Source organism: Novosphingobium sp. (assembly GCF_020852455.1).
Taxonomy (GTDB): domain Bacteria; phylum Pseudomonadota; class Alphaproteobacteria; order Sphingomonadales; family Sphingomonadaceae; genus Novosphingobium.
Map to the genome: position 1 here is coordinate 1 of NZ_JADZAT010000006.1, position 54278 is coordinate 54278.

The 54278-nt window shown below is 65.4% G+C and carries 64 protein-coding genes and 1 tRNA gene; 23 read left to right on the forward strand and 42 right to left on the reverse strand.

Annotated elements, in window-relative coordinates; translation table 11 throughout:
* Positions 1–124: 124 nt before the first annotated feature.
* From IT549_RS01515 to coxB, 16 genes are all read right to left on the reverse strand, one after another.
* A complete protein-coding gene (locus tag IT549_RS01515) occupies positions 125–568 on the reverse strand; it encodes a molybdenum cofactor biosynthesis protein MoaE (RefSeq protein WP_292969489.1) in 444 nt (147 codons plus the stop codon).
* A gap of 4 nt (positions 569–572) precedes the next feature.
* The gene (locus tag IT549_RS01520; RefSeq protein WP_292969490.1) at positions 573–812 is read right to left on the reverse strand and encodes a MoaD/ThiS family protein; all 240 of its coding nucleotides are present in this window, start codon (positions 810–812) and stop codon (positions 573–575) included.
* Positions 809–1813, reverse strand: a complete 1005-nt coding sequence (gene moaA, locus IT549_RS01525) for a GTP 3',8-cyclase MoaA (RefSeq protein WP_292969491.1) — start codon at positions 1811–1813, stop codon at positions 809–811. The genes IT549_RS01520 and moaA overlap by 4 nt, the downstream gene beginning before the upstream one ends.
* A complete protein-coding gene (locus IT549_RS01530) occupies positions 1810–2148 on the reverse strand; it encodes a Rossmann fold domain-containing protein (protein WP_292969492.1) in 339 nt (112 codons plus the stop codon). The genes moaA and IT549_RS01530 overlap by 4 nt, the downstream gene beginning before the upstream one ends.
* Complete coding sequence (locus tag IT549_RS01535) at positions 2148–2519, reverse strand: dihydroneopterin aldolase (RefSeq protein ID WP_292969493.1); 372 nt, start codon at positions 2517–2519, stop codon at positions 2148–2150. The genes IT549_RS01530 and IT549_RS01535 overlap by 1 nt, the downstream gene beginning before the upstream one ends.
* 2 nt (positions 2520–2521) lie before the next feature.
* Complete coding sequence (locus tag IT549_RS01540) at positions 2522–3412, reverse strand: class I SAM-dependent methyltransferase (protein ID WP_292969494.1); 891 nt, start codon at positions 3410–3412, stop codon at positions 2522–2524.
* Entirely contained in the window at positions 3405–4805 is a 1401-nt protein-coding gene (thrC, locus tag IT549_RS01545) for a threonine synthase (RefSeq protein WP_292969495.1), read from the reverse strand. The genes IT549_RS01540 and thrC overlap by 8 nt, the downstream gene beginning before the upstream one ends.
* Before the next feature lie 70 nt (positions 4806–4875).
* Positions 4876–5469 (reverse strand): SURF1 family protein, encoded by a 594-nt coding sequence (locus IT549_RS01550; RefSeq protein WP_292969496.1) that lies wholly within the window; start codon positions 5467–5469, stop codon positions 4876–4878.
* Positions 5462–5887: a DUF983 domain-containing protein gene (locus IT549_RS01555; protein ID WP_292969497.1), complete on the reverse strand. Its 426-nt coding sequence runs from the start codon at positions 5885–5887 to the stop codon at positions 5462–5464. Before IT549_RS01555 ends, IT549_RS01550 begins: the two co-directional genes overlap by 8 nt.
* A complete protein-coding gene (locus tag IT549_RS01560; RefSeq protein WP_292969498.1) occupies positions 5887–6708 on the reverse strand; it encodes a cytochrome c oxidase subunit 3 in 822 nt (273 codons plus the stop codon). Before IT549_RS01560 ends, IT549_RS01555 begins: the two co-directional genes overlap by 1 nt.
* A gap of 67 nt (positions 6709–6775) precedes the next feature.
* Positions 6776–7399, reverse strand: coding sequence for a cytochrome c oxidase assembly protein (locus IT549_RS01565; RefSeq protein WP_292969499.1), 624 nt, complete (start codon positions 7397–7399; stop codon positions 6776–6778).
* Positions 7399–7536 carry a hypothetical protein gene (locus tag IT549_RS01570; RefSeq protein ID WP_292969500.1) on the reverse strand — a complete coding sequence of 46 codons (138 nt, stop codon included), beginning with the start codon at positions 7534–7536 and terminating at the stop codon, positions 7399–7401. Before IT549_RS01570 ends, IT549_RS01565 begins: the two co-directional genes overlap by 1 nt.
* Before the next feature lie 5 nt (positions 7537–7541).
* Positions 7542–8453, reverse strand: a complete 912-nt coding sequence (locus IT549_RS01575) for a heme o synthase (protein WP_292969501.1) — start codon at positions 8451–8453, stop codon at positions 7542–7544.
* A gap of 22 nt (positions 8454–8475) precedes the next feature.
* Positions 8476–9435 carry an alpha/beta hydrolase gene (locus IT549_RS01580; protein ID WP_292969502.1) on the reverse strand — a complete coding sequence of 320 codons (960 nt, stop codon included), beginning with the start codon at positions 9433–9435 and terminating at the stop codon, positions 8476–8478.
* Positions 9436–9509: 74 nt separating this feature from the next.
* On the reverse strand, positions 9510–11192 hold the full coding sequence (ctaD, locus tag IT549_RS01585) for a cytochrome c oxidase subunit I (protein ID WP_292969503.1): 1683 nt from the start codon (positions 11190–11192) through the stop codon (positions 9510–9512).
* A 32-nt stretch (positions 11193–11224) separates the two neighbouring features.
* Positions 11225–12352: a cytochrome c oxidase subunit II gene (coxB, locus tag IT549_RS01590; RefSeq protein WP_292969504.1), complete on the reverse strand. Its 1128-nt coding sequence runs from the start codon at positions 12350–12352 to the stop codon at positions 11225–11227.
* Positions 12353–12550: 198 nt separating this feature from the next.
* On the opposite strand from coxB, the gene pyrE reads away from it, so the two are divergent.
* Genes pyrE through IT549_RS01630 form a run of 8 tightly spaced genes read left to right on the forward strand, consistent with a single transcriptional unit; the run spans position 12551 to position 18019 of the window.
* On the forward strand, positions 12551–13135 hold the full coding sequence (pyrE, locus tag IT549_RS01595) for an orotate phosphoribosyltransferase (protein ID WP_292969700.1): 585 nt from the start codon (positions 12551–12553) through the stop codon (positions 13133–13135).
* On the forward strand, positions 13132–13866 hold the full coding sequence (locus tag IT549_RS01600; protein WP_292969505.1) for a pyridoxine 5'-phosphate synthase: 735 nt from the start codon (positions 13132–13134) through the stop codon (positions 13864–13866). The genes pyrE and IT549_RS01600 overlap by 4 nt, the downstream gene beginning before the upstream one ends.
* A complete protein-coding gene (acpS, locus tag IT549_RS01605; protein WP_292969506.1) occupies positions 13863–14264 on the forward strand; it encodes a holo-ACP synthase in 402 nt (133 codons plus the stop codon). The genes IT549_RS01600 and acpS overlap by 4 nt, the downstream gene beginning before the upstream one ends.
* Before the next feature lie 5 nt (positions 14265–14269).
* A complete protein-coding gene (lepB, locus tag IT549_RS01610) occupies positions 14270–15169 on the forward strand; it encodes a signal peptidase I (RefSeq protein ID WP_292969507.1) in 900 nt (299 codons plus the stop codon).
* Positions 15169–16260: an AI-2E family transporter gene (locus tag IT549_RS01615; protein ID WP_292969508.1), complete on the forward strand. Its 1092-nt coding sequence runs from the start codon at positions 15169–15171 to the stop codon at positions 16258–16260. Before lepB ends, IT549_RS01615 begins: the two co-directional genes overlap by 1 nt.
* A 3-nt stretch (positions 16261–16263) precedes the next feature.
* Positions 16264–17376 carry a DUF3089 domain-containing protein gene (locus IT549_RS01620; protein WP_292969509.1) on the forward strand — a complete coding sequence of 371 codons (1113 nt, stop codon included), beginning with the start codon at positions 16264–16266 and terminating at the stop codon, positions 17374–17376.
* Entirely contained in the window at positions 17358–17843 is a 486-nt protein-coding gene (gene ruvX / locus IT549_RS01625; RefSeq protein ID WP_292969510.1) for a Holliday junction resolvase RuvX, read from the forward strand. The genes IT549_RS01620 and ruvX overlap by 19 nt, the downstream gene beginning before the upstream one ends.
* The gene (locus tag IT549_RS01630; protein WP_292969511.1) at positions 17843–18019 is read left to right on the forward strand and encodes a hypothetical protein; all 177 of its coding nucleotides are present in this window, start codon (positions 17843–17845) and stop codon (positions 18017–18019) included. The genes ruvX and IT549_RS01630 overlap by 1 nt, the downstream gene beginning before the upstream one ends.
* Here IT549_RS01630 and IT549_RS01635 read toward each other — a convergent pair.
* Genes IT549_RS01635 through IT549_RS01645 form a run of 3 tightly spaced genes read right to left on the reverse strand, consistent with a single transcriptional unit; the run spans position 18016 to position 20055 of the window.
* The gene (locus tag IT549_RS01635; RefSeq protein WP_292969512.1) at positions 18016–18918 is read right to left on the reverse strand and encodes a transposase; all 903 of its coding nucleotides are present in this window, start codon (positions 18916–18918) and stop codon (positions 18016–18018) included. The two genes, IT549_RS01630 and IT549_RS01635, sit on opposite strands and share 4 nt — an antisense overlap.
* Positions 18906–19883, reverse strand: a complete 978-nt coding sequence (locus IT549_RS01640; protein ID WP_292969513.1) for a hypothetical protein — start codon at positions 19881–19883, stop codon at positions 18906–18908. The genes IT549_RS01635 and IT549_RS01640 overlap by 13 nt, the downstream gene beginning before the upstream one ends.
* Positions 19884–19896: 13 nt before the next feature.
* Complete coding sequence (locus IT549_RS01645; RefSeq protein ID WP_292969514.1) at positions 19897–20055, reverse strand: hypothetical protein; 159 nt, start codon at positions 20053–20055, stop codon at positions 19897–19899.
* A gap of 118 nt (positions 20056–20173) precedes the next feature.
* Between IT549_RS01645 and IT549_RS01650 the strand changes: the two genes are divergently transcribed.
* Positions 20174–20641: a PaaI family thioesterase gene (locus IT549_RS01650; RefSeq protein WP_292969515.1), complete on the forward strand. Its 468-nt coding sequence runs from the start codon at positions 20174–20176 to the stop codon at positions 20639–20641.
* Positions 20638–21033, forward strand: a complete 396-nt coding sequence (locus IT549_RS01655) for a PaaI family thioesterase (RefSeq protein WP_292969516.1) — start codon at positions 20638–20640, stop codon at positions 21031–21033. Before IT549_RS01650 ends, IT549_RS01655 begins: the two co-directional genes overlap by 4 nt.
* Here the strand turns inward: IT549_RS01655 and IT549_RS01660 are convergent.
* The 4 genes from IT549_RS01660 to argH are packed head-to-tail and all read right to left on the reverse strand — an operon-like array spanning position 21017 to position 24674.
* Complete coding sequence (locus tag IT549_RS01660) at positions 21017–21781, reverse strand: NAD(P)-dependent oxidoreductase (RefSeq protein WP_292969517.1); 765 nt, start codon at positions 21779–21781, stop codon at positions 21017–21019. The two genes, IT549_RS01655 and IT549_RS01660, sit on opposite strands and share 17 nt — an antisense overlap.
* Entirely contained in the window at positions 21778–23040 is a 1263-nt protein-coding gene (gene lysA / locus IT549_RS01665; protein WP_292969518.1) for a diaminopimelate decarboxylase, read from the reverse strand. The genes IT549_RS01660 and lysA overlap by 4 nt, the downstream gene beginning before the upstream one ends.
* A gap of 12 nt (positions 23041–23052) precedes the next feature.
* A complete protein-coding gene (locus tag IT549_RS01670) occupies positions 23053–23295 on the reverse strand; it encodes a hypothetical protein (RefSeq protein ID WP_292969519.1) in 243 nt (80 codons plus the stop codon).
* A 5-nt stretch (positions 23296–23300) separates the two neighbouring features.
* On the reverse strand, positions 23301–24674 hold the full coding sequence (gene argH / locus IT549_RS01675; RefSeq protein WP_292969702.1) for an argininosuccinate lyase: 1374 nt from the start codon (positions 24672–24674) through the stop codon (positions 23301–23303).
* A gap of 19 nt (positions 24675–24693) precedes the next feature.
* Between argH and IT549_RS01680 the strand changes: the two genes are divergently transcribed.
* The gene (locus IT549_RS01680) at positions 24694–25254 is read left to right on the forward strand and encodes a TlpA disulfide reductase family protein (protein WP_292969520.1); all 561 of its coding nucleotides are present in this window, start codon (positions 24694–24696) and stop codon (positions 25252–25254) included.
* Positions 25255–25497: 243 nt separating this feature from the next.
* On the opposite strand, the gene IT549_RS01685 is transcribed toward IT549_RS01680, so the two are convergent.
* From IT549_RS01685 to IT549_RS01700, 4 genes are all read right to left on the reverse strand, one after another.
* A tRNA-Val gene (locus IT549_RS01685) sits at positions 25498–25573 on the reverse strand.
* Between the two features lie 211 nt (positions 25574–25784).
* Positions 25785–26777 carry a winged helix DNA-binding protein gene (locus IT549_RS01690; protein WP_292969521.1) on the reverse strand — a complete coding sequence of 331 codons (993 nt, stop codon included), beginning with the start codon at positions 26775–26777 and terminating at the stop codon, positions 25785–25787.
* Positions 26778–26846: 69 nt separating this feature from the next.
* On the reverse strand, positions 26847–27353 hold the full coding sequence (locus tag IT549_RS01695; RefSeq protein ID WP_292969522.1) for a L,D-transpeptidase family protein: 507 nt from the start codon (positions 27351–27353) through the stop codon (positions 26847–26849).
* Between the two features lie 408 nt (positions 27354–27761).
* Positions 27762–29051 carry an adenylosuccinate synthase gene (locus IT549_RS01700; RefSeq protein ID WP_292969523.1) on the reverse strand — a complete coding sequence of 430 codons (1290 nt, stop codon included), beginning with the start codon at positions 29049–29051 and terminating at the stop codon, positions 27762–27764.
* 170 nt (positions 29052–29221) lie between these two features.
* Here IT549_RS01700 and IT549_RS01705 point away from each other — a divergent pair, with 170 nt between their 5' ends.
* Positions 29222–30139: an alpha/beta hydrolase gene (locus IT549_RS01705; RefSeq protein WP_292969524.1), complete on the forward strand. Its 918-nt coding sequence runs from the start codon at positions 29222–29224 to the stop codon at positions 30137–30139.
* On the opposite strand, the gene IT549_RS01710 is transcribed toward IT549_RS01705, so the two are convergent.
* The 3 genes from IT549_RS01710 to IT549_RS01720 all read right to left on the reverse strand — a co-directional run bounded on the left by IT549_RS01710 (position 30136) and on the right by IT549_RS01720 (position 34138).
* A complete protein-coding gene (locus tag IT549_RS01710) occupies positions 30136–31263 on the reverse strand; it encodes an ATP phosphoribosyltransferase regulatory subunit (RefSeq protein ID WP_292969525.1) in 1128 nt (375 codons plus the stop codon). The genes IT549_RS01705 and IT549_RS01710 overlap by 4 nt on opposite strands.
* 28 nt (positions 31264–31291) lie before the next feature.
* The gene (gene serA / locus IT549_RS01715; RefSeq protein WP_292969526.1) at positions 31292–32875 is read right to left on the reverse strand and encodes a phosphoglycerate dehydrogenase; all 1584 of its coding nucleotides are present in this window, start codon (positions 32873–32875) and stop codon (positions 31292–31294) included.
* Between the two features lie 132 nt (positions 32876–33007).
* The gene (locus tag IT549_RS01720; RefSeq protein ID WP_292969527.1) at positions 33008–34138 is read right to left on the reverse strand and encodes a phosphoserine transaminase; all 1131 of its coding nucleotides are present in this window, start codon (positions 34136–34138) and stop codon (positions 33008–33010) included.
* Positions 34139–34309: 171 nt separating this feature from the next.
* Between IT549_RS01720 and IT549_RS01725 the strand changes: the two genes are divergently transcribed.
* Together IT549_RS01725 and IT549_RS01730 are read left to right on the forward strand one after the other, a co-directional pair.
* Positions 34310–34975, forward strand: coding sequence for an extensin family protein (locus IT549_RS01725; protein ID WP_292969528.1), 666 nt, complete (start codon positions 34310–34312; stop codon positions 34973–34975).
* Positions 34976–35073: 98 nt separating this feature from the next.
* On the forward strand, positions 35074–36174 hold the full coding sequence (locus tag IT549_RS01730; RefSeq protein WP_292969529.1) for a hypothetical protein: 1101 nt from the start codon (positions 35074–35076) through the stop codon (positions 36172–36174).
* On the opposite strand, the gene IT549_RS01735 is transcribed toward IT549_RS01730, so the two are convergent.
* Both IT549_RS01735 and IT549_RS01740 read right to left on the reverse strand, forming a co-directional pair.
* Positions 36171–36659 carry a hypothetical protein gene (locus tag IT549_RS01735; RefSeq protein WP_292969530.1) on the reverse strand — a complete coding sequence of 163 codons (489 nt, stop codon included), beginning with the start codon at positions 36657–36659 and terminating at the stop codon, positions 36171–36173. The two genes, IT549_RS01730 and IT549_RS01735, sit on opposite strands and share 4 nt — an antisense overlap.
* Positions 36656–37582: a carboxymuconolactone decarboxylase family protein gene (locus IT549_RS01740; RefSeq protein WP_292969531.1), complete on the reverse strand. Its 927-nt coding sequence runs from the start codon at positions 37580–37582 to the stop codon at positions 36656–36658. The genes IT549_RS01735 and IT549_RS01740 overlap by 4 nt, the downstream gene beginning before the upstream one ends.
* Before the next feature lie 69 nt (positions 37583–37651).
* Between IT549_RS01740 and IT549_RS01745 the strand changes: the two genes are divergently transcribed.
* Positions 37652–38155 carry an Rrf2 family transcriptional regulator gene (locus IT549_RS01745; RefSeq protein WP_292969532.1) on the forward strand — a complete coding sequence of 168 codons (504 nt, stop codon included), beginning with the start codon at positions 37652–37654 and terminating at the stop codon, positions 38153–38155.
* 3 nt (positions 38156–38158) lie between these two features.
* On the opposite strand, the gene IT549_RS01750 is transcribed toward IT549_RS01745, so the two are convergent.
* The 5 genes from IT549_RS01750 to IT549_RS01770 form a co-directional block, all read right to left on the reverse strand.
* Positions 38159–39127, reverse strand: a complete 969-nt coding sequence (locus tag IT549_RS01750) for a hypothetical protein (RefSeq protein ID WP_292969533.1) — start codon at positions 39125–39127, stop codon at positions 38159–38161.
* Positions 39128–39232: 105 nt separating this feature from the next.
* A complete protein-coding gene (locus IT549_RS01755; protein ID WP_292969534.1) occupies positions 39233–40021 on the reverse strand; it encodes an arginine deiminase family protein in 789 nt (262 codons plus the stop codon).
* Positions 40022–40096: 75 nt separating this feature from the next.
* Positions 40097–40351: a GlsB/YeaQ/YmgE family stress response membrane protein gene (locus IT549_RS01760; protein WP_292969535.1), complete on the reverse strand. Its 255-nt coding sequence runs from the start codon at positions 40349–40351 to the stop codon at positions 40097–40099.
* 98 nt (positions 40352–40449) lie between these two features.
* A complete protein-coding gene (locus IT549_RS01765) occupies positions 40450–40968 on the reverse strand; it encodes a DUF3617 family protein (protein ID WP_292969536.1) in 519 nt (172 codons plus the stop codon).
* Positions 40969–41018: 50 nt separating this feature from the next.
* Positions 41019–41381 carry a PilZ domain-containing protein gene (locus tag IT549_RS01770; protein ID WP_292969537.1) on the reverse strand — a complete coding sequence of 121 codons (363 nt, stop codon included), beginning with the start codon at positions 41379–41381 and terminating at the stop codon, positions 41019–41021.
* Positions 41382–41561: 180 nt separating this feature from the next.
* On the opposite strand from IT549_RS01770, the gene IT549_RS01775 reads away from it, so the two are divergent.
* A complete protein-coding gene (locus tag IT549_RS01775) occupies positions 41562–42755 on the forward strand; it encodes an acyl-CoA dehydrogenase family protein (RefSeq protein ID WP_292969538.1) in 1194 nt (397 codons plus the stop codon).
* Positions 42756–42767: 12 nt separating this feature from the next.
* The gene (locus IT549_RS01780; protein WP_292969539.1) at positions 42768–43898 is read left to right on the forward strand and encodes an acyl-CoA dehydrogenase family protein; all 1131 of its coding nucleotides are present in this window, start codon (positions 42768–42770) and stop codon (positions 43896–43898) included.
* Between the two features lie 183 nt (positions 43899–44081).
* Here IT549_RS01780 and IT549_RS01785 read toward each other — a convergent pair whose 3' ends face one another.
* The 5 genes from IT549_RS01785 to IT549_RS01805 form a co-directional block, all read right to left on the reverse strand.
* Positions 44082–44915, reverse strand: coding sequence for an SHOCT domain-containing protein (locus IT549_RS01785; protein WP_292969540.1), 834 nt, complete (start codon positions 44913–44915; stop codon positions 44082–44084).
* Positions 44916–44947: 32 nt separating this feature from the next.
* Entirely contained in the window at positions 44948–46174 is a 1227-nt protein-coding gene (locus IT549_RS01790) for a hypothetical protein (RefSeq protein WP_292969541.1), read from the reverse strand.
* 92 nt (positions 46175–46266) lie between these two features.
* On the reverse strand, positions 46267–47097 hold the full coding sequence (locus IT549_RS01795; protein WP_292969542.1) for an Eco29kI family restriction endonuclease: 831 nt from the start codon (positions 47095–47097) through the stop codon (positions 46267–46269).
* Positions 47094–48257, reverse strand: coding sequence for a DNA cytosine methyltransferase (locus IT549_RS01800; RefSeq protein ID WP_292969544.1), 1164 nt, complete (start codon positions 48255–48257; stop codon positions 47094–47096). The genes IT549_RS01795 and IT549_RS01800 overlap by 4 nt, the downstream gene beginning before the upstream one ends.
* Before the next feature lie 163 nt (positions 48258–48420).
* Positions 48421–50181: an amidohydrolase gene (locus IT549_RS01805; RefSeq protein WP_292969545.1), complete on the reverse strand. Its 1761-nt coding sequence runs from the start codon at positions 50179–50181 to the stop codon at positions 48421–48423.
* Positions 50182–50407: 226 nt separating this feature from the next.
* On the opposite strand from IT549_RS01805, the gene IT549_RS01810 reads away from it, so the two are divergent.
* The 6 genes from IT549_RS01810 (at position 50408) to IT549_RS01835 (ending at position 54225) form a co-directional block, all read left to right on the forward strand.
* Positions 50408–50578, forward strand: coding sequence for a hypothetical protein (locus IT549_RS01810; protein ID WP_292969546.1), 171 nt, complete (start codon positions 50408–50410; stop codon positions 50576–50578).
* Between the two features lie 5 nt (positions 50579–50583).
* Complete coding sequence (locus tag IT549_RS01815) at positions 50584–50826, forward strand: hypothetical protein (RefSeq protein ID WP_292969547.1); 243 nt, start codon at positions 50584–50586, stop codon at positions 50824–50826.
* A complete protein-coding gene (locus tag IT549_RS01820) occupies positions 50819–51055 on the forward strand; it encodes a hypothetical protein (RefSeq protein WP_292969548.1) in 237 nt (78 codons plus the stop codon). The genes IT549_RS01815 and IT549_RS01820 overlap by 8 nt, the downstream gene beginning before the upstream one ends.
* A gap of 51 nt (positions 51056–51106) precedes the next feature.
* Positions 51107–53293, forward strand: a complete 2187-nt coding sequence (uvrB, locus tag IT549_RS01825) for an excinuclease ABC subunit UvrB (RefSeq protein WP_292969549.1) — start codon at positions 51107–51109, stop codon at positions 53291–53293.
* Between the two features lie 301 nt (positions 53294–53594).
* On the forward strand, positions 53595–53960 hold the full coding sequence (locus IT549_RS01830; RefSeq protein WP_292969551.1) for a type II toxin-antitoxin system RelE/ParE family toxin: 366 nt from the start codon (positions 53595–53597) through the stop codon (positions 53958–53960).
* On the forward strand, positions 53938–54225 hold the full coding sequence (locus tag IT549_RS01835) for an addiction module antidote protein (RefSeq protein WP_292969552.1): 288 nt from the start codon (positions 53938–53940) through the stop codon (positions 54223–54225). Before IT549_RS01830 ends, IT549_RS01835 begins: the two co-directional genes overlap by 23 nt.
* Positions 54226–54278: the final 53 nt, after the last annotated feature.

Genomic DNA, 54278 nt, shown 5'->3' on the forward strand with positions numbered 1-54278 from the left:
GCATCAGGAAGGCCGCTGGCGGCGTCGCGTCGCTTGCAGGGGCAACCAGCCCCTGCTGCACGCCGCTCCTATCCAGCGGCCTTCCTGATGCGATGACGATGCCTCCACCTAATCAGGACAGGCTCTAATCCCAGCGGGCAAGATCCGCGTAGTCCTGCCCGCGCGGTTCGATCCAGGTCCATTCGCCGCCGCGTTGCTCGCGCTTCCAGAACCACGACTGGCTCTTGAGGTGATCCATCGCGAAATCGACCGCGTCGAAGGCGGCGCGGCGATGGCTGGCGGCGGCCGAAACGCAGACGATCGGTTCGCCCGGCCGCATCACGCCGACCCGGTGGAGCATCAGCATGCCCATCAGGCCGAACCGGGTAACCGCCTGTTGGGCCAGGGCCTGCATCCCCGGCAGGGTCAGCGGTTCGTAATGGCTGAGCTCAAGCGCCTCGACCCCATCTTCACCGCGCACCTCGCCAACGAAGGTGCAGACCCCGCCCAGCCCGGGATGGGCATTGGTGAACGGTCCGATGAATTGCCCGGGGATAAAGGGGCCAGTCAGCAGGCGGACGTCGATCATCGGACTATCCGCCGCTGACCGGCGGCAGGAACGCCAGTTCATCACCCGCAGCCAGCTCGATCGCGGTTTCGCGCGCCAGCAGTTGCCCGTTGAGGGCATGGCGCACGCGTTCATCGGCCAGTGCCAGCGCCAGCTGCGGCTCAAGAGCGGCCAGCACATCGGCCAGCGGCCCCGGCGCTACCGCCAGCTCGCCGCCCGACACCAGGTCACCCAGGCGCCCCAGAAAGACCAGCCGCGCGCTCATCCGCCGGTTGCGGACATGTGCCGGGCCAGTGCGGGCGCGGCGCCGGGCCGGTCGATTTCGAAATTGTGGCGCGCGGGCTTGATTCGCATCGCCAGGTCCAGCGCCTGTGACAGCGCCGCATCGGGATCGGGCCCGCGCAGCGCGGCGCGCAGGTCAACCTGTTCCATCCCGCCCAGGCAGGCGAACAGCTGGCCGGTGGCGGTCACCCGCACCCGGTTGCAGCCATCGCAGAAATTGCCGGTCAGCGGAGTGATGAAGCCCAGTCGGCCGCCCGTCTCGGCCACATCGACATAGCGCGCCGGACCGCCGCTGCGGTGCGGGTTGGCGCTCAGCGTAAAGCGCTGCTCCAGCTCGCGCCGCACTTCGCTCAGCGGCAGGTACTGGTCGAACCGGTCGCCTTCGACTTCGCCCAGCGGCATCACCTCGATCAGCGTCAGGTCCATCCCCTGACCATGCGCCCATTCGACCAGCGCGGGGATCTCGTGCTGGTTGACGTCCTTCAGCGCCACGGTGTTGAGCTTGACCGCCAGCCCGGCCGACTGCGCGGCGGCGATCCCTTCCAGCACCTGCGGCAGGCTGTCACGCCGGGCGAGCCGGGCAAACTGATCGCGGTCGAGCGTATCGAGCGAGATGTTCACCCGCCGCACCCCGGCGACGTAGAGATCATCGGCATGCTGGGCGAGCTGGGTGGCATTGGTGGTCAGCGTCAGCTCTTCCAGCCCATTGCCCAGCTTGCGCCCCAGCGCGCGGACCAGCTCGATCATGTCGCGCCGCACCAGCGGTTCGCCGCCGGTCAGGCGGATCTTGGTAACCCCGCGATCGATGAAGCCCAGCGCCATCCGGTGCAGCTCTTCCAGGCTCAGCACTTCCTTGCGCGGCAGGAAGGTCTGGCGTTCGGGCATGCAATAGGTGCAGCGCAGGTCGCAGCGATCGGTCACCGACAGCCGCAGATAGGTGATGCGGCGATTGAACTGATCGACCAGGGGGCGTGATGCGGTCATGACTGAGGCTCTATCATTCCGGCTGCATCGATTGCCAGAAGCTGGCCAGTCACACCTTGACAATTGTCAAGCAATCCCAGTGCCGCAACCAGCCCTTCCTCGCTATCGCAGGCCAGCGCATTGACCCGGCGCGGGGCGCGGGCGCGGGCCAGTTCCTGCACCGCGGCCAGCCGCCAGCCGCGGTGGCTGTGATCGGCGGGCGGGAAGACCAGCACGGTGCTCTCATCCTCCTGCGCCGCCAGATCGGCGCGCAGCCGGGGGAGCCATTCGGCATGAAACGCGGCGGCGGCATCGAGCGGCGCCTGGGGCAGCCCGGTGATCCGCAGCAGGGCCATCAGCGCCGTTCGCGCCGCAAGGTGATGCCGATCTGCTCGGCACCTTCGGCGATCGCCAGCTTGACGATCTTGACCGTCACCGCCTCGACCCGCTCGTCCTGCACGAACAGCGTGTCGCAAACATGTTCGGCCACCGCTTCGATCAGCTTGAAATGGACGCCCTGCGGCAGCGCCGCTGACGCAGCAAACTTGAGGTCCATGTAATTCTTGCTGGCTTCGAGCGGGGTATCGGGTTCGTAGCGCGGCTGGGCCTTGAGCTGGACCGTGATGGTAAAGCGCAAGGGCTGCGGGCGGCCGGTCTCTTCGGAATAGATCCCGGTCAGCACGTCGTGCTCAAAATCGGCGACTTCAAGGATCAGGCTGTCGGCCATCGTCAGTCATTGCTCCAACGCGCGAAGATCGCGGTGGGCAGCAGCCGCCCGTCGGGGCCCTGCTCGCGCACCGCCAGGTCGCCATGCTCCAATTTGCCTGGCAGGTCGCGGAAAATCTCGTCCATTAGCCCGATCAATGCCAAAGATGACATCCGCACCGCATAGACGGTGAGGAACAGGAAGCTGCTCTCTGCATCAAGCAGCTGCCGGCAATTGTCGAGCAGGCCGGGCAGGCTTTCCTCCAGCCGCCAAACCTCGCCTTCGGGGCCGCGACCGAACTTGGGCGGATCGAGGATGATCCCGTCATAACGCTTGCCGCGGCGCACTTCGCGCGCGGTGAACTTGGCGGCATCGTCCACGATCCAGCGCACCGGGCGATCGGCCATGCCCGAAAGCGCGGCATTCTCGCGCGCCTGGGCGACCGATTTCTTGCTGGCATCGACATGGGTCACCGGGCCGTAATCGGACAGCGCCAGCGTGCCCACCCCGGTATAGCCGAACAGGTTCATGGTCTGGGCATCGCTGCGCCCCTGCAACCGTTCGCCCATCCAGTCCCACACCGGAGCCATATCGGGGAAGAACCCCAGATGGCGGAACGGGGTGCACTGCGCGGTGAACTTCACATCGCCGCGCGCCAGCGGCCAGCCATCGCGCGGCACCTGCCGGGTGCCATAGGCCCAGCGGCCGCCGCCATCCTCATCCGAACCGGGAACGAATTCCCCGTCGGCCGGCCAGTGCTCAAGCCGCGGGGTCCACATCGCCTGCGCTTCCGGGCGGATGAAGCTGTAGGGGCCATAGCTTTCGTATTTGCGGCCATGGCCCGAATCGACCAGCTGGTAGTCGGCCCAGCCGTGGCCGGTCATCACGACCGGCGCCGCGATCAGCTCAGCCACGCGGCACCGCGTGCTGGGCGACATAGTCCGCTATCGCGGCATAGTCCCCCGGCAGCTCGACCAGTCGCTCTTCGCGCTCGAACAGATCGCCGATCCGCGCCGGCAGCGAGGGGCGCTGCCCGGTGGCGCGCTCAACCGCGTCGCGGAACTTGGCCGGGTGGGCCGTGGCCAGCGTCACCACCGGCACTTCGCGCGGCAGGCCCGCGGCGCGCGCGGCGTGGAGGCCAATCGCGGTATGCGGATCGAGCAGTTCGCCAGCGTTTTCGTGTGCCCAGCGGATTGCCCGGGCCATGTCGTTGGCATCGGCGCGCGCGCTGGAAAACAGCCGGGCCGCACCTTCGCGCTGCGCATTGGTCAGCTGCATCGCCTTGGTCGCCTCAAACCCCGCCATCTGCGCGGCCATGGCGGCGCCATCGCGGCCGCCCAGATCGAACAGCAGGCGTTCGAAATTGGACGACACCTGGATATCCATCGAGGGCGCGGCGGTGGGGGTTACCGTCCCGGCCGAATAGTCGCCATTGGCCAGTGCGCGGTGGAGGATGTCGTTGACATTGGTGGCGACGATCAGCCGCGCCACCGGCAGGCCCATCTGCGCCGCGACATAGCCGGCGAAGACATCGCCGAAATTGCCGGTCGGCACGGCAAAGGCCACTTCGCGGTGCGGCGCACCCAGCTGCAGACCCGCAGCGAAGTAATAGACCACCTGCGCCATCAGCCGGGCCCAGTTGATCGAATTGACCGCACCGATCGCAAAGCGGCCGGTCATCGCGGTGTCATTGAACATCCGCTTCACCATGGCCTGGGCATCGTCAAACGTACCCTCGATCGCGATGTTGTGGACATTGGGCGCCAGCACCGTGGTCATCTGCCGGCGCTGGACGTCGCTGACCCGCCCCTTGGGGTGCAGCATGAACACGTCGATCCGAGAACGGCCCGCCACGGCATCGATCGCCGCCGATCCGGTATCGCCCGAAGTCGCCCCGACGATCGTCAGCGGATCACCGCCGCGACCCAGGAACTCCTCGAACAGCAGGCCCAGCATCTGCAAGGCAACGTCCTTGAACGCCAGGGTGGGTCCATGGAACAGTTCGAGCAGCCATTGCTGTTCATCCAGCTGCTTCAGCGGGGTCACCGCCTTGTGCGCGAAGCGGCCATAGGCCTGGGTGGTCAGCTCGAGCAGACGCTCATAGGTCAGACTGTCACCCACAAACGGCGCCATGATCCGCGCGGCCAGTTCGGCATAGGGCAACCCGGCCAGCGCGGCGATCTCCTCTTGCGAGAAGCGCGGCCATTCGCGCGGCACATAGAGCCCGCCGTCGCTGGCGAGGCCCGCCAGCGTCGCGCCTTCGAAGTCCAGCGCCGGAGCGCTGCCACGGGTGGAGACGTATTCCATGGTCGGGCGCGTTAGCCGGATGACGCGCACTTGGAAACCCTGTGCAGGCGCGCGCACTTATCGAAAATTGCTATGCTGCGGCCAATCGCTTGCGCAGCGCCAGCCCATAGATCACCAGCGCGGTGGCGGCGAACAGGAACCACTGGACCGCGTAGGACAGGTGATTGTTCGAAAGGCTGTCAGGGTCAGGCCGGATATTCGCCGCCAGCCCGGCCAGCGGCGGATCGGCCACCAGCATCAGCTGCACTGGCTGGGGATCACGCATCGCCGCGACCCAGCTGCGATGATCTGGCAGCTGCGAAACCAGTCCCTTGGCCGCGCCGCCAGACCAGCTGACCACCGTTCCGGGGTTGGCCGCGGTGCCAAGCTGCACAAACAGGCCGCCATCACACTTGACGATATACCGGGTCCCGGCGCTGCCCGCGCCTTCGCGCTGCATATCGTGCGGGTTGCGGCAATCGGTGGTCGCCGGGCGGAACAGCAGCGTCTCGTCGCTGCTGCCCGCAGTGAGCACGAGCGCGGGCAGCGATCCGTTGGCGCGCAGCTGTTCAACCAGCGCTTCCTTCTGGTGCAGCCGGTCAAGCTGCCAGAAGCCCAACCGCACCATCATTGCCACCGCTGCCAGCACCAGCAGCGTGGGGATCACCGGGATACGTCTAGTCACCCGATTGCCCTGTGTCTGTCGCAGCGTCGCCGCGCAGATCCTTGCCGGTCGCCTCTACCGCGTTGCGCTGGAATTCGGCGGCCAGCAGCGCGGCCTTGCTGACCCTGAGGCCCCAGATCGTCGCCCCGAAAATCAGCGGAGCCCACAGCACCAGGTGGACCCACAGCGGCGGTTCGAAAGCCAGCTGCACCCACAGCGCCAGCCCAACCACCAGCGCGCCGATTACCATGGTCAGGAAGGCCGCCGGGCCATCGCCGACATTGAAGCTGGCATAGTCGAGCCCGCAGCTTTTGCACCTGGGCGCAAAACGGGTGAGCCCGGCGAAAAGGCCCTGGCTGCCGCAGCGCGGGCACAATGCGAAAAGGGCAGCCTGGGAAATCCCCGGCTGCCCCTTCGTGTCAGGCGCAGGGCCTGTCATCAGTGGACCGCGTGGCCCCAGTTGCCCCAGACGTAGATCGCGACGAACAGGAACAGCCAGACCACGTCAACGAAGTGCCAGTACCAGGCGGCCGCTTCGAAACCGAAGTGCTGCTTGGGCGTGAAATCGCCATTGTAGGTGCGCTTGAGGCAGACGATCAGGAAGATCGTGCCGATGATCACGTGGAAACCGTGGAAGCCGGTCGCCATGTAGAAGGCGCTGCCATAGGTGTTGGTGCCGAAGGGGAACGGCGCGGCAGCATACTCATAAGCCTGGATGCTGGTGAACAGCAGGCCCAGCAAAATCGTGGCCCACAGGCCCTTCTTCAGGCCATCGCGGTCGCCATGGATCAAGCTGTGGTGTGCCCAGGTGACCGTGGTGCCCGAGCACAGCAGGATCAGCGTGTTGAGCAGCGGCAGGTCAAAGGCGTTGAGCACGGCTTCGACACCCTTGGGCGGCCACTGCCCGGCAACCACTTCGGAAATGGTCGAGGGGAACAGCGAAAAATCGAAGAATGCCCAGAACCAGCCGACGAAGAACATCACTTCCGAAGCGATGAACAGGATCATGCCATAGCGCAGGTGCAGGCCAACCACCGGGGTATGATGCCCCTGATGGGCTTCCTTCACCACTTTGCCCCACCACAGGTACATGGTGGCAAGCACCCCGGCGATGCCCAGCGGGAACACGATCTTGCCTGCCGGCATATCGTGCATGAACAGGACCAGGCCGCTGGTCATCAGCAGCGCGGTCAGTGCCCCCATCAGCGGCATGATGTCGGGATCGAGAATGTGATAATCGTGGTTCTTGCTGCCGGCCATGATACGTCAGGTCCCCGTTATTCGCTTGGCCGACAGTGACCCTGTCGGCGGAAATTGCCAAGTGCCCTTATCGCGCCGCCGCGACCGGGTCCAGTGCCTTTGATGCAGCTTTCCCACCACTCGCTTTCGCCTGGCTCTGGTCGGCCGATTTGTGGAAGGTGTAGCTGAGCGTGATCTGCCGGATATCGCGGGTTTCCGGATTGTCGAGAATGGCCGGATCAACATAGTACTGGACCGGCATTTCAACCTTCTGCCCCGGCTGCAGGGTCTGCTGATTGAAGCAGAAACAGGCGATCTTCTTGAAATAGATGCCGGCGCGTTCCGGCTCGACATTGAACCCGGCGACCCCGGTGATCGGTTCGTCCGAAAGGTTTTCAGCGGTGTAGAAGGCGATCCGGCGCTGGCCGATCTTCATGTCCTGCGTGGTCTGGCTGGGACCGAAGCGCCAGGGCAGCCCGGCTTCGATATTGCCGTCGAAGCGGACCGATATGGTCTGCGCCGCCACACCAACCGCCCCTGCCTCAAGCTCGCTGGCGCGCTGGGTGGTGCCGCCATAGCCGGTCACCTGGCAGAAGATCCGGTAGAGCGGCACGGCGGCAAAGCCCAGCGCCAGCATGGTCAGCGCTCCGGCCAGCGCGATCAGCCCGACCCGGCGATTGCGGCGCGGATCAGCGGTGACCAGCGATGCCATTACAGCGCCGCCCGCTTGGCGATGGTGATCAGGAAAAACAGCACGCACAGCCCGGCCAGCACCAGCGCCAGCGCCCGGTTGCGTCCGGCGATCACGCGCTTGCGCTGGGCTTCGAGATCGGTCTTGTCAGGGTCCATCGTCATCATCCGGCAATCAGGCGGTCCGCCACCAGGGCAGCGAACAGGGCAAACAGATAGAGCACCGAAAAGCCGAACAGGCGCTTTTCGGCGCGCATGTCCATATCGTTCTCGGGCGTGCGGAAGGTCGCAACCTTGAGGCTGAGCAGCAGGAACAGCGCGCCCAGCAGCAGCGCCGAAGCGCCATAGAACCAGCCGGTCAGCCCCAGCAGGAACGGCGCCATGGCGATCGGCAGCAGCAGCACGGCATAGATCAGGATCTGGCGCCGCGTGCTCTTGTGCCCGGCCACCACCGGCATCATCGGAATGCCCGCGGCGGCATAATCGGTCTCGACAAACAGCGCGAGCGCCCAGAAATGCGGCGGAGTCCAGAAAAAGATGATCGCGAACAGCAGCACCGGCATCAAGGTGATCTCGCCAGTGGCGGCGATCCAGCCGATCATCGGCGGAAAGGCCCCCGCCCCGCCGCCGATCACGATGTTCTGCGGGGTGCGCGGCTTGAGCCAGACGGTGTAGATCACCGCATAGTAGAAGATCGAAAAGGCCAGGATCGCGGCCGCCAGCCAGCCGGTGGCAAGCCCCATGATCAGCACCGAACCAACCGACAGCGCGATCCCGAAATCGCGCGCTGCAGCGCGGTCCATCCGCCCCGCCGGCAGCGGGCGGGCAGCTGTGCGCTTCATCTTGGCGTCGAGGTCAGCCTCCCACCACTGGTTGAGCGCGGCCGAACCGCCCGCCCCCAGGGCGATGCACAGGATCGCGGTGAAGCCCAGGATCGGATTGACCGCGACCGGCGCCGCCAGCAGGCCGCACAGCCCGGTGAAGATCACCAGGCTCATCACCCGTGGCTTGGTCAGCGACCAGAAGTCGCGCCAGTCGGCGGGCAAGGGAATCGGTTGGGCAGGAGCGGTTGACATTGCCGGGCGCTATAGGCGCGAGCTAAAGCCGCTTCAACCAGTCGATCAGCAATGCGTTCACTTCTTCGGGGCGTTCTTGCTGGGTCCAGTGCCCGACACCGTCAAGGACATGGCCTTCGACCCGCGGCGCGAACATCCGCATCATCGCCACCGGATCGGTCACCGCGCCGAACAGCGTGGTGGCGGGATCGCGGGTCCCGCCGATGAACAGGCAGGGCTGCTCCAGCTGCTTGCCCTGCCAGGGCTTGAGCCATTCGAAATCGCGTTCATGGTTGCGATAGCGGTTGAGCGGCCCGCGAAAGCCCGAAGCCCCGAACTCGCCGGCGTAGTAATCAAGATCAGCCTCGCTCAGCCAGGGCACGCCTTGCGGGACCGGCAGATCCTGCAGGAAGGTCGCGCCGGCCGGCTTGTCCCAATAGTTGCCCGGCGGCACATCGCCCGAGATCGAATACATCATCGTTTCGACGAAGCGGCGCGGATCAGCCTCGGCCTCGGCCTCGGCCACGCCGGGTTCCTGGAAATACTCCTGATAGAAGAACCGGCCCTGGCTGGTGAAATGTTCGCGGAACACTTCGGTAAAGGGCCGCAGCGGAGCACCGGCGAAGGGCACCGAGAGACCGGCGACGGCACGGATCCGGTCGGGCCGGGTAAAGGCCGTGTTCCAGACGATCGGCGCGCCCCAGTCATGTCCGATCAGCACCACCGGTTCGCCGGGTGACAGGGCATCGGCCAGTCCGACCAGATCGCCAGCGATCTTTTCCAGCGTATAGTCTTCGACCCTGGGCGGCTTGTCCGACCCGCCATAGCCGCGCACGTCGATCGCGCAGGCGGTGAAGCCCGCAGCAGCAATCGGCGCGATCTGGTGGCGCCAGGAATACCAGCTTTCGGGAAAGCCATGGACCATGATCGCCAGCGGGCCGCTGCCCTCGATCGCGCAGCGCAGCGTTACATCGCCACAATCGATCATGCGGAATTCAGGCATTGCGCTTCTCCCAAAGAAAACGCCCCGACCTTGCGGGCCGGGGCGCTTTCTGTCCAGCCTTGCGGCCGAAAGTCTTAGTGGTGGTCGTTGTCTTCGATCACCGGGATGGTTTCAAACTGGTGGAACGGCGGCGGGCTCGACAGCGTCCATTCGAGCGTGGTGGCGCCTTCGCCCCAATAGTTGCCTTCGGCCTTCTTGCCGGCGGTGAAGGCGTAGATGATGTTGATGAACCAGATCACCAGCGAGGCCAGCAGCACCAGGTAACCGATCGACGACCAGTTGTTCCAGTATTCATAGGCCGGGGCATAGTCCGGATAGCGGCGCGGCATGCCCTGCAGACCCAGGAAGTGCTGCGGGAAGAAGATCATGTTCACACCAGCGAAGAACACCCAGAAGTGCAGGTGGCTGAGCAGTTCCGAATGCCAGCGCCCGCTCATCTTCGGGAACCAGTAGTAGAAGCCGGCAAACAGCGCGGTAACCGCACCCAGCGACAGCACATAGTGGAAATGCGCCACCACGAAGTAGGTGTCGTGCACGTAGTTATCGACGCCGCCGTTGGCCAGATAGACGCCGGTGACGCCGCCCACGGTGAACAGGAAGATGAAGCCGATCGCCCAGACCATCGGGCTCTTGAACTCGATCGAGCCACCCCACATCGTCGCGATCCAGCTGAAGATCTTGATGCCGGTCGGCACCGCGATCACCATGGTGGCGAGCGTGAAGTACATCTTGGTGTTGAGGCTCATGCCGGTGGTGTACATGTGGTGCGCCCACACGACGAAGCCGACCACGCCGATCGCGACCATCGCATAGGCCATGCCGAGGTAGCCGAAGATCGGCTTCTTCGAGAAGGTCGAGATGATCTGGCTGATGATGCCGAAGGCCGGCAGGATCATGATGTACACTTCGGGGTGGCCGAAGAACCAGAACAGATGCTGGAACAGTTCGGGGTCACCGCCGCCCTTCGGATCGAAGAAGGTGGTGCCGAAGTTGCGATCGGTGATCAGCATGGTGATCGCCGCAGCCAGCACCGGCAGTGCGAGCAGCAGCAGGAAGGCGGTAACCAGCACCGACCAGACGAACAGCGGCATCTTGTGCAGGGTCATCCCCGGCGCGCGCATGTTGAAGATGGTGGTGATGAAGTTGATCGCGCCCATGATCGAGGCGGCACCGGCAAGGTGCAGCGAGAAGATCGCGAAGTCGGTTGCCGGGCCGTTCGAACCATAGGTCGAAAGCGGGGCATAGGCGGTCCAGCCGATCCCCGCGCCGTTGCCGGTGGCATCGCCCGGAACCACCGCCGAAAGCAGCAGCGAGCAGAAGCCCGAAACGGTCAGCCAGAACGAGATGTTGTTCATCCGCGGGAAGGCCATGTCAGGCGCACCGATCATGATCGGAACGAACCAGTTGCCGAACCCGCCGATGATCGCCGGCATGACCAGGAAGAACACCATGATCAGGCCGTGCGCGGTGATCAGCACGTTCCACAGGTGCAACTGGGCGTCAAAGCTGGCCCCGGGTTCACCAAGCAGGCTGGCGATCCAGCCCAGGTGCTGGATCCCCGGCTGCGCCAGTTCCAGCCGCATCAGGCCCGAAATCGCGCCGCCGACAACCCCGGCAAAGATCGCGAAGATCAGATAGAGCGTGCCGATGTCCTTGTGGTTGGTGGACATGAACCAGCGGGCGAAAAAGGCCGGCTTGTGATCATGGTGGGCATGATCATCGCTGTGGGCCTGGAATTGGTCGGCGGTGGTGGCCATGGGTTTCGAACCTCTGTCCTAAATCTGCTGGGTCAGGCGGCGGGCTTGGCGGCGGAAGCAGCCTTGTCCGTTGCCGGAGCGGCGGCGGCAGCTTCGGGCGCGTCAGGCGCACCGTCGATCTTGCCGCCCTGGGCGATCACCCAGGCGTTGAACTTGTCGCGCGGCAGCGCTTCGATCACGATCGGCATATAGCCATGACGCGCACCGCACAGTTCCGAGCACTGGCCGAAGTACACGCCCGGCTTGTCGATGTGGATCACCAGCTGGTTGAGCCGGCCCGGGACCGCGTCGAGCTTGAACCACAGCGCCGGCACCGCGAAGGCGTGAATCACGTCGGCGCCAACCGCCTGAAGACGGATGTCTTCACCAGCCGGGACCACCATGCGATTGTCCACCGCCAGCTGCGAGGGGCCATCATCATCCGTGCGGAAGCGTTCGCCTTCCTTCACATCGGCCTTGTCCTTCAGCATGTTCGAAATCACTTCGAAGCCGCCGTTATCAGGATAGGTATAGGTCCAGTACCACTGGTTGCCGGTGGCCTTCACCGTCAGCGCATCCTTGCCCGGATCGCGGAATTCGGCGCGCAGCAGGTTGACCGAGGGTACCGCGATGGCGACCAGGATCAGGATCGGGATCCCGGTCCAGACCACTTCGAGCAGGGTGTTGTGCGAGGTCTTCGACGGCACCGGGTTCGCGCGCTTATTGAAGCGCAGGATCACGAACAGCAGCAGGCCGAGCACGAACACCGTAATGATCGCCATCACCCAGACCAGCCCGTCGTGCATGGCCAGCGCCTGCTTACCGTTGGGCGAGAACTGCGGCTGGATGTTGATCCCGCCGGGCACCGGCATGCCGACGCCTTCGACCGGCTTCATCGGGGTGTAGCCGCCGGGGGCTACCTTGAAGTGCGGATCGTTGGGATCGATCTTGACCGGTTCGGGCGCCGGAGCGGCGGCCACGGGTGCAGCAGCAGCAGGCTTGGCATCGGCTGCAGAAGCATCGGCGCTGGCCGCAGCCGCGGCCTCGCTCGCTGCGGGAGCGGCGGCCGGAGCCGCCCAAGCGGTTGCCGGTACTGCCAGCAATGCCAGCGACAGTCCGACTGCCTTGATCGCGTTGATGGACGCATTGGCCGCGTTCCGGGCGGTTTGGCCGATTGTCATCGTTCCTCTTGCTTTCGCTTTTTCAGGCCGATGGAAGCCCATCCGTGCTCCCCCCTGCCCCCTTGGGAGTTGTGAATTTCAGCCGGGCCTATACGCGCGCTTTACGGGCACCTCAAGCGCCTCTAGGGAAATTTTGTGGGTCGCCCCGTTCAGCGCCCCCTGCTTGTCCGAAAAATGCACGAAAGGCCGGTCGATACCATGCAGGATGAAGAAGTGCTTGCCGAGTTCCGGGCCAGCAAGGCCTTGCTTGAAGGGCATTTTCTGCTCTCGTCCGGGCGGCACAGCGCCCATTACCTGCAATGCGCCCGGGTGCTGATGGACCCGATGCGGGCCAGTCGGCTGGCCTCGGCCCTGGCCGCGCGCCTCCCGCGCGAGCTGCGCAAGGAAATTACAAAGGTGGTTTCACCCGCGATGGGCGGGGTGATCATCGGCCACGAAATGGGCCGCGCGCTGGGAATCGAGGCGCTGTTCGTCGAACGCCCGACCGGGACCTTCGAACTGCGCCGCGGCTTTGCCCTGGAACCGGGTGACAAGGTGCTGATGGTCGAGGACGTGGTGACCACCGGCCTGTCCAGCAAGGAAGCGATTCGCTGCATCGAAGATGAAGGCGGTGAAGTGGTCGCTGCCGCCGCGCTGGTCGATCGCAGCGCCGGAACGGTCGATCTGGGCGTGCCGTTCTTCCCGCTGATCGCAATCAACTTCCCGACCTATGCCGCGGACGAACTGCCGCCCGAACTGGCCGCCAGCGAGGCGGTCAAGCCGGGGAGCCGCGCCAAGCCGTGACCATCACGCGTCTCCGCCTGGGCGTGAACATCGATCACGTTGCGACGATCCGCAACGCGCGCGGGGGCGATCATCCCGATCCGGTCCGCGCGGCCGAAATCGTCGCGGCCTGCGGCGGCGATGGCATCACCGCGCACCTGCGCGAGGATCGCCGCCACATCCGCGACGAGGACCTGGCCCGGATCCAGGCGGCCACCAGCCTGCCGCTCAATCTGGAAATGTCCGCGACCGAGGAAATGCTGGCGATCGCGCTGCGCCACAGCCCGCACGCCGCCTGCATCGTTCCCGAACGGCGCGAAGAGCGCACCACCGAAGGCGGGCTGGACGCCGCCGGCCAGCACAACCGGCTTTACCCGATGGTCCAGCGGCTGGGCGAGGCGGGGATCCGCGTCAGCCTGTTCATCGCCCCTGATGAACGCCAGATCGAAGCCGCGCTGCGGCTGGGCGCGCCGGTGGTCGAGCTGCACACCGGCGAATATGCCCATGCCGAGGGCGAGGCCCGGGTGGCCGAACTGCGGCGCCTGGCCGATATGGCTGCGCTGGCCGCCAAGAACGGGATCGAACCGCACGCCGGGCACGGGCTGACCTATGACAACGTCCAGCCGGTCGCCGCGATCCCGCAGCTGGCCGAACTCAACATCGGGCACTACCTGATCGGCGAGGCGATCTTCTGCGGGCTGGAACCGGCCGTGCTGAAAATGCGCGAACTGATGGACGCGGCGCGGCCATGATCATCGCCATCGGATCCGACCTGTGCAACATCGAACGCATCCAGCAATCGCTTGAGCGCTGGGGGGAGAAGTTCGAGAACCGGGTGTTCACCGCGACCGAGATCGCGAAGGGCAACAGCCGCCCGTTCACCAAGGCCGGCACATTGGCCAAGCGCTTTGCCGCCAAGGAGGCCTTTTCGAAGGCGGTCGGCACCGGCTTTCGCGCCGGCGTGTTCATGAAGGACATCGGCGTGGTCAATGCCAAGAGCGGCGCGCCAACCCTGGCGCTGAGCGGCGGGGCCGCGCGGCGGCTTGCGGCCATCACGCCCGCAGGCCATGAAGCAGTTGTCCACCTGACCCTGACCGACGATCACCCCTGGGCCCAGGCCTTCGTCATCATCGAGGCCCGCAAGTTGTGAATGAAGTGACCGAAACGCCCCCGCAAGACCCCACGCCTGCCCCGCAACCGCCCGAGCCCTACGAACCTCTCGACTGGATCGGCGAGATCAAGGGGCTGTTCTGGATGCTGGCCGCCGTGCTGGCCTTCCACAGCTTCATCGCCAAGCCGTTCTACATCCCGTCGATCTCGATGATGCCCAACCTGCTGGTTGGCGACCGGCTGGTGGTTTCCAAGTTCCCCTATGGCTGGAACTGGGCCTCGGCCAGTTTCCACGTGCTGCCGCGCGATACCTGGCGGCTGCTGCCGGGCACGCCGCAATACGGCGATATCGTGATCGTGGTCCCGCGCGATCGCACCGACGATCTGATCAAGCGGGTGGTTGCCCTGCCCGGCGACCGGATCGCGGTGGTCAATGGCGAGATCGTGCTCAATGGCAAGAAGGTGCCACAAACGGTTGAACCCAGTGTGCAATTGCCGGCCGATCCGCAACTGATGTGCGGCGAATACGGCTATCCCAGCTGGTGCTACGATGTCTTCGCCCGCTACAAGCGGCGGCTGCCATCCGGCAAGGACGTGATCGAGCTGCCGACCTATCGCGAAGTGCTGCCCAACGGCGCGACCTACCTGATCGTGCGCGATCAGCCGACCAGCCTTTACAACAACATGCCCGAAGTGAAGGTGCCCGAAGGCCACCTCTTCCTGATGGGCGATGACCGCGATCGTTCGGCCGACAGCCGGGTCGCCAATTCGGACAATGGCCTGGGCGGACCGGTGCCGCTGTCCGACGTTGGCGGACGCGCCGAATTCGTCACCTTTTCGCTCGACGGCAGCCAGACCAACAATCCGGCTTCATGGTGGAAAGCCTTGCGTCCCGGTCGATCCTGGACCAGCCTGCGTCCGGTCCACCTGACGAAAGGCAAGTGATGGCCCAAGAGGATCGGCCCCGCCCTGCCCGTTCCCGCCGCAAGCCGCCGCCCGAACCGGTCGCGCTGCACGCCGGGCCAACCGACTTTTCCGATCCGGTGCTGCGCAACGAGATGAAGCGGGCCACGGTCTGGATCGGCCTTGCCGCCTTGCTGGCGCTGACGATCTATCTGGCCGAACCGCTGCTGATCATCTTTGGCGGGATGGTTTTTGCCGCGATGATCGATGGCGGCGCGCGGCTGCTGGGCCGGGTGCTCAAGATCGGCCGGATGTGGCGGGTAACGATCGTGCTGCTGGCGGTGGGCGCCTTCATGATCTGGACCGCGATGTTCGCCGGGACCCAGATCGCCGCCCAGGCCGCACAGCTGCCGGCCACGATCGAGGCTCAGGCGCTCAAGGTGCTCGACTGGCTGCAGGCCCACGGAGCTTCGCTTAACGTCAAGACCACCCAGGGCCTGATCGAGCGCGCGGCGGATTCGATCGGTCAGGTGACCAGCGCGGTCGGCGGGCTGATCGGCGGGATGACCACGGCCTTCGGGATCGTGGTGCTGGGGATCTACTTCGCGGCCGAACCGCAGCTTTACCAGCGCGGCTTTGCCTGGCTGCTGCCCACCGCCCAGCGCGCCCATTTCGAAGGCACCGCCACGCAGATGGGCCGCACCCTGCGCCGGCTGATGGCCGGGCGGCTGGCCGGCATGACTTTCGAAGGGCTGATGACCTGGCTGCTGCTGTGGCTGTGGGGTGTGCCGATGGCGGCGCTGCTGGGTCTGCTGACCGGGCTGCTGGCCTTCCTGCCGAACATCGGCGCGCCGATTTCAGGCGCGTTGATGATCCTGGTCGGCTTTTCCGACAGCACCCAGACCGGGCTGTTCTGCATCTTCGTCTATCTGCTGATCCACACCATTGACGGCAACATCGTGGTGCCGCTGATCGCCAAGCACACTGCCGATCTGGCCCCGGCGGTGGTGCTGGGAATGCAGCTGATCATGGGCACGCTGTTCGGCCTGCTGGGGCTGATGCTGGCCGATCCGCTGGTGGCGATGATCAAGGTCGCGCTGGAACGCCAGTCACTGCGCAACGAAGGGTCCTGAACTTTGGTCCGCAAGTTCCTCTATTTCATCGCGATCATGGTGGTGCTGTTCGCCGCCGGACGGATCGTGCTGGGCTTCTATCCCGAAGAGCTGACCCGCGCGACCTTTACCCCATCGGGTGCGTTCGAGCCGCAACAGCGGCTGGCGCAGAATGCCTATGCCGCCCCGGCGATGTGGCTGGCGCGCCCCCGCGATCCGGGCGAGGCGCTGATCGCATGGAAGCCCGATGGCTTTGCCGAACCGGGCGCGCCGATCGACGTGGCGGTGTTTTTCGTCCACCCGACCAGCTACCTCAAGAAGACCCACTGGAACGCGCCGCTGGACGATGCCGACGCGCGGCGGATCGGCGAGATTGTGACCAGGGCCAATGCCTCGGTATTCAACCGCGCGGCAGAGGTCTGGGCGCCGCGCTATCGCCAGGCCACGTTCGGGGCCTTTGTTTCCGACAAGCCCGAAGCCGGCCAGGCGCATGACCTGGCCTACCGGGACGTTGCCCAGGCGTTTGACACGTTCCTGGCCGCGCAGCCGCCCGGACGCGGGATCGTGCTGGCCGGGCACAGCCAGGGCAGCTTCATCATCAAGCGGCTGCTGAAGGAAAAGGTCGCCGGCACCCCGCTCGCGCAGCGGATTGTCGCCGCCTATGCGATCGGCTGGCTGGTCGATACCGCGCGCGATCTGCCGGCGATGGGGCTTACCGCCTGCGCCACGCCCGAACAAAGCGGCTGCGTGATCAGCTATCTGTCGTTTGTCGATCAGGCCGACACCACCATGATGCGCGGTGCCTATGAACGGTTCGCCGGCAAGACCCAGGCACCCTCCACACCGCACTACCTGTGCTCCAACCCGTTGACCGGGGGGATCGGCGGAACGGCTGCGGCCGATGCCAATCGCGGGGCGATCGTGCCCGATCTGAAGATGGAACACGCCACGATCACGCCCAAACTGGTCGGTGCCACCTGCGCCGCGGACGGCACGCTGCGGATCGGTGAGGGTCCCGATATGGGTCCCTTCGTGCTGCCTGGCGGCAATTACCACGTCTATGACTACGCTCTGTTCTGGACCAACCTGCGCGAAGACTTCGCGCGGCGGGCGGCGGCATGGCAGAAGCAGCGCTGATCACCACCCAGGCGGGCGAGTTCCGCGCGAGCCTGCCCCAGGGCGGCGCGCTGCTGGCGCTGGATCTAGGCACCCAGACGATCGGCACCGCCTTTTGCGATGCCGGCTGGCGCTTCGCCTCGCCCGGCAAAACCCTGAAGCGCGGCAAGTTCGGCGCCGACCGTGAGGCGCTGGCCGCGCTGATCCGCGAACGCTCGGTCAAAGGTGTGGTGATCGGACTGCCGCTCAACATGGACGGCAGCGAAGGGCCGCGTGCGCAATCGAGCCGCGCCTATGCCCGCAACCTTTCGGCCGCGCTGGGTCTGCCGATGCTGCTGTGGGATGAACGCTGGTCCACCGCCAGCGCAGAAAGCGCGCTGATCGCCCAGGACATGAGCCGCGCCAAACGCGCCGACCGGATCGATGCCGCCGCCGCCGCGGTGATCCTGCAAGCCGCGATCGACGCGCTGGCCGGCGGAATCGGCTGATGGAGGACGGGCTGGCCGATCTCGCCGGAGGCGCGGTTGACCTGGCGGTCGACGCCGCCGACGTCATCGGCACGGTGGTCGATGTCCATCCCCGGCGCAAGCGCTGGAAGGGCTGCCTGATCCTGCTTGTGCTGTTGATCCTGGTGGCGCTGCTGATCCACTTCCTGGCGCGCTAACCCACCAGTTCGGCCCGCCGCACCTTCGCTTCGACCTCGACCAGCCGGCTGCCCGATTGCTCGGCCCGCGCCCACAGTGCATCGCGCGCCGCAAGATCCGCTTCGCACGAGGCCAGCGCATCCCATGCCGCCAGCCGCATCCGGTCGCTGGGGTGGCGCAGGGCGAAACGCTCGGCCAGGTCGAGCGCCTCGGCCCCGCCCAGCCCGACCGCAACCCGCAGGAAGGCTTCGCTGGGCGCCGGGGCGAGCATGGCCGCGACAGTGCCCTGTTCGGTGTCGAAGCGGTACTGGTCAAGCCAGCCCTGCCCGCCATGGCTGTGCATCACGTTGAGCGAGACCGAAAGCGAATCCGCCGGCAGCTGGGTGTGAACATCGCGGTGCGCCCGGTAGAGCATCAGCTTGCCCGGTTCGAGCCGGGCACGTTCGATGAAGCGCAGCGACGGCACCGGTTCGCCTCTCCAGCCGACCACCTCCTCATAATCGTACTCGTAATAGTCGCTCCAATAGCCGGGGCCGAAGTAGCCCAGGGTCAGGAAGTTGAAATTGTGATCGTGCGGCAGGCCGATCGCGAAAGCCGATGCGCCGCTGGCCCGGACCATGTGCTCGTCCAGCGACGGCCACAGGTTGGCGCGGATGAAGAAATCGTGCTGCGGCGCCGACAGCACCACCACCTGCGGGCTGTAGGCACTGCCCAGAACATCCTCGCGGTGGCGCTGGGCCAGTTCATCAATCAACCGGTCGCCCAGAAAGGTGCGGTTGTTGCCCAGCCGCCGCAGCCACAATGCGGCGTTGTGCAGGCTTTCTTCATCGTGGGGATCGAACCCGCAATGGTTGATCGCTTCGATCGCCGCTTCGAGTTCACAGGCCGTATCATCGACCAGTTCGATCACCCTTGGCATGCGGCTGCCTCCTTCAGCTGGGGGTAGGTTTCAAGCAGCTGGGCGCGCAGGGCGCCGGCCGGGCCCGACAGGGGATCATCGGCCCGGGCCGCAATCCGGCACAGCGTGACGAAGCCGGTCCGACTGTCGAGCGCCAGGCACTCGCGCAGCGATTGCCAGCGCAGCGAATCCCCGCCGTGTTCTTCGGCCATCGCCGCCAGCAGCGGCGCGGCATCGCTACGGCCCATCCTGCCCAGCAGGGCTGCCGCCAGTTCGAGCCGGCTTTCGCTGAGCGATGCCGAAGCCTGGTGGAGCTGGACGCCATCGCTTAGCCGGTATTCGCGCGCGACAGCTCCGCCTTCAACCCGGCGCTGCAATTTGAGCAGCACCAGCGAAGTGGGGATCGAAAGGTGCATCAGGCTCTCGCGTGAACCGTCACGGCGATTGACCGTTCCCGGCGCCAGCGAACAGGGGCGGCGCTGAAGCTCCACACCGCCCGGCCGCCTGCCGACGATTTCCAGCAGCTCGGCCTCGCCGGTGCCGGCCAGGACATGCTCCCAGGTTTCGCCCGGCGGGAAGCTGGCGGTCAGGAACGGATCACGGCGGCGCAGTCCGGCCCCGTCGATTGACTGCACCACCAGGCCGACCGATCCGACGCTGGCGATCAGCAGGCTCGCCAGCCGGGCGTTGCAGAAGTGGCGCAGCGGCACCTGGCCAAATGGCCGGGCGCGAAGTTCCGCCAGCAGCACGCCGAACAGACCGTCCAGCAGATCGCGCGCAGCGCTGCTGCCGGGGGTGAACAGGTCGGCCAGGACCGGTAACCGGTCCAGTGCTTCGCCGGCACCATAGCGCTGCATTTCCGCCTCTATCGCCTGGTACCGGGCGCCCGCGCACCAGCGTTCGTGGGTCAGGGCCAGTTCGGCCTGGGCGTGACGCTGCGGAGCATCGTTGCTCCGCAGCGCCTGGATCTCATCGCGGATGAGCACCGGGTGCTACCCCTCAGCCCTTCTTGATGATGACTTCGTAAACGAAGACCATCACGTCGATCAGCGAATCGTCGAAATCCAGCGTCTGACCCTTATGGACCAGGCTGCCGAATACCCCTGTCAGGGTATCCAGGTCCGGTAGTGCGGATAAGTCGATTTTCGGCAGGTTCATGACCATCCCCTTGTTGCTGGTTGCGGGAAGATGCCCGCCCGCCGAATGTCCTCTGGCCGGCCCTCCGGCTGAAATTAAAAGATTGTAATCCCCCCTCCCCCGCCGCAGAGAGGCCGCCATGGAAGAGCCCAAAAGCCTGCACGACCTGCCGCCGGAGTTCGTTTTCGATCCATCGCGCGCGGCCAAGTTCATGACCCGGCACGGTCATGGCGGGTGGCTGGATCTGACCTATCACGCACACGGGCCCGATTGGGTCGAACTGTCGCTGCCCTGGCGCGAGGAACTGGTCGGCGTGGCCGAAACCGGGGTGCTGGCGTCGGGCCCGATCATCAGCCTGATGGACAATGCCACCTCGATGGCGGTGTGGACGCTGTCAGGCCGGATCACCCCGCATGCCACGCTGGACCTGCGCGTCGATTACATGCGCGCGGCGGTGCCCGGGCGCGCGGTGATCGGGCACGGCGAATGCTACAAGCTGACCCGCACGATCAGCTTCATCCGCGGCATAGCCCACGATGGCGATCCCGACGATCCGGTCGCGCATGTTACCGGTACCTTCATGGCCACCCACGGAACCTACCTGTGAGCACCCAGCTGCCCCCCTATGCCCATGCGCTGGGCATCGCGCTCGATCATGACGAGGACGGGCTGCCGGTGCTCTACGCCGATTTTTCCGACCGGATCCAGGGCCGCCCGGGATTTCTGCATGGCGGCGCGCTGAGCGGGCTGATGGAAATGGCGGCGATCGCCGCGCTGCGTGCCGAGCTGGAACGCCGGGGCGAAGCGATGAAGCTCAAGCCGGTCAACGTCCAGGTCGAATTCATGCGCGGCGGCACCGAACAGCGGACTTTCGCGATGGGCAAGGTCACCCGCGCCGGGCGCCGGGTGGCGCTGGTCAATGCCGAAGCCTGGCAGGATGATCGCAGCAAGCCGATCGCCTTGGCGCAGATGAAGGTGCTGCTCAGCCCCGACGAATAACCACCACGCGGCCGGACAGCTGCGGCACGGCCTCGCCAGCGGCAAGCGGATAGCGCGCGGCATCGGCGCGGGCGCGGACCAGCACCGCCGCTGGCACCGCAGGGTCATGAACCACCACATCGGCGCTGCCCAGCCAGCGGGCCTGGCGCAGCGTCAGATCGTCCGGATCATCAGACGCCAGCCTGAATTCCGCTGTGCCGACCGAACCGCCAGCGGCGCCGTCCAGCCAGTCGTCAATCCGCGAGCTGCTCTGCGGATCGAGCGGATCAAGCGCCCCGCCCTCACCCAGCGCCAGATCGAGCGCGCGGCGGCGCTGACCCGCATCGGGCCAGCGCTGGCGCAGCGCCTGGCGGGCCTGGCCCAGCCGTTCGGCCAGCAAGCCCAGCGATTGCGGCAGCGCGGCTTCCAGCCTCAGCCGCAGTGCCTTGGCAAGCCCGGCCGAAACCCCGCCGGTCCCCACCGCGACCAGCACCGGGCCGCGTTCGAGCAGGCTGGGCGTGGTGAAATCGCACAGCTCGGGCCGATCGACCACATTGACCAGAATGCCGCGTGCCTTGAGCCGGGCGGCCGCTTCCTCAGGTTCGTCGAGCGCAACGAAAGCCAGCCGGGCTTCGGCCGCTTCATCGCTGGTGACCACCCCTCCGGCGCGATCCACCAGCCGCCGCTTGGCCTCAGCCGCCTCGCCCTCGCCCAGCACGATCACCGGCTGGCCGGCGATGCGGTGGAAGAGGGGCAGGCTGTGCATCATTCCAGCCAGTCGGGCACCCGCTCGGCGGCGGTGATCGCTTCGGGCAGGATCCGGTCGGCAACGATCGCGAACTTGCTGCCATCGACCATCACTTCGCAAACGAAGCCGCGGCTGTTGTACGAACTGGCCATGGTCGCGCCATAGGCGCCGGCGGTGCGGAACACCGCCAGGTCGCCGGCTTCGAGCGCGTCGATATCGCGGCCCATCGCAAAGGTATCGCCGGTTTCGCAGATCGGGCCGACGATGTTGGCGAGCATCCGCGTGCCGCTGGGCTGGACCGCATCGAAATCGTGCCAGGCGCCGTACATCGCGGGCCGGGCAAGGTCGTTCATCGCCGCATCGACCACCACGAAGGGTGCGCCGTTGGAGCTGCGCTTGACGCGGATCACCCGGGTCAGCAGCACCCCGGCGTTGCCGCAAATCACCCGGCCCGGTTCGAACATCAGCGTGGTATCCCACTTGCCGCAGACCCGGCCCACCATTGCGCCGTATTCGGCCGGGCTGGGGAACACTTCGCCCGCCTTGTAGGGCACGCCAAGGCCGCCACCGAGATCGGCATGGGTCACGCTCTGGCCATTGGCGCGCAGCTCGGCGATCAGCTCGCCCAGCTTGACGAAGGCGTCCTCCAGCGGCTGGAGCTGCTGCAGCTGGCTGCCGATGTGAACCGCCACCCCGCGCATGTCGAGCCCGGGCTGCGCCGCCAGCCGGGCATAGATCCCGGCAGCACGATCGATCGGCACGCCGAACTTGTTCTCGGCCTTGCCGGTCGAGATCTTCTCGTGCGTGCGGGCATCGACATCGGGGTTCACCCGCAGCGCGCAGGACGCCACCTGCCCGCGCACCGCAGCGATCGCGGCGAGTTCCAGCCCCTCTTCCTCGCTTTCGATGTTGAACTGGCCGATCCCGGCATCAAGCCCCTGGACCATTTCCAGCGCGGTCTTGCCGACGCCCGAAAAGACGATGTCATGCCCCGCCATCCCGGCGGCCAGCGCACGCGCCAGCTCTCCGCCCGAAACGACATCGGCGCCCAGCCCTTCGCGCTGCATCACCTTGAGCACGGCAAGGTTGGGATTGGCCTTGATCGCGAAGGCGATGTGGGTGCGCGGCAGGTGCGCCAGCCCTGCCTTGAACGCGCGGGCATGGCGTTCCAGCGTGGCACGCGAATAGACATAGACAGGGGTGCCGACCGCATCGGCGATGGCGGTCAAGGGCAGGTCTTCGGCGTGCATCACGCCGTTGCGGAGTTCAAAATGGTCCATGGGTTCAGGCTTTCAATCGTCGGAAGGGGGCAGGTCGAACGGGTCTTGCGTACGCTCTTCCGAGCGTTTTCGCAGTTCGACGCTGCGTTCCGGCGCAGCCTGGGGGGTGGGTTTGAGCAGGGCTTCGGCGCCGGGCTTCTGCTCGACACCATAGGGCGCAACCGGCAGCTCCTTGCCTGCCGCCGGTTTGAGCGGCGCGGTGGCTCCGCAACCGGACAGGGCGACAATCAGGGCGGGAACCAGCCAGCGGCGCATGCGAATCACTCCAGACCCAGCGCCGTGCGCGCTTCGGCCACCCGCGCCCTTACCTGTTCCGGCGCGGTTCCGCCATAGCTGGCGCGCGAGGCGACCGAGGCATCGACCGACAGCGCGGCGAACACCCGCTCGTCGATCCGGGGATCGATCGCCTGCAATTGGGCGATGGTCAGCTGATCGAGCGCCAGGCCATTGGCTTCGGCCAGCTTCACCGCCGCGCCGGTGATGTGGTGGGCTTCGCGGAACGGGATATTGGCCTGGCGCACCAGCCAGTCGGCAAGGTCGGTGGCGGTGGCATAGCCGAGTTCGGCCGCGGCGCGCATCCGCTCGATCCGGAAGGTCGCGCCTTCGATCATCCCGGTCATCGCGGCAAGGCACAGCGTCAGCAGCCCGGCGGCTTCGAACACCGGCACCTTGTCGTCCTGCATGTCCTTCGAATAGGCCAGCGGCAGGCCTTTCATTGTCACCAGGAGGCTGGTCAGGGCCCCCACGATCCGCCCCGAATGACCCCGCACCAGCTCGGCCGCGTCGGGGTTCTTCTTCTGCGGCATGATCGAGCTGCCGGTCGAGAGACTGTCGGGCAGGGTCACAAAGCCGAACGGCTGGCTGGCCCAGATGATGAACTCCTCGGCCAGCCGCGAGAGGTGGAGCGAGCATTGCGCGGCCGAGGTGAGGTACTCGATCGCGAAATCGCGGTCTGACACGCCATCCAGGCTGTTGCGGCCCGGCGCATCGAAGCCCAGCGTCCGCGCGGTCGCCTGGCGGTCAATCGGAAAACCGGTTCCGGCCAGCGCCGCCGAGCCGAGCGGCGACTGGTTGAGCCGCGCCCGGCAATCGGCGAAGCGCGAACGGTCGCGCGCGGTCATCTCGTAATAGGCCATCAGGTGATGCCCCAGGGTGACCGGCTGCGCGGTCTGCAAATGGGTGAAGCCGGGCATGATCGCGCCGGCGTGTTCCCCTGCCCGCACGACCAGCGCCCGTTGCAATGCCGCCAGCCCCTGATCGGCCTGATCGATCGCATCGCGCACCCACAGCCTGAAATCGGTCGCGACCTGATCGTTGCGACTGCGCGCGGTGTGGAGCCGCCCGGCGGCTGCCCCGATCAGTTCGGCCAGCCGGCTTTCGGTGACCATGTGGATGTCTTCCAGGTCCCAGTTTTCCGGGACACCATTGGCTTCATATTCGCCCGCGATCGTATCGAGCCCGCCCGAAATCGCGGCGGCATCGTCTTGCGAAACGATCCCTTGCGCGGCCAGCATCGCGACATGCGCCTTGCTGGCGGCGATGTCCTGGCGCCACAGCGCCTTGTCGAAGGGGATCGAGGCATTTATCTCACGCATGATCGCCGACGGTCCGCCCGCGAACCGCCCGCCCCACATCGTGTTGGAGCTCTTATCCGTGCTGTTGTCCCGTTCGCTCAAGTTCCTGGCCCTTGGCTGCGCAATGCTGGTTGCGGGGTGCGATAGGGAAAGCGCGCAGCAGGCGCAACCGCAAGTACAGGGTGCGGCGCCAGCCCAGGCCGGCGCGATCGACCGCAGCCGCAAGGGCAGTCTATTGCCCGATTTCCAGCTGAAGGACCCTTCAGGCAAGGAGCTGAACCTGGCCAGCCTGAAGGGCAAGCCGGTGCTGATCAACCTGTGGGCCACCTGGTGCGCACCCTGCGTGGCCGAACTGCCGCAGCTGAACCTGCTGGCGGCCGGAAACCCGGCGATCCGGGTGCTGACCGTCAATCAGGACATGGACAAGCTTGACCGGGTGGCCCCGTTCCTGGCCGAAAAGGGCGGCAAGGCGCTGGAACCCTGGCTCAACCCCGACAATTCGCTGGCCTTCCAGTTCGGTGCCGAGACGCTGCCGGCAACGGTGTTCTACGACGCCGAAGGACGCGAAGTGTGGCGGGTGATCGGCGAGCGGAACTGGCTGAGCGAGGATACCAAGGCGCTGCTGGCGGAGGCGGAGTAGCGGGCCTGCGCGCCGGAAACCAAAGTCGCGAATCTCAACCTCATCACCCCGGGCTTGACCCGGGGTCCAGCTATTCTTCGCTGACGTTGCTGCCAGGCGAGAGCGCGGACAAGGCAGCGGGACCCCGGATCAGGTCCGGGGTGACGGGTGTGGGCTTTCGGGTTTTTGATGCCGATGCGCTGCTATCGCTTGCACGAGGAAGTCTTCGCAAGACGGCTTCAGCCTGATTCCGATTTCGAAAACTGGTGGGCGCTAACGGGCTCGAACCGCTGACCCTCTCGGTGTAAACGAGATGCTCTACCAACTGAGCTAAGCGCCCTGACTGTGGTCAAGGAGAGCGCCCCTAGCCGAAGTTTGGAACCTGCGAAAGCCCCATCGGATCATCAGACGAATTTGCCGTCAACCATCCCCGTTCGTCCTGAGCTTGTCGAAGGACTGTCCTTGTTCTTCAGGCCACCTGGCTGCGCCGCCAGAAAGACAATGCTTCGACAAGCTCAGCACGAACGGAACTAGGGAAGTTTATAGCACTCCTAAACCAACCTCGCGGCCTGACTGCCCAGTTCGGCGAAATAGCGGGCCATGCCATCGGCCGCCTTGTCGGTCAGCGCGATAAAGGCGCGGCGGCGGTCGGTTTCATCCTCCACCCGTTCGAGCAGGCCGGTCTCGGTCATCTGGCCAATCCAGCGCAGCGCGGTGGTGGGCGGAACGCCGCTGGCGATGCACAGGCTGGTTACCGAAACGCGGGTGTGTTCGGCCCGGGCGGCGGTCAGGTCCAGCAGCATGTCCCAGGCCGGATCGGCAAACAGATCGCCATCGAAAAAGCGCGCACGCAATTGTCGCTGGCGGATGATCCGCCGCACCAGCCGCGGATCGGGCAGCGGCGGGCGGCTGGCGCGGACCAGCCGCGCGCTGCCATCCTCCGCCTCACCGGCAAAGGCCGGACGCGGGCTTTCGAACCGGAACGCGCTGTCCCCATCGGGCAGGCCCAGCCCGGTGACCGGTCCTTCCAGCTTTTCCAGCCGCTGGGCGATCTGGCCGACCTGCTCAGTCAGCCGCAGCAGCACCAGCCGGTCTTCCTCCGAAAGCTCCCGCACCCGAAGCTGCGCTGCCCCGGCCAGCGCCCGGCCCAGCGCGATCACCCGTTCGGCCCGGCTGGGATCGACCAGCAGTTGCGGGGCCGACTGGTCAAGGCAGCCGAACACATCGTCGAGCGCGGCGACGCTGGTCGAGACGATCAGCCGGGTGCCGCAATGCGCCGCGCGCAGATCAAGCCGGGCCAGCGCCGCCAGCGCGGCGGCATCGGGCGCCGGGCAATCGAGCAGCACCACATCGCCCAGCGGCAGCACTTCGCCTTCAAGCAGGGCGGCAAGCGGTCCGGTGCCCGCAATCCTGAGCCCGGCCGCCACTGCATCGTCGCGCAATTGCGCCAGCACATGCGGCCGATCGGCATAGACCGACAGCGAGAGCGGCAGACCGGCCGCATCGTTGGCCGCCTCTGAATAGACGAAATTTGCCTGGGCCATAGCGAACAACTCCCGATTCGTGCGAACAGGAGTAGAACAAAACGAGGTTATGTCAAGAATAGCGCCCGTTCACGGCTGGATCTCGATCGGGGTGCCATCGGGCACGGCCTCCCACAGCGCGTCCATTTCATCATTCGACAGCGCAATGCAGCCATCGGTCCAGTCGCCCGGCACGCGCCCGGCGGGCCAGTTGTTGGGCTGGCCGTGGATCATGATGAGCCCGCCCGCGCTGCGCCCCTGGCTTTTGGCATGGGCGACGTGTTCGGGCCTGGGATAGTCGATGTGCAGCGACAGGTGATAGCTGCTGCGCGGATTGCCATAGTCGATCGTGAAGCGGCCTTCCGGGGTCCGTTCATCGCCTTCGAACTGCTTGGGGCCGACCGGGGCATCGCCCAGCTGAATGCCGCGGATCACGGTAACCGAGCCATCGACACCATAGAGCGTCATGGTCCGTTCCGCCTTCCTGACCAGGATGCGATCGACTTCGGGATAGCTGAGCGCCGGCTGCGGCGCCGCGCTGGCCGTGGCGAGCGGCAAGGCGCACAGGACGCTGAGCTGGACGGCACGCCGGATCATCGCGCCACTATGCTGGCCCGGCAAGGGGCGGTCAATCGGGGCATGAGCCGGAGTACGATTGGCAAAAGGCTTTCCTACATCGCCCCGGCCTGTCACCCTGCCCGTCATGCGATACAACCGGGGCGCGCGATGATCGCCGCCAGCCCTTCAATCAGCCAAAAGGCCGCGCCAGGTGCGCGGCCTTTTTGCGTCCGGGCCCGGTCTATGGCGCGGTTCAGGGGTGCTCCCGAGGATGCACTTCATCAACAAGCTCGGCCGAGAGTCCGGATAACCAACTGGAATGATGCAATTTATCCGCAAAGACGCCCGACAGGACAATCAGGCTTTTTCAAACAAACCACCCGCCAGATGCGCCCGGATGGGCCCAAGGTGCCCCAAACCGGTCGCAAATGCGGCAATCCGGTTTGCTCAATCCACGAACGGATCGCGCACCAGGATCGTATCCTCGCGTTCGGGGCTGGTCGAAACCAGCGCCACCGGGGTTTCGATCAGTTCCTCGATCCGGCGGATGTACTTGATCGCCTGGGCGGGCAGTTCGGCCCAGCTGCGGGCGCCGGCGGTGGTGCCGCTCCAGCCTTCCATCTCTTCATAGACCGGCTCAACCGCGGCCTGATCGGCGGCGTGGCTGGGGAAATAGTCGATGTCCTGCCCGCGCAGCCTGTAGCCCACGCAGATCTTCACCGTCTCAAACCCGTCGAGCACATCGACCTTGGTCAGGGCGATCCCGGTCACCCCGCTGATCGCGCAGCTCTGGCGGGTCAGCACGGCATCGAACCAGCCGCAGCGGCGCTTGCGCCCGGTGACGGTGCCGAATTCGTGACCGCGTTCGCCCAGCCGCTGGCCGGTATCGTCCTCCAGCTCGGTCGGGAACGGACCCGATCCGACGCGGGTGGTATAGGCCTTGACGATCCCCAGCACGAAGCCGGCCTGACTGGGGCCCAGCCCCGAACCGCTGGCTGCGGTGCCGCTGACCGTGTTGGAGCTGGTGACAAAGGGATAGGTGCCGTGATCGACATCGAGCAGCACGCCCTGCGCGCCTTCGAACAGGATCCGCTTGCCGCGCTTGCGCGCTTCGTTGAGCGTGCGCCAGACCGGCTTGGCGAAGGGCAGGATGAAGGCGGCGATATCCCACAGATCATCCAGCAGCCGCTGGCGATCGATCGGCGGCTGGCCGAACCCGGCGCGCAGCGCATCGTGATGCGCGCAGATCCGGTCAAGCTGGGGGCCAAGGTCATCGAGGTGCGCCAGATCGCAAACCCGAATCGCGCGGCGGCCGACCTTGTCTTCATAGGCCGGGCCGATCCCGCGCCGGGTGGTGCCGATCTTGCCCGCGCCGCTGGCGTCTTCGCGCAGGCCATCAAGATCGCGGTGGAACGGCAGGATCAGCGGGGTGTTTTCGGCCACCTGCAGGTTCTGCGGATTGACGTCCACGCCCTGATCCTTAAGCTTGGCCACTTCATCGCGGAAGTGCCAGGGATCCAGCACCACGCCGTTGCCGATCAGCGAAAGCGTGCCGGTGACGATGCCGGATGGCAGCAGGCTGAGCTTGTAGACCTTGTCGCCCACCACCAGGGTATGCCCGGCGTTGTGCCCGCCCTGGAACCGCACCACGGCATCGGCGCGACTGGCCAGCCAGTCAACGATCTTGCCCTTGCCTTCATCGCCCCACTGGGCACCGATCACGGTTACATTGGCCACGGTTCAGGGCGCTCCTTTTGTGCTGCGCTGCGGGAAACCGTGCCGCGCCCTAGGGGAAGGAACCGATCAGGGCAAGCCAAGGCAGCTTCCTTGCCGCGACAATCCGCGACAATTTGCGGCTGGCCCGGCAAGCTATGGGCAATAGTCTTTCCGGCAAAAGGAGTTTCATGATGAAAAGAGCCCTGATCCTGACCCTGGCCGGCACCGCGCTGATCGCCGGAACCCTGGCCCAGGCCCGCCCCGGCGACCGGCTGCGCGAACGCATGGCCGCCCGCCAGAGCGGCCCGCAGGCCCCGCAGGCCCCGGGCAAGCAGACCCTGTCCTATGGAACTGACCGACTCCAGGTCCTCGATTTCTATCCCTCGGCCAGTGGCAACAAGCGCGCGCCGCTGGTGCTGTTTGTTCATGGCGGCGGCTGGAAGCGGGGCAGCAAGGACAATGCCGACGGCAGCTGGAAGGCGCCGCACTATACCCAGGCCGGCTATGCCTATGCCTCGATCAATTACCGGCTGGTCCCCGCCAACACGGTGGAAGATGAAGCATCGGACGTCGCCGCGGCACTGCGCTATCTGATCGACAATGCCGGCAAACTGGGTTTCGATCCATCGCGGATCGTGATCATGGGTCACAGCGCCGGAGCGCATCTGGTTGCGCTGGTCGGCACTGACGAGCAATACCTCAGGAAGGCCGGACTAAGCTTTGCCAGCATCGATGGCGTGCTGCCGATCGATGGCGCGGCCTATGACGTGCCCCGGCAGATCACCGATGGCGGCAATTTCATGCACGATACCTATCTGCAGGCCTTCGGAACCGACCCGGTGCGGCAGCGCGCCCTGTCTCCAACCTTCCAGGCTGCCACGCCCAATGCTCCGGATTTCCTGCTGATCCACGTGATGCGCAAGGACGGGGTGGCGCAGAACAAGGAACTGGAAGCGGCGCTGCGCAAGGCTGGCACCCGGGCCGAGCGGCGCGAGTTCGAAGGCACCGGCCTCAAGGGGCATGGTGAGATCAATCGTCAGCTTGGCAACCCGGACTATGCCGCCACTCCGGTGGTCGATGCCTGGCTGAAGCGGCTGTTCGGCGGTTAGAGCCTGACCGCCTCGCCGCCTTCAAGCCGGTGGGTGCAGCCCAGCGCGCCGGGGTCGCAGCAGTCGCCCAGCGCGGCCACGGTGCGCCAGCCGATCGCGCGCAGGCGCTCGGCATGAACCGGATCGTGACCCAGCGGCAGGAACAACGTATCGCGCGCCTGCTCCTGCCCGGCGAGCGTATCGATCAGATCGTCGGGGTAGAGCGAGAAACCGATCGCCGGCTCGTCCGCCTTGCCGCTGGCATTGCTCTTGATGGTGTAGCTGCCGCCCCGGCCGACCAGGCCCGCGATCCCGTCGGCATAGATCGTGAAGCCGAACCAGGTCTGGTATTCGAAGCCGTGGCGTTCGCTGGGATCCAGCGTCAGGCGGACCTTGCCGCCGATCCGCGCCGCGACCTGCCGCAAGGCCGCGATCCGGCTGGCGAGCGCTCCGCCCGTATCGAACCGGGCCAGCCGCTCGATCGCCGCGTCGAACGGACCGATCGCTTCGAGCAGCGGCAGGTAGGCTGCCCCGCCCGCCGCGACCAGCGCGCCGGCGTTCTTGGCATCGAGTTCGGCCCGCACGGCCTCGATCTGGCCGGGTTCGAGCGGCAGGGCCTTGGCGGCCAGGGTATCGACCAGGTCCGGCAGGGTGAAATCGACCGACAGCCCGGTCGCGCCGGCAGCGGCCAGCGCCTCGATCGCCACGGCCACCACCTCGCCCGCCGCAGCCACGCTGTCGAGCCCGATCAGTTCGGCCCCCAGTTGCAACCGTTCGCGGGTCGGATCCAGCCCGTCGCCCTTGATCATGACGACCTGGCCGGCATAGCACAGCCTGAGCGGCCGCGCGGCCGCGGCCAGGCTGGTCGAGGCGATCCGGCCCAGCTGCGGGGTCATGTCGCTGCGCAGCGCCAGGGTGCGCAGGCTTGCCGGATCGACAAAGCGGAACATCCGGCGCAGGCTGATCCCGGCCATCCGGCTGGCGAGCGAGTTCTCGAACTCGATCATCGGCGGCTGGACCCGGTCATAGCCATGGCCATCAAGCGCATCGAGCACCGCCCGTGTCAGGCGTGCAGCAGTGGCGGCACTGCCGGGCAGGCGGTCTTCAAGGCCCTCGGGCAACAGGTCGCGGTCGGTCTCTTGCATCACGCGTGCCCCGTTGCCCGAATTGGCCTCAAAATGCCAGCGCCATGACCCGCTTCACGCCAGGCAGCTTGCGCGCCTGGTCAAGCAGGCCGGTGCTGACCTTGCTGTCAACGCTGAGCAGCAGCACCGCTTCCCCGCCCGCCTCGCGGCGGCCCAGATTGAAGGTACCGATGTTGATCCCGTTTTCGCCCAGCAGAGTGCCGATCCGGCCGATGAAGCCGGGGGCGTCCTCGTTGACGATGTACATCATGTGCCCGTCCAGCTCTGCCTCGACCTTGATCCCGAACAGTTCGACCAGCCGCGGTTCGCTGTTGGAGAACAGCGTGCCGGCCACCGACCGCTCGCCCGCATCGGTCTTGACCGAGACGCGCACCAGCGTGTGGTAATCGCCTTCCTTCTCGCTGCGGATCTCGCGCACCTCGATCCCGCGCTCCTTGGCCAGGAACGGCGCGTTGACCATGTTGACCGTGGCCGACTGGACCCGCAGGAACCCGGCGAGCACGGCGGCGACAATCGGCTTCGGGTTCAGCTCGGCCGCAGCGCCTTCGACGTGGATCGAAATCCGCGGAATCGATCCGGTGGTGAGCTGGCCGACCAGACTGCCCAGCCGTTCGGCCAGCGCCATGTAGGGCTTGAGCTTCGGCGCTTCCTCGGCCGAAAGGCTCGGCATGTTGAGCGCGTTGGTGACGCCGCCGCTGACCAGATAATCGGCCATCTGTTCGGCCACCTGCAGCGCAACGTTGACCTGGGCTTCGTTGGTGCTGGCGCCCAGGTGCGGGGTGCAGATGAAGTTCGGGGTGCCGAACAACGGCGATTCCTTGGCCGGCTCGGTCTGGAACACGTCAAGCGCGGCCCCTGCGACATGGCCGCTGTCGAGCGCATCCTTGAGCGCCGCTTCGTCGATCAGCCCGCCGCGCGCGCAGTTGATGATCCGCACGCCCGGCTTGGTCTTGGCCAGATTCTCGCGGCTGAGGATGTTCCTGGTCTGGTCGGTCAGCGGGGTGTGCAGCGTGATGAAGTCGGCGCGCGCCAGCAGGCTGTCGAGCTCGACCTTTTCAACGCCCATTTCCACGGCGCGCTCGGGGGTCAGGAACGGATCGAAGGCCACGACCTTCATCTTGAGACCCAGCGCCCGGCTGGCAACGATCGAGCCGATATTGCCGGCACCGATCAGGCCCAGTGTCTTGCCAGTCACTTCAACGCCCATGAAGTCGTTCTTCGGCCATTTGCCGGCCTGGGTCTGGGCATTGGCTTCGGGAATCTGGCGGGCCAGCGCGAACATCAGCGCGATCGCGTGTTCGGCAGTGGTGATCGAATTGCCGAACGGGGTGTTCATCACCACCACGCCCTGGGCCGAGGCCGCCGGAATATCGACATTGTCAACGCCGATCCCGGCACGGCCAACCACCTTGAGGTTCGTGGCCGCAGCCAGGACCGCCGGGGTCACCTTGGTCGAGCTGCGGATCGCCAGACCATCATAGTCGCCGATCCGGGCGATCAGCTGTTCGGGCGTCTCGCCGGTGATTTCATCGACCTCGCAGCCGCGCTCACGAAAGATCGCGGCGGCGTTGGGGTCCATCTTGTCGGAAATGAGTACGCGAGGCTTGGTCATTGTGGATTCCAATCGGGAGAATTCTTGCTTCCCCGTCACCGTCACCCCGAACTTGATCCGGGGTACCGCTATCTTTGGCGGTGTTGGGAAAGGAGCGGGGCCCCGGGTCAAGCCCGGGGCGACGAAGGTGGTTCAGGCGGACTTGGTGGCGGCGTAGGCCCAATCGAGCCAGGGCCCGAGCGCTTCGATATCGGCGGTCTCGACCGTCGCGCCGCACCAGATCCGCAGGCCCGGCGGGGCATCACGGTAGCCAGCGATGTCATAGGCCGCGCCTTCCTTTTCGAGCAGGCCGGTCATCGCCTTGATGAAGTCCGCATCCGCACCCTCGACCGAGAGGCAGACCGAAGTCTTCGAGCGGATCCCGCTGTCGAGCGCCAGGTGGCCGAGCCAATCGCGTTCGGCGACGATCTTGTCGAGCGCATGGGCATTGGCATTGCTGCGCGCCATCAGCCCTTCAAGCCCGCCCAGCCCCTTGGCCCATTCCAGCGCGAAGATCGCATCTTCGACCGCCAGCATCGAGGGAGTGTTGATCGTCTCGCCCTTGAACACGCCTTCGGCGAGTTTGCCCTTGGCCGTCAGGCGGAAGACCTTGGGCAGCGGCCAGGCGGGAGTGTACTCTTCCAGACGCTCGACCGCTCGCGGACCCAGGATCAGCACACCGTGGCCGCCTTCGCCGCCCAGCACCTTCTGCCACGAGAATGTCGCGACATCGATCTTGGCCCAGGGGATGTCATAAGCGAAGACCGCGCTGGTCGCGTCGGCAAAGGTCAGCCCTTCGCGCTCGTCAGGGATCCATTCGCCATCGGGTACACGAACACCGCTGGTGGTACCGTTCCAGGTGAACAACACGTCGTCGGCGAAATCGACCTTCGAAAGATCGGGGAGCTGACCGTAGTCGGCACGGTGCACCTTGGGTTCGAGCCTGAGCTGCTTGACCGCATCGGTGACCCAACCTTCACCAAAGCTTTCCCAGGCCAGCGCGGTGACACCGCGCGCGCCCAGCATAGTCCACATCGCCATTTCGAAGGCGCCGGTGTCCGAACCGGGAACGATGCCGATCCGGTGTGTATCGGGCAGCTGCAGCACCTCACGCATCAGGTCGATGCAGTATTGCAGGCGCGACTTACCGATCTTGGCACGGTGCGAGCGGCCCAGCGATTCGGTGGCGAGTTTGGCGGGAGAATAGCCCGGCGGCTTGGCGCAGGGACCGGAAGAGAAGAACGGCCGTGCGGGCAGCGCCGCAGGCTTCACAGCATCAGTCATGTAGACTCTCCTTACAGAGAGCTCGCGCGGCGTTGGGACCGCGTGGCCCGGAGCCGCGTTTAGTGTTGCACCGCAGCAAGTCAAGGCAATCTGCGCACGCTTCGTCGCGTTCGCATAGCTATGCGGGCAATGCTTAGGATTTGTTAACCATAATTGGCGCAATCTTGTTGCATGCGCACGAGGCTTGTCATCCTTGTTCCCGCCCTGCTCACCAGCGCCTGCACGCTGGTTCCCGAGCAGCGGGAGCGGCGTCAGGCAACGGTTTCGCGGCCGGCTGCGGTGATCGCGGCCACCCCCGAAGCTCAGGCCTGCATGACCGGCCTGGGTGAACGGGCCGCAGCCTTCACCCCTCTGCCCGATGCCTATTATGGCGCGGGTTGCTCGGCAGTCAGTGCGGTCAAGCTGGCCAGCCTGCGCGGTGACAATTCCCGGCTGAAACTGTCGAACCTGGGCCCGATGACCTGCAGTCTGGCCGATACATTTGCCGGCTGGGCCCGTTTCGGCGTCGATCGCGCGGCACAGCAGATCCTGGGCAGTCGGCTGATCAAGATCGAAACCATGGGCAGCTACAACTGCCGCAATATTGCCGGTTCCGGCCGGCGCAGCGGCCATGCCAGCGCCAATGCGATCGACGTATCGGGTTTCGTGCTGGCCGATGGTCGCCGGATCACCGTAGAGGGCAATTGGGAAGACAAGTCGCCCGAAGTGCGCCGTTTCTTCAGCGCGATCCATGCCAGCGCCTGCAAGCGCTTTGGCATGGTACTGGGTCCCAACTACAACCCCGCCCACCACAACCACCTGCACCTGGAAGTTGGCGGGCGCCGGGCCTGCAGGTGAACCGCAGGCAATCGTCCCGTTCAGCTTGCGCTCAAACGGGTTTGCGATAAGGCAGCAGAACGACAATCCTCCGGGTCGCACGACACATGGAGGGGACGATGACCAATCGTATCATGTCTGTCGGCGCAGCCTTGCTCGCCGCAATGTTTGCCAGCCCTGCCGCCGCGCAAGTCGTCGGTGAATGGCAATACGAGATCCTGCTCGACGTGCCTTCGTCGTTCAGGATCACCCGCGATGCTGCGCATCCCAACCGAATGATCGCCACCGGTGACCTGGGTGGTCACCTGATGGTCTTCGTTGGCGATTTTCGCAATCTCAAGTGGTATGGTACCTGGTACTGGTACGGCCCTGGTTCGGTCCGCCTGCCCGGACTGCGTACCTGCTCGAGCCCGATCGCCCCGCGCCCGGGCACGCCTGGATACGGACGGCGGACCATGCATTCGGGTGGGTTCGAATTCACGCTCAATGCCGCAGAAAACCGGATGACCGGCTCGTGGAAATCAGCCTGTTCAGGCGACGATGGTCATTTCGAAAGCGGTAGGCCACAGAATTTCACCGCATCGCGGATGAACACCTACACTGCGGTCACCCCAACCGTGCCGTATTCCCCGGCGCCCAGCGCTGCGCCTGCAAGCGATCCGGCGCCCAAGCCCCGACTGGTGGGTGAGGACCGCGGACCTGACGACCGCCCCTGCGCAGAAATCGCCCAGTTCCGGATTTCGCCATCAGGCAGCAGTGCTGCGCCGGTTACCGCCTTCTCATCGCGCTATCGGCTGCGACCCTGCCTGACTAGTGCGGGCCGCAAGATCCAGCTCGACATGCCCAACCCCGAAGGCAAGCGACCGATCCGGCTGGTGTTCGAAGGCCTGCGGGTCCACCAGCAGACCTCCGTTGCGGCACCAGTGGTTTCTGCGTCGAAGATCGGCACGACCCACCAGCAAGGTCTTCCCTTTATCGGCGAACCGCGCGCCGGACAGGCGATCATGAACATCGTTCTGCCGGGCCGGATCTGTTCTGCGCCGATGTGGCTGGCCTGGCTCGACTTCTCAGATGGTACCCGCAGCCGCGAACCGATCGGGGTGGTGGTATCGACCTGCGGCATCCAGGCCCATCCCGAGCTCTATCCCGCCAGCCTGCGCGGTGGATCGGGCGTGGAAGGCGTTCCGGTCACCGAGAAGCTCACGCCCGCGGGAAGCTAGGCCAAGGCCTTGACTGCTGACTTCAGCAGGGCCCGCGAATAGCTGCGGTGGAAGCCCAGCAGCAGGCGGAACAACGGATCGCCCGGCTTGACCACAGCCGAGCCGAAATAGACCCGCGTGCCCTGCGCATTGGGCTGGACCATCAGCCACGAACGGGTCCGGCCCTGGAAATCGCACAGCAGGATCTGGTGGTCCTGCCGTGCTTCGACCGTCCAGGCCGAGAACCGCTCAACTTCGGCGCTGGCAAGCCTCGCCACGTCGGCATTGCTGGCTGTCTTGCCCAACAGTGCGCCCAGCAGCCAGCGTTCAAACCGGAATACGCGGCTGTTGTAGAAGGCCGTGATCAACTGGCCGAGCGTAACCGTACCCGCCACGTCCGCCGCGAAGCAGTCGACATAGGCCTGCTGCCGGACATAGCCATCAAGCAAGGACCCTGCGGGCAAGGTTGCCAGGGTAATGTCAGGCAGCATGGCAGTTCGACTCACACTTGCAGCGGCTGGGCCGGACAGCTCTTGGCATAACCCAGACCGCGCTTGAAGGCCGGGTGTGCCCGCGCGGTCGCCGCAGCAACGGTCAGCTCGATCCGCACTGCACGGTCATGGGCGGCCTCGATCGCGTCACCCAGGCCATCGACCGAAGCATCGCCGCGTGCGATTGCCTGGGCGAAGGCGAACGCGTCGCGCTCTGCCCCCGGGGGCAGCTGGCCCAGCAGCGCGGCATTGATCTGATCGCGCGGCAGGCCGGCGGCGAGTGCGCTGCGGGCGGTGATCTCAACACAAGGCCCGCAGTCCTCGGCCATAACCGCACCTATCCGGGCCATTGCCAGCATTGCCGGACTGGCGGCGTGACCGTGGAGCGCGAACGGCATGAAATGCGCGAACTTTTCCAGCAATCCGCCAGGCGCTGCGGCAAAGTCATCCAGATTGGGCGACAGGTTCCAGGTGTTGCGGTGAAACGCGGCCAGCAGTTGCCGCTTCGGCAATGGCCAGGCGATGATCCTGAGCCGTGCCAGCTGGATCGCAATCCCCGCCAGCGCTAGCAACGGCGGCCCCAGCGTGCCGGGTGCTTCCTTCCAGAAGACCCCGGCGCTGCACAGCCCGCGCGCGACCTCCCAGATGTGGAGCCCGCCATGCAGCGCCATCCAGGCCGCCCCGGCCAGCGCCGCGCCCCAGCGCATCGGCAGGTTCGCCGCGCCATAGCCCAGCAGCACCGCACAGGTCAGGTAAGCCAGACCAATGTCGCGGATGAAGTGGCCGTTGGCCGGCCCAGTGGCCTTGACCGTCCCGACCCATTCGTACCAGCCGAACGGATCGGCCAGCATGAACAGCCCGTTGCCCACGGCGACCAGCGCCGCGAGGGTGACAAGGACTTGCGCGAGGCGGTCCAGCACGTCAGGTTTGCCCCACATGCACGAGCTCCTTTCCATTTCGACTCAATTCGGATATTTATTATCCGCAATAAGGGAAACAAGCAAGCCATGCGGCTAGGCCAGGGAGTCGAATGGGCAGCGCATGCCTGCGCGCTGCTGGCTGCGGCGGGAGAAGGTCGCGGCCTGAGCCTGGCGGCGCTGGCCGAGTATCATGGGGTTCCCGCGCCCTACATGGCCAAGCAGATGCAGGCGCTCAGCAAGGCCGGACTGGTCCGCACCAGTCGCGGCAAAACCGGCGGCTATGCCTTAGCAAGACCGGCTGACCAGATCACGCTGTGGGATGTGACCCGCGCGCTCAACGGGTCCGCCCCGCTGTTTCAGTGCACCGAAATTCGCCAGCAGGGCCCCTGCGGCGCCCCGCGTGCCGAATGTAAGCGCCCCTGCCACATTGCCGCCGCCTTTGCTCAGGCCGAAACGGCCTGGCGCGAGGCTCTGCAAGGCGTGACCATCGCCGATATCGCGGCGGGCGTGGGCCGCGATTCATCGCCGCAGCACATCACCGAAGCCATGCACTGGCTGGGTTCCAACCTGACCGATCTGCCGAACCGATAGCGGCTACTTGGCGTAGACCCGGCCTGATTGTGCCAGCCGCTGGCGGGCGGTGTTGACCGGGACCGCGATAGAGCTGCCCGGATCATAGACCTTGCCCACCCCGGCGCTGCCTTGCGGCACCCAGATTTCAACCCAGGTGTTCGAGTAGCCATTGGGCTTGTAACGCACCCAGTAGCCGTCGGGATGCTTGGACCAGCGAGTTGCAGGCACATCGATCGAGCCTTCGCCGCGCGGAGCTATCCCGCCCAGCACCGCGACCCGTTCGATATCGGCATAGCTGGAACCCGGCGTAGTCAACATGCCGCGCATCCGGCTTTCCGCCTCAACAATCGTCCGCACCGGCCCTGGCAGCCCGCCGGTTACCGCCGAAAGCTGCGGGCTGGTCAAAACGCCCAGCGCGCTGCGGTTGAGCGAGAGCAGCTGCTTCTTGGTCAGTAGCACCGCAGCAATGCCCTTCAGCCGCATGTCGAGATCTTCGAACTTGGCCTTGGCGACGATTGCCCACAGCAGCAGTTGGATATCGTGCTGCTCGATCTCCGGATGGGCTACCGAATTGCGCAGGATGCTCATCACCGCGTCCTTGGCCGATCCCTTGACCGGTCCGAACAGGTAGCCGTCCCCGCCACCCGGACCATGGGTACCGGCATGCAGGCAATAGCTCTGCGCGTGCATGTTGTAGTACCCTGGTGCCAGCACGAAGCCACCTTGCGGGGTGCGCGGCAAGCTGGTCAGCGCCAGCGGCTTGCCCGGTGGGGAAAACCCGTCGGTCGAGGGATCGCCATAGATTGCGTCCTTGATGTTGGTTGAAACCGGTGCCGGGCCATTGAGCACGTTGGGGACTGCCGGCGCCTTGACCGGCAATGCCTTGACCACCGAGCCGATGCCGCCGAACTGGGCCTGTGCTGCAGTTGCAACCAGCGCGCCGCCCGACAGCAGCAGCGCCAGGGGAAGCAGGCTCTTGAAGGGCTTCATATCAACACCTCGTCATTTGTTGCGATTTGCGGCGCAAACTAGGCCGGATCAGCCCGGCTGAATTGGCAGAAAACGCCAGAATGATCGCAAGATCATTAGCGTAGATCAATGCGCCGACCGCCAGCGTAGCGACATGCAGGTAAAGCCGGCGTCGATCATCGCGATCGCCGAATTGGCCAGCGGCACCACACTGAGGCCCAGACTATCGAGCCGATCAAGGATGCGCGGATAGCCAGCCCCCGCTATAACCTGATCGTTGACGCGCAGGACGTTGGCTCCGCCCTCCTCGCCTTCGGGCACTTCGATCACGCGATAGTCGGCGAAGATCCCGCTTGCCGCCAGCGCCGGGGTGGCCAGCACCGTCTCCGCATCAAGCAGCGAACTGGCGGTCTTGAGATGCAGCACTTCGGCCGGAGTCTCGGCAATCACCGCGCGATACCCCAACTGATCCAGCAGGCCCGACAGTGCTTCTGCCCCTTCACGGTCGGTGCGGGCCGAGAGACCGATGAACACCTTGTCGGGCATGACCAGAACGTCTCCGCCATCGGCATGACCGCCCGGCAGGTTGAGCACGCGTTCGAATTGCTGCTCCAGTACCGGGCCCAGTTCGGCCACTTCACCGGCCCGGCTGGGCGTGCCAGGATTGAGCAGCACCGCACCTTCCGGAAAGACCAGCGCCGGATCCTCGACAAAGATCGCATCCGGGAAGGCTTCAAGCGGGTCGAGCATGGTCAGCGCCAATCCGGCCTGGGCCAGAGCCTGGGCATAACCGGCATGTTCGGCCACGACTGCGGCAAAGTCAGGATCGGGTCCGCCACTCGCCCGCAGACCGCTGACCACGCTTTGCCCCGGGCGCCGCAGGATCGCGCGATTGAATTCGAACACTTCAGGCATCAGCCGCCTCACTGGAAAGAAGCGGGCGGGACGCTTTGCAACGCCCCGCCCACCGTAGATCAAGAATTTGTCAGGCTACAGGGCGAAGCCCATCTGCTTGCCGATGAAGATCAGCAACATTGCACCGACAATTGAAAACAGGAATCCACCGGGCTTGAGCTGCGCACCGGTTTGACCGTCACGCATCGATCCAAGGAACCCGGCAACGAACGAACCGCCCACACCCAGGACCATGCTCATCAGCCAGCTGTTCGAATTGTCGCCGATGTAGAACAGCTTCGCCAGGGCGCCCACGATCAGGCCGGTTACGGCCATGCTGAGGTATTTCATAGCGCTTCCCCTCTTTCCACTCGGGCCCACGCCTGCCGCAGGCCATGCTGGATGGCACACCAGCCACGCAAGCAAGTCAAGCAGTTAGGCAGTTCACCCTACTTGGCGCAATCGCCGATCCGTTCAGCCTTAACGGTCTGTTCGATATGGATGGCCTTGCCGCCGGGCATGCTCATGTCGGCCTTGACCGCCACGTTCGAGCCGTTGTCGTTATAGGTCCCGTGACTGCTGGAACGCAGGGTCATGCCCTCTCCCGACTGGCAGGTGAACACCGAATCCACTGTGCCGCCAGCCGCCTTGAAGCTTTCGAACTGGCACTTGCCATCCGCCATCTGGCGCTTGAGTGCCTCAATCCCGCCGGCAGCCTGCTCGGGAGTAATGCAGTATTCAAAGCTTTGGGCCTTGCCCATCATCGCCCCCATTTGCGGAGGCAAGCCCTCAGCCGTCACCTTCTCAACCGTGACGGTCGAACGATACTGGCCAGCCTGCATCTTGAACGCGGCTTCGGCTGCGGCGACGTTGGCATCGGCGCCGGGTTGGCCGGCGCCCTGGTCATTGCTCTTGCCGCACGCGGCAAGTGAGAGGGCAGCTAGCGAAACAAGGGCAAGGCGATGCATCGGCATGTCTCCGGACTGGTTATTCCCTACCGCAGCCTATCAACCGCAGCTCATGCCGCCAACCGTAACTTGCCGGGCAATTCGCGCAGTCGCTCGGGCCGCAGGAAGCGTTCAAAGGTGCGATGGAGATGTTCCACCACCGCAGGGTATAGCGCCCGGTCGAACTGGATCCCGGCCGAGTGGCCCTTGACCCAGCGGATCACCCCGGTCAGCCCTTCCAGACCCTGCGGGCGGACCACCACCAGATCGCCCACTCCCATCACCAGCCCAAGGCTGTCGATTCGGCAGCCACCTTCCGAAATGTCCGAGATCACCACATGATCGGTGAATCCGGAGCGCGATCGGCAGCGGGCCGGCAGCACCAGGTTCAATCTGTTCGAGCGGCGCAGCGCACGCACGTTATCGGGGTTCATCGCATCCTCCATCCTTGTGCCGCCGCCTTGCCGTAGGGTCACTTGGCGAACGCGATGGATAACGGCACGATTACCCTTCCGATTAAGGGGGCAGGCATTGCGTTGGCGCTTGCAACGCATGCTTGCGAAGTCGGAAAACCTGCGCCAATCTGCGGCCAACAGACACATCGGAGAGCTGCCATGGACCTTGAATTCAGCGCAGAAGACCTTGCCTTCCGGGATGAGGTGCGCACATTCATCGCCGAAAATTACCCGGCCCAACTGCGCGGTAAGCAGGACGAGGGCGAAGAGCTGGACAAGGAGGATTTCCTGTCCTGGCACCGCGTCCTTGCCAAGAAGGGTTGGGTCGCCCCGGCCTGGCCGGTTGAGTACGGCGGGACCGGCTGGACCTCGACCCAGCGCTATATTTGGTCGGAAGAATCCGCGCGGGCCGATTGCATCCGCCTGCTGCCCTTCGGCCTGACCATGGTCGGCCCGGTGATCTACACCTTCGGCACGCCTGAACAAAAGGCCCACTTCCTGCCCCGGATCCTGTCGGGCGAGGACTGGTGGTGCCAGGGTTATTCCGAACCCGGTTCGGGCTCCGACCTCGCTTCGCTGCGCACCCGCGCGGTGCGCGATGGAGATCACTATGTGGTCAACGGCCAGAAGACCTGGACCACCCTGGCCCAGCATGCCGACTGGGGCTTCTTCCTGGTCCGCACCGATCCGGATGCCAAGCAGCAAGAAGGCATCTCGTTCCTGCTGATCGACATGAAGAGCCCGGGGATCACCGTGCGCCCGATCATTACCCTGGGCGGTGAGCACGAAGTCAACGAGGTGTTTCTCGAAGACGTCCGCGTGCCGGTCGCCAACCGTGTGTTCGAAGAGAACAAGGGCTGGACCTGCGCCAAGTTCCTGCTCGCCCACGAACGCGTCGGGATTGCCGGCGTGGCCTCGTCGAAGCGCTCGATCGAGCGGATCAAGGCGATCGCCCAGACCGAGATGGACGGCGATCGCTCGCTGCTCGCCAACCCCTTCTTCAAGCGCAAGGTGGCCGAGCTTGAGATCGACCTGGCCGCGCTCGAATACACCGAACTGCGCACGATCGCCGGGATGGCGGCGGGCCGCGGGCCGGGACCGGAAAGCTCGGTGCTCAAGATCAAGGGCAGCGAGATCCAGCAGCGGCTGACCGAACTGACCTTGGAAATGGCCGGCCACTATGGCGCGCCCTATTTCCGCGGCTTCGGCGAAGGTGACAACGAACACCCGATCGGTCCGGCCTGGGCCAACCGCGCCGCACCGACCTATTACAACACCCGCAAGACCACGATCTATGGCGGATCCAACGAGATCCAGCGCAATGTGATCGCCAAGATGGTTCTGGGCCTCTGAGGAACTGCTGACATGGATCTGAGCACCACTGAAACCCAGGACATGCTGCGCGATACGCTCGCGAAGTTCCTGGCCGATACTTACGGCTTCGAAGCCCGCCAGAAGATGATCGACAGCCCCGAAGGCCGCGATCCCGGCATCTGGAAGGCACTGTCGAGCGAGCTTGGCCTGACCTGCGCCCCCTTCGCCGAGGAGCTTGGCGGCATGGGCGGCGGCGCGATCGAGAACATGATCATGATGGAAGAGCTGGGCAAGGTCATCGCGATCGAACCCTGGCTGCAGACCGTGGTCGCTGGCGGCGGGGCGCTCTCCGCTGCGGGCGGGCCCCTGGCCGAAGCGACCATTCCCCAGATCATCTCGGGCGACTGCCTGATCGCCTTCGCCTATGCCGAGCCGCAGGGCCGCTACAACCTGGCCGATATCGGCACGACGGCGAAGCAGGACGGCGCCGGCTTTGTGCTGAACGGCCACAAGGCGGTGGTCTATGCCGCGCCCTGGGCCACGCACCTGCTGGTCACCGCGCGCACCGGCGGCAGCCGGCGTGAACGCGATGGGGTGGAGCTGTTCCTGGTCGATGCAAACAGCCCAGGGATCTCCCGCCGCGATTATCCGACCGTCGATGGCTTCCGCGCCAGCGAGGTCTATCTTGAAAACGTCGCCATTCCCGGCGAGGCGCTGCTTGCCGGCGGGATCGACCTGATCGAACAGGTTGCCGACCAGTGCACCATGGCACTCTGCGCCGAGGCCACCGGGATCGCCCGCACCATGCTGGCCCAGACGGTCGAATACACCCGCCAGCGCAAGCAGTTCGGGCAACCGATCGGCAAGTTCCAGTCGCTCCAGCACCGCATGGCCGACATGCTGGTCGAGGCCGAGCAGATCGCTTCGATGAGCCTGATGGGCACCCTGCGCCTGGGCGAGGACGCCGTGGTCCGCAAGACCGCGGTCTCCGCCGCCAAGGCCAAGGTCGCCCGCAGCCTCAAGTTCGTCGGCCAGAGCGCGATCCAGACCCACGGCGGGATCGGGATCACGATGGAACTGGGCATCGGCCACTACTTCAAGCGCTCGACCATGATCGAGAACCAGTTCGGCAGCGCCGACTACCACCTGGAACGCTACGAAGCGCTGACCATGGTGGATTGATTGGCCAGGTGCGCCAATCGCCTCCGCGATTGGCTTGGCCAGGCCGGCCCGCTCCCCCGGCCCGGCCACCCATAGGGTACCTTCAGCGGGTGGCCGGGCCGGGGGAGCGGGCCGGCCTGGCCAGGGAAAGCCGGACGGCTTTCCCGCACCGCCGTTAGGCGGACAAAGACACCAATTACCCCCTCAGCACCCCCAGCTGCACGACAGCGCCGAGCCGCCGTCGAGCGTCACGATCTGGGCCGAACCGCCGCAGCCTTCGCCGGCCAGTTCGCTGAAATCGGGCGCCTTGGGTGCGCCAAAGCCCAGCCGGGCGAGGGTTTTCTGCACCTTGTCGGCCGGCTCGAGGAAGTTGACCGTGCGGGTATAGCCGCCGTCGCTGTCGGGCACGATCACCGTCTGGGTGGTCAGCCGGCTCAGCTTCAGTCCGTGCCAGGTGGTCGCCTCGGGGAATTTCAGCCCGGCATCGCGGGTTTCGATCCCGTCCTTGTCGGTGCTGCTCTTGGCCGAAATCGGCAGCGGATTGTCCCAGGCGTCCAGCTTGATCGTGATCCCCTTGCCGCTGCCCAGCTCGCCCGCGGTGTCGAGCTTCTTGTAGATCGCCTCCAGCGCGCCGCTCGCCTCGCACAGCGAGGGCGAGGAGAACTTGAGCGACCCGTCAAGCGCCACCGGCATCGGCGGTGCCTCGCTGGGGGTGGCCACGGCCACGGCACCATCGCTGGCCGCGCCGCTCGGCCCGGCAGCAAGGTCAGGGTCCGGCCCGCCGCCAACCAGGCTAGAGCCGAACCAGGCTGCCCCGGCCAGCACCAGCAGCGCCGGCGCGCCGATCAGCAGCCATTTGGGTACGCCCCCGGCAGCAGCAGGCGCCGCGTCCCAATCGGCCGGCGGCGGCGGCGCGGCAGGCGCGGCATCGCGCGCTTCCAGCAGCCGCGCCTTCTGCGCCGCAAATTCCTCATCGGTCAGCGCGCCCGCCTTGTGCAGTGCAGTCAGGCGTTCAAGCTGTTCGATCCAGTCAGACATCGTGCCCCTCTCGGCTTGGGAATCGTTACTGCTCACGGGCTAGCTGCCACCCCGCCCAGCGGCAAGTGTGTTGTGGCGCGGGTGGGGCCAGTGGACACAATGGACAGGGTTCCAAGGGGCGAAAATTGTGCTCCGGATTTGGGTTCACACGGGCCGCAGGCGACCGCAGGTCTACACACGAAGACACGAAGAGGGCGCGCATGCGGCGCAGCCGCCTTCCCATCCATGGTTCGGCATGACCCCGACTTTTGAATAGCCTGCGGCGCCCCGGACTGGCCCAGGATCTTCGTGTCTTCGTGTCTTCGTGTGAACCCACATAAAGACTTCACCTCCAGCGGCGCATCTGACCCACCCCCAACCCCTCCCGCAGGCGGGAGGGGAGCAAGACCTGCCTCGCCGCAGGCGGCGCCAGTCGCAGCGGGGTGGGCGCAGCGCACCGCATCAACCGCCGCCGCGGCTGCGGCCTCCAGCGCGTCATGCCGCGCTGCGGCCTCCCGCGCCGCGCGGCGTTCCCGGGCCAGTGTGCCGCCCGCCGCGCGCCGCGCCGCCAGCTCGATCGCCTCGGCGCGGCTGGGCAGGTCCTCGACCGCGTCCACCCCGGGATCGACCAGCCCGCTCGCCGCCGCCAGCACCACGTCGAACCGCTCCGCCGCCCGCCAGGCGACCTCGTCCTCGGCGCACAGCGCATCAAGCCGCGCCAGATGCGCCAGCAGCAGCCGCGAATCGAACCGCCGCCGCACCGCCACCACCTCGCCGTGATAGAACACCGGCTCTTCCACCCCGTCGAGCGCGCGCTCGGCCAGCGTGGCCTCGACATGCTCGCGCGCCAGGACCAAAGCCGCCCGCCAGCCCAGCGCAAAGTCCGCATCGCGCCGCCGCGCCAGGTAAGCCCCCGACCGCGAAACCCCGCACCGCCCCGCCGCCACCCGGACATTGCCATGCTGCGCCAGCTCGTCGAGGAAGCGGACCTTCAGCGCCGGGGTAAAGACCGGATCGAGAGCCGCGGCGGAATGATCCTCCCCCACTGGGGGAGGTGGCAGCGCGCAGCGCTGACGGAGGGGGCCATCAGCCAGCCCCTCCCCCGGTCCGGCCGGGCCACCCGCTCCGCTGATCCTCAGCCGGTCACCGGCAGGCGGATGAAAGACCACCCGCCGCCCCTGCCACTCGGCTGCCTCGTCACCCGCCAACCCCGGCGGCGCCGACGGAGCCTCCTCCCATTCCCACACTTCTACCGGTTCATGCTGATCGCTGGACGCCATGGTTCGCTTCCTTTGTGAAGGGCAAACGGACCATGTTGCAGATTTTGGGGGTGTAGGAAAATGCGAGGGATGTTGCTTAAGGCAGAGCTTAGCTAACCTTGGCGAAGCTCACCAATGAAGTTGGCCAACACGGCTTGCAGGTTCGGATATACCGGGTGCTTAGCAAAGTGCCTGACAAGCTCGGCTTCGACCTGCTTTACGGACTTGGCGTCTTCAGCTGAAGCCGCCGCCCATGCACGACCAGGGTGCAAGGTGTCCCACGGTGACCGCTTGTTTGCACGTGTGGTAGCGGCATCACCATGCTTGCCGAGGCCATACAGGATATTCGTCTCGCTGTTCCAAATCGGCTGGAACAAATGGATGAGGTAGTCCTCTGCCGCCGTTTCCCACCCGCTTTGCACAACGAGCGATCGAAACTCGAAATCAGCGAGATCAAGCGTACCCACTGCTTTGGCAATGTTCTTGCGATGATCATTCAGCCTTCCGCTCAGCTTCGCACCTTGCTCAATGGGCGAGCGGGCATTGCTCACACTCGGTGAAGCTTTGCCGACATAGATCGGAGTCTCGGTGCCACTAATATGCTGATACGCCGGGAAGGAGCCCTTGTAGTAAATGGCATAGACACCGGAGCCATAGAACTTCGGAATGTCTGACAGTGGATGGCTTTCCTGCGCCACCATTGCCAAGGCCACGAAGCGCCCAACCACCTTGGGATTGCTCGGATCAAATATCGATGTTGGTTGCGCGATTGGATCGAGCTTAGCCAGCAAAGCCGTTAACTCGTCGATGGCTTCCTTAATTTGCGTTTCGAGCTTCTTGCGCTTGGCGTTCGACAATGACGTATCGCTAGCATCGGCGGTGAGCCGCTCAAGACTCTCGCGCAGCGCACCTACTGAACCGGGAGCAGTATTTTGACTATTCATGCTCTCTCCGCGAGTCGGGAGGCAACACCGTCCCCGATCACGCGAGCTAATTCAACTGGCACGGCATTGCCAAGCTGGCGCATGGATTCTGTCCACGAGCCGTGCAGGCGATAGTTGTCCGGGAAGGTCTGCAAGCGGGCACTTTCACGTACCGTGAAATACCGCACCGAACCATCGGGTCCCAGCAGCATATTCTCTCCACCTGGCACCCCATGCACCCCTGCCTTCAATGTCTTGGCGGGCAAGTCGAGAGGACTGCCCGTATGCCCCGGATAGCTTCGAGCACCCGACTGGTACCGGTGATTGTGAAAGCGCCGCGCTTCGCCGGGCTTGTGCTGCGGATCGGGCAGATCACCAATCGCGTCCCGCACCGTTCGCCATGCTTCGGTTACTGGGCGCTCGGTTAGCTTAAGTGCGCGGGACAGCAGACGGGGGTCGGTGAGGCCGATAACCCGAGCATCGTGGCGTTCGCTGTACTCCCGACTACGGAACTGATCCCAAAGCAAGGATTCGAGTGAATGGGTTTCGCGTGGGAACGACCATTCAATACCAAGGTCCTCCCGAAAGCCGACGAAGACCACACGTTCACGACGTTGCGGCACGCCATAATCGGCGGCGTTCAGCACCCGATACACGACTTTGTATTGCAGACCGGTCTCGCGTCCCGAGGTATGGTGCGCTTCGAGGCGGGCAAGGTGCGAATACCACTCTTCATCAGTACGCCGCACCAAGTCCGGATAAGTGAGCTGGTGAACAATATAGGCAAGATAGGTCGCGAACGACGCACGGGTCAGGCCCTTCACGTTCTCGAACACAAATGCTGGTGGTTTGGTTTCACGGACTACACGCACCGCCTCGCCCCACATATCGCGATGGTCAGCATGGGCGCGATGCTTGCCGCCGAGCGAAAAGGGTTGGCACGGCGGGCCGCCGCTCACAAGGTCGATCTTACCCTCGAAGGATCGAAAATCGACCTGACGCACATCACCCTCGACTGGCTCAGGCCACAACGCGACCGGATTGGCCTGCTCGCGACGATTTTCTCGGATGGTGTCACAGCACCAGTGATCCCATTCGACCACCTTCGCGGGACGGAAGCCAGATTGGCACAGCCCCATGCCCAGCCCACCAGCTCCCGCGAATAGCTCGATCGAACGCATACTCTCTCCGGCCAACCAATTTGCACGAGAACATAATAAGAACGAATTGTTCAATCGCGCAAGTGCAATTTCACAGGCCCTTGAATGTGCTTATGGCCAAATTGGCCGAAAGGCTACGAAACTTCTCGGCTTCGGATGCTGTTTTCCGCAACGAGCAATCCATCTACCGCTCAAACACCACCCTGCCCCCCACCACTGTCAGCATAACCCGCCCCGCCAGGATCTTCTCCGGCGCGCTCTCCGCCAATACAAACGGATCGAGGTCCAGCACGGTCAGATCGGCCCAGCGGCCCTGGGCGATGGTGCCGGTCTGGTCCTCGCGGAAGGCGGCCCAGGCGGACCAGGTGGTGTAGGCGCGCACGGCTTCCTCGATCGTCAGGCGCTGATCGGGGTACCAGCCGCCGGGGGGCTGGAGGGCCTTGTCGCGGCGGGTGATCGCGGCGTGGAGGCCGTAGAAGATCGAGTGGTCCGAACCGGGGTTGTCGGCATTGAAGATCAGCCGCGCGCCGTTCTGGCGCAGCGTGCGCCAGGCATAGGCGCCGTGGATCCGCTGCGGCCCCAGCCGCGCTTCGGCCCAGGGCATGTCTTCCACCGCGTGGGGCGGCTCCATCGAGGCCGTGATGCCCAGTTTCGCAAAGCGCGGCATGTCTTGCGGGGAGATGACCTGGGCGTGTTCGATCCGGTGGCGATTGGCGCGGCTGGCCGGATCGGCCCTGAACTGCGCCTCGTACAGATCGAGCACTTCGCGGTTGCCGGCATCGCCGATCGCGTGGACGCCCAGCTGGAAGCCGGCCCGCATCGCCTGCGCGGCCAGATCGCGGTCAAAGCCATAGCCCTGTCCGCTGATCCCGCGGTGGCCGGGGCGATCGGCATAGTCATCAAGCAGCCGCGCCCCGCGTGAGCCGAGCGCGCCATCGTAATAGGCCTTGACCGCGCGGGTGACGAGCATGCGGCTGTTGTCCCTGTCCGGCCCCCTGGCGATCCATTGCCGCATCAGCGGGGCATCGCGCAGCGAGAGCATGGCATAGACGCGGATCGGCAGGCGGCCTTCTGCTTCCAGCTGCTGGAAGGCGGCCATGGCGCGGGCGTCCACGCCGGCCTCATGCACGGTGACATAGCCGTCGTGGGCCATCTGGGTGAGCCCGCGCAGCGCCTGCCGGGCCAGCACCGGCTGCGGCACCGGCGGCATCAGCGCATCGACCATCCGGACCGCATTGTTGAGGAACAGGCCGTTGGGCTGGCCATCGGTGCCCAGCTTCATCTCGCCGCCGACCGGCACCTTGCTGGCGGCGGTGATCCCCAGCGCGTCGATCGCGGCCTGGTTCATCCACACCGCAAAGCCGTGCAGCCCGCGCAGCACCACCGGGTGATCGGGCACCGCCCGGCTGAGCGCCGCCTTGTCTGGGTAATGGCTGGCCCAGGCGCCTTCATCCCAGCCGGCGCCGAAGATCCATTCGCCCTTGGGCACCATCTTGGCGCGCTGGGCAACGCGGGCGATGGCCGGCTCCGCTCCGGGCAGGCCGGTCAGGTCCACCGCTTCCAGCTTGGCCCCGAATTCAAGGAAATGGGTGTGGGTATCGACCAGCCCGGGCAGCAGCGTGGCGCCCTTGAGATCGAGCACGCGGGTCTGCTGGCTGCGGTACTTCAGCGCCCGGGCCGTGCTGCCGACGAAGACGATCCGCCCGTCGCGCACAGCCACCGCCTGGGCATCGGGGTGCCATTGTCCCTTGGCGAAGGGGGCATCGCGGGCCGGGGTGCCATCAAGCGCCGGCTCACCCCAGCTGAGCGTATAGACCCGCGCATCGGTAAGGATCAGGTCCGCCCCCCCGGCCGCACCCTGCGGCATGGCCTTGGGTGCGCAGGCGGCGAGCAGCATGACCGCGATCAGGCGGCCCAGCTGGCTGGTTTTGTTGGCGATCGACACTGCTTGCCCCCTTCTTGTTGTGCCCCACCTTCCCAAGGCCGGACGACCGTGTCCAGCCCCGGCGGTGGCGTCCTTGTAAAAGCGCAGCCGGATCCCCATATCCGAGATGCACCCTGACGCGATGGTCTTGGACTGGCGGGCCCTGCTGGCCGCGCCGCACTTCCGCACTCTTGCTTTCAGAGCGGCCGCCAGTCCGGCGGGCCGCAGGCGCAAGGAGTATGTTCCAATGCCTGACCTCAACCAGCTGTTTGCCCGTCACCAGATCGCCCTGATCAATGCCCAGGAGGCCGACGCAGGCGGCGACCGCGCGACCTATCTCGATCTCGCGACCTATTACGCCGGGCGGATCGATGGCATTCGCAAGGGCAGCAACCTTCCAACCTATCAGTGGATTTGATCGCCATGGCATCGGGATCAGGCCGCCAGCAGCAATCGGCACTGGGCGCGTGGGAAAGCGAAGGCGGGCATCTGGCGGGGGCTGTGCCCTCTCCGCCCGCGATCGAGACCAGTCTTCGCGAAGAATACCGCGTGGGCCCCTATCGCTATACCGACCGGGCCTGTGCCGAGGCCGAGCTGCGGCGCCAGCAGGCCAACCTGATCGCGCCGACCATCGCGGGCATCGGCAAGGATCGCAGCCATGTTTGATCAATGCAACGAGGTGGACCGCCGGGTCCTTGCCCATGCCCGGATCCTGCAAACGCTGATCCGCTACCTGGCAGAGGACAAGCCCGAGATTCTCGTACGGCTGACCAGCGCCTTCGGCATCAGTCACAACATCGGCGCGCACGAGCAGGACTTTGTTTCGGCCGAACAATGCGCCGAACAATTCATCCGCGCGATCGAGGTGCAGATTCTCGAACTCGATCAGGCCTGACGGGCGCGGTCCCCCATTGCGGAACAAACCGCAAACCCCCATAACCCCACCATGGCCGAACTGATCATCCGCCGGGGTCTGGAAGAGCCGGACACCTCTGCCGCCTTTACCCCGCACCGTCCGGCGCGGCCTGCGAAGCATCCCGATCAGAAGCCGTTCAAAATCGTCAGCGAATACCAGCCGGCCGGCGACCAGCCCGGTGCGATCGCCGATCTGGTCGAAGGCGTCTCGAACGGCGAGGCGACGCAGGTGCTGCTGGGGGTGACCGGCAGCGGCAAGACCTTCACCATGGCCCAGGTGATCGAGGCGACCCAGCGGCCCGCGCTGATCCTGGCCCCCAACAAGATCCTCGCCGCGCAGCTTTATGGCGAGATGAAGAGCTTCTTCCCCGACAACGCGGTGGAGTACTTCGTCTCGTACTACGACTATTACCAGCCCGAAGCCTATGTGCCGCGCACCGATACCTACATCGAGAAGGAAAGCTCGGTGAACGAGGCGATCGACCGGATGCGCCATTCGGCCACCCGGGCGCTGCTCGAACGCGATGACGTGATCATCGTCGCCTCGGTTTCGTGCCTCTATGGTATCGGCTCGGTCGAAACCTATTCGGCGATGGTGTTCGACCTGAAAGTGGGGGCGAGCGAGGACCAGCGCGAGATCATCCGCAAGCTGGTGGCGTTGCAATACAAGCGCAACGATGCCGCCTTCCAGCGCGGTACCTTCCGGGTGCGCGGCGACAGTCTGGAACTGTTCCCCAGCCACTACGAGGACATGGCCTGGCGGATCAGCTTTTTCGGCGACGAGATCGAGGCGATCCACGAATTCGATCCCCTGACCGGCAAGAAGGGGCAGAGCCTCAGCGCGGTGCGGGTCTATGCCAATTCGCACTACGTCACCCCGGGTCCGACGATGAAGCAGGCGACCGAGGCGATCCGCTTTGAACTCGCCGAACGGCTCAAGGAGCTGGAGGCCGAGGGCAAGCTGCTTGAGCACCAGCGGCTGGAACAGCGGACCAATTTCGATCTCGAGATGATCGCCGCGACCGGCAGCTGTGCGGGCATCGAGAACTATTCGCGCTTCCTCACCGGCCGCCTGCCCGGCGAGCCGCCGCCGACGCTGTTCGAATACCTGCCCGACAATGCGCTGCTGTTCGTCGATGAAAGCCACCAGACCGTGCCGCAGATCGGCGCGATGAGCAAAGGCGATCACCGCCGCAAGATCACGCTGGCCGAATTCGGGTTCCGCCTGCCCAGCTGCATCGACAACCGCCCGCTGCGCTTCAACGAATGGGACGCAATGCGGCCCCAGACGGTCGCGGTGTCGGCCACCCCGGGCAGCTGGGAGATGGAGCAATCGGGCGGGGTCTTCGCCGAACAGGTGATCCGCCCGACCGGCCTGATCGACCCGCCGGTGCTGATCCGCCCGGTCGAGGACCAGGTGCAGGACTGCATCGAGGAATGCCGCAAGACCGCCCAGGCCGGCTACCGCACGCTGGTCACCACGCTGACCAAGCGGATGGCCGAGGACCTCACCGAATTCATGCACGAGGCCGGCCTGCGCGTCCGCTACATGCACTCAGATGTCGAGACGCTGGAACGGATCGAGCTGATCCGCGACCTGCGGCTGGGCGTTTACGACGTGCTGGTGGGCATCAACCTGCTGCGCGAAGGGCTCGACATTCCGGAATGCGGGCTGGTCTGCATCCTCGATGCCGACAAGGAAGGCTTCCTGCGCAGCGAAACCAGCCTGATCCAGACGATCGGCCGCGCCGCCCGCAATGTCGATGGCCGGGTAATCCTCTATGCCGACCGGATCACCGGCAGCATGGAACGCGCCATGGCCGAAACCGACCGGCGCCGCGAAAAGCAGGCCGCCTACAACCTCGAACACGGCATCACCCCCGAAACGATCAAGCGCAACATCCACGACATCGTCGCCGACACCGCTTCAAGGGATGGCGTGGTGGTCGAGCTGGAAGACGATGCCCGCAACAACCTCGTCGGCCACAACCTGCGCGCCTATATCGAGGAACTGGAAGGCCGCATGCGCGCTGCGGCAGCGGACCTCGAATTCGAGGAAGCCGGACGATTGCGTGACGAGATCAGGCGCTTGGAAGCGAGCGAACTGGGCCTGCCAGGCGAGAGCCACGCACCGATCGTGGGACGCAGCAACGAGGGCAAGCCGGGGACACGGAAGGGCCGGTTCGGGCGCGAGACGAAGAAGCGATGGGGGCGGTAGCTCCGAAGCACTCTGTTGCCCCCCACCGCTCATGCTGAGCTTGTCGAAGCATCGTCCTCGTTCTTGGGGCCAGGCGCGTCGCCCAAAGAAAGGCAGTGCTTCGACAAGCTCAGCAAAAGCGGTCCAGGGGTGAAATGGTTGTAGCTACCGGCAATACAACTGACGGCGGTAACGCCCGCTCAATTTGGTGGTTAGTTCTGGTGCGACAAAAGCTGGTTGAATTGCTCGCGGCCTCGATTCAAACGAAGCCGTAAAAACCGTAAAATAGAATCGCCCAGCAGGATGCGCCAAGAGTACCGACGTGACAGACAATCTTGACTCTCCCCGAAATGTCCTATATACAGGACATACCTTCTCGCTGGAGGAGACGCTCGAGTTTGCGAAATGGCTCAACAAGGAGCCTGATCGCAAAGGTCGTGCCATGATCGTCGATCGCCTCAGAAGAGCGGCGAACGGGAATTTCGGGACAATCCGCTCAGTGCATGGCGGGGTTTTCGAAATGAAGATCGATCATGGGCCTGGCTATCGGGTTTACTACTTCCAGCGCGGAAAGCAGCTTGTCATCCTGCTTTGCGGCGGCGACAAGCGCACGCAGAAAGCCGATATTGCCTATGCAAGGCGGCTAAAGGAAGAGATCGAACGCCGTGGTGGAGACAAGGCCCTTTGATGCCGCGAACTACCTCGAAACCGAGGAGGACATCCTCTATTATCTCGAGGCGGCGATGGAAGGGAATGATCCCAAGCATATCGCCAGCGCGCTGGGTGATGTCGCACGATCCAAAGGCATGACCGAGATCGCCAAGAAGGCAGGACTTGGCCGCCAGGCGCTTTACAATGCTCTGTCCGAGAACGGCAACCCAACGCTCGAAACCCTTATCGCGGTCCTTAATGCGTTAGGTCTCGAATTGTCCGTCCAGAAGCGCGCCGCCTGATCGCTTCGCTCCAATCCGGACCCAGTTCCGGTTGCGCGGTCTCAGGGAAATCC

Coding starts and splice junctions, on each gene's coding strand:
- IT549_RS01515 (WP_292969489.1), bottom strand. CDS start 568: ATGATCGACGTCCGCCTGCTGACTGGCCCCTTTATCCCCGGGCAATTC.
- IT549_RS01520 (WP_292969490.1), bottom strand. CDS start 812: ATGAGCGCGCGGCTGGTCTTTCTGGGGCGCCTGGGTGACCTGGTGTCG.
- moaA (WP_292969491.1), bottom strand. CDS start 1,813: ATGACCGCATCACGCCCCCTGGTCGATCAGTTCAATCGCCGCATCACC.
- IT549_RS01530 (WP_292969492.1), bottom strand. CDS start 2,148: ATGGCCCTGCTGCGGATCACCGGGCTGCCCCAGGCGCCGCTCGATGCC.
- IT549_RS01535 (WP_292969493.1), bottom strand. CDS start 2,519: ATGGCCGACAGCCTGATCCTTGAAGTCGCCGATTTTGAGCACGACGTG.
- thrC (WP_292969495.1), bottom strand. CDS start 4,805: ATGGAATACGTCTCCACCCGTGGCAGCGCTCCGGCGCTGGACTTCGAA.
- IT549_RS01555 (WP_292969497.1), bottom strand. CDS start 5,887: ATGACAGGCCCTGCGCCTGACACGAAGGGGCAGCCGGGGATTTCCCAG.
- IT549_RS01560 (WP_292969498.1), bottom strand. CDS start 6,708: ATGGCCGGCAGCAAGAACCACGATTATCACATTCTCGATCCCGACATC.
- IT549_RS01565 (WP_292969499.1), bottom strand. CDS start 7,399: ATGGCATCGCTGGTCACCGCTGATCCGCGCCGCAATCGCCGGGTCGGG.
- IT549_RS01570 (WP_292969500.1), bottom strand. CDS start 7,536: ATGGACCCTGACAAGACCGATCTCGAAGCCCAGCGCAAGCGCGTGATC.
- IT549_RS01575 (WP_292969501.1), bottom strand. CDS start 8,453: ATGTCAACCGCTCCTGCCCAACCGATTCCCTTGCCCGCCGACTGGCGC.
- IT549_RS01580 (WP_292969502.1), bottom strand. CDS start 9,435: ATGCCTGAATTCCGCATGATCGATTGTGGCGATGTAACGCTGCGCTGC.
- ctaD (WP_292969503.1), bottom strand. CDS start 11,192: ATGGCCACCACCGCCGACCAATTCCAGGCCCACAGCGATGATCATGCC.
- coxB (WP_292969504.1), bottom strand. CDS start 12,352: ATGACAATCGGCCAAACCGCCCGGAACGCGGCCAATGCGTCCATCAAC.
- pyrE (WP_292969700.1), top strand. CDS start 12,551: ATGCAGGATGAAGAAGTGCTTGCCGAGTTCCGGGCCAGCAAGGCCTTG.
- acpS (WP_292969506.1), top strand. CDS start 13,863: ATGATCATCGCCATCGGATCCGACCTGTGCAACATCGAACGCATCCAG.
- IT549_RS01615 (WP_292969508.1), top strand. CDS start 15,169: ATGGCCCAAGAGGATCGGCCCCGCCCTGCCCGTTCCCGCCGCAAGCCG.
- ruvX (WP_292969510.1), top strand. CDS start 17,358: ATGGCAGAAGCAGCGCTGATCACCACCCAGGCGGGCGAGTTCCGCGCG.
- IT549_RS01630 (WP_292969511.1), top strand. CDS start 17,843: ATGGAGGACGGGCTGGCCGATCTCGCCGGAGGCGCGGTTGACCTGGCG.
- IT549_RS01635 (WP_292969512.1), bottom strand. CDS start 18,918: ATGCCAAGGGTGATCGAACTGGTCGATGATACGGCCTGTGAACTCGAA.
- IT549_RS01645 (WP_292969514.1), bottom strand. CDS start 20,055: ATGAACCTGCCGAAAATCGACTTATCCGCACTACCGGACCTGGATACC.
- IT549_RS01650 (WP_292969515.1), top strand. CDS start 20,174: ATGGAAGAGCCCAAAAGCCTGCACGACCTGCCGCCGGAGTTCGTTTTC.
- IT549_RS01660 (WP_292969517.1), bottom strand. CDS start 21,781: ATGATGCACAGCCTGCCCCTCTTCCACCGCATCGCCGGCCAGCCGGTG.
- lysA (WP_292969518.1), bottom strand. CDS start 23,040: ATGGACCATTTTGAACTCCGCAACGGCGTGATGCACGCCGAAGACCTG.
- IT549_RS01670 (WP_292969519.1), bottom strand. CDS start 23,295: ATGCGCCGCTGGCTGGTTCCCGCCCTGATTGTCGCCCTGTCCGGTTGC.
- argH (WP_292969702.1), bottom strand. CDS start 24,674: ATGTGGGGCGGGCGGTTCGCGGGCGGACCGTCGGCGATCATGCGTGAG.
- IT549_RS01690 (WP_292969521.1), bottom strand. CDS start 26,777: ATGGCCCAGGCAAATTTCGTCTATTCAGAGGCGGCCAACGATGCGGCC.
- IT549_RS01695 (WP_292969522.1), bottom strand. CDS start 27,353: ATGATCCGGCGTGCCGTCCAGCTCAGCGTCCTGTGCGCCTTGCCGCTC.
- IT549_RS01705 (WP_292969524.1), top strand. CDS start 29,222: ATGAAAAGAGCCCTGATCCTGACCCTGGCCGGCACCGCGCTGATCGCC.
- IT549_RS01710 (WP_292969525.1), bottom strand. CDS start 31,263: ATGCAAGAGACCGACCGCGACCTGTTGCCCGAGGGCCTTGAAGACCGC.
- serA (WP_292969526.1), bottom strand. CDS start 32,875: ATGACCAAGCCTCGCGTACTCATTTCCGACAAGATGGACCCCAACGCC.
- IT549_RS01720 (WP_292969527.1), bottom strand. CDS start 34,138: ATGACTGATGCTGTGAAGCCTGCGGCGCTGCCCGCACGGCCGTTCTTC.
- IT549_RS01725 (WP_292969528.1), top strand. CDS start 34,310: ATGCGCACGAGGCTTGTCATCCTTGTTCCCGCCCTGCTCACCAGCGCC.
- IT549_RS01730 (WP_292969529.1), top strand. CDS start 35,074: ATGACCAATCGTATCATGTCTGTCGGCGCAGCCTTGCTCGCCGCAATG.
- IT549_RS01740 (WP_292969531.1), bottom strand. CDS start 37,582: ATGTGGGGCAAACCTGACGTGCTGGACCGCCTCGCGCAAGTCCTTGTC.
- IT549_RS01745 (WP_292969532.1), top strand. CDS start 37,652: ATGCGGCTAGGCCAGGGAGTCGAATGGGCAGCGCATGCCTGCGCGCTG.
- IT549_RS01750 (WP_292969533.1), bottom strand. CDS start 39,127: ATGAAGCCCTTCAAGAGCCTGCTTCCCCTGGCGCTGCTGCTGTCGGGC.
- IT549_RS01755 (WP_292969534.1), bottom strand. CDS start 40,021: ATGCCTGAAGTGTTCGAATTCAATCGCGCGATCCTGCGGCGCCCGGGG.
- IT549_RS01760 (WP_292969535.1), bottom strand. CDS start 40,351: ATGAAATACCTCAGCATGGCCGTAACCGGCCTGATCGTGGGCGCCCTG.
- IT549_RS01765 (WP_292969536.1), bottom strand. CDS start 40,968: ATGCATCGCCTTGCCCTTGTTTCGCTAGCTGCCCTCTCACTTGCCGCG.
- IT549_RS01770 (WP_292969537.1), bottom strand. CDS start 41,381: ATGAACCCCGATAACGTGCGTGCGCTGCGCCGCTCGAACAGATTGAAC.
- IT549_RS01775 (WP_292969538.1), top strand. CDS start 41,562: ATGGACCTTGAATTCAGCGCAGAAGACCTTGCCTTCCGGGATGAGGTG.
- IT549_RS01780 (WP_292969539.1), top strand. CDS start 42,768: ATGGATCTGAGCACCACTGAAACCCAGGACATGCTGCGCGATACGCTC.
- IT549_RS01785 (WP_292969540.1), bottom strand. CDS start 44,915: ATGTCTGACTGGATCGAACAGCTTGAACGCCTGACTGCACTGCACAAG.
- IT549_RS01790 (WP_292969541.1), bottom strand. CDS start 46,174: ATGGCGTCCAGCGATCAGCATGAACCGGTAGAAGTGTGGGAATGGGAG.
- IT549_RS01795 (WP_292969542.1), bottom strand. CDS start 47,097: ATGAATAGTCAAAATACTGCTCCCGGTTCAGTAGGTGCGCTGCGCGAG.
- IT549_RS01800 (WP_292969544.1), bottom strand. CDS start 48,257: ATGCGTTCGATCGAGCTATTCGCGGGAGCTGGTGGGCTGGGCATGGGG.
- IT549_RS01810 (WP_292969546.1), top strand. CDS start 50,408: ATGCCTGACCTCAACCAGCTGTTTGCCCGTCACCAGATCGCCCTGATC.
- IT549_RS01815 (WP_292969547.1), top strand. CDS start 50,584: ATGGCATCGGGATCAGGCCGCCAGCAGCAATCGGCACTGGGCGCGTGG.
- IT549_RS01820 (WP_292969548.1), top strand. CDS start 50,819: ATGTTTGATCAATGCAACGAGGTGGACCGCCGGGTCCTTGCCCATGCC.
- uvrB (WP_292969549.1), top strand. CDS start 51,107: ATGGCCGAACTGATCATCCGCCGGGGTCTGGAAGAGCCGGACACCTCT.